Source organism: Microbacterium sp. LjRoot205 (genome assembly GCF_056175745.1).
Genome location: NZ_JBGFFH010000012.1, coordinates 1 through 44,446, shown reverse-complemented (window position 1 = coordinate 44,446; position 44,446 = coordinate 1). Strand labels below are relative to the sequence as shown.

At 65.2% G+C, this 44,446-nt stretch carries 55 protein-coding genes and 1 pseudogene; 24 read left to right on the top strand and 32 right to left on the bottom strand.

From position 1 onward, the window contains the following. A partial coding sequence (locus AC04ME_RS18385) for a response regulator transcription factor (RefSeq protein ID WP_475436495.1) occupies positions 1–572 on the bottom strand: 572 nt, incomplete at its 3' end. Between AC04ME_RS18385 and AC04ME_RS18380 the strand changes: the two genes are divergently transcribed. From AC04ME_RS18380 to AC04ME_RS18370, 3 genes are read left to right on the top strand one after another with little or no spacing between them, the layout of a single operon-like run. After that, positions 557–1,153 carry a ParA family protein gene (locus AC04ME_RS18380; RefSeq protein WP_475436493.1) on the top strand — a complete coding sequence of 199 codons (597 nt, stop codon included), beginning with the start codon at positions 557–559 and terminating at the stop codon, positions 1,151–1,153. The genes AC04ME_RS18385 and AC04ME_RS18380 overlap by 16 nt on opposite strands. Further along, positions 1,150–1,554, top strand: coding sequence for a ParB family protein (locus AC04ME_RS18375; RefSeq protein ID WP_475436491.1), 405 nt, complete (start codon positions 1,150–1,152; stop codon positions 1,552–1,554). The genes AC04ME_RS18380 and AC04ME_RS18375 overlap by 4 nt, the downstream gene beginning before the upstream one ends. A 1-nt stretch (position 1,555) precedes the next feature. Further along, positions 1,556–1,798: a hypothetical protein gene (locus tag AC04ME_RS18370; protein ID WP_475436489.1), complete on the top strand. Its 243-nt coding sequence runs from the start codon at positions 1,556–1,558 to the stop codon at positions 1,796–1,798. A gap of 2 nt (positions 1,799–1,800) precedes the next feature. Here the strand turns inward: AC04ME_RS18370 and AC04ME_RS18365 are convergent, their stop codons facing one another. Further along, positions 1,801–2,079 carry a hypothetical protein gene (locus AC04ME_RS18365; RefSeq protein WP_475436487.1) on the bottom strand — a complete coding sequence of 93 codons (279 nt, stop codon included), beginning with the start codon at positions 2,077–2,079 and terminating at the stop codon, positions 1,801–1,803. A gap of 86 nt (positions 2,080–2,165) precedes the next feature. Between AC04ME_RS18365 and AC04ME_RS18360 the strand changes: the two genes are divergently transcribed. Further along, a complete protein-coding gene (locus tag AC04ME_RS18360; protein ID WP_475436485.1) occupies positions 2,166–2,666 on the top strand; it encodes a protein-tyrosine phosphatase family protein in 501 nt (166 codons plus the stop codon). 79 nt (positions 2,667–2,745) lie between these two features. Here the strand turns inward: AC04ME_RS18360 and AC04ME_RS18355 are convergent, their stop codons facing one another. After that, positions 2,746–3,774 (bottom strand): helix-turn-helix transcriptional regulator, encoded by a 1,029-nt coding sequence (locus tag AC04ME_RS18355; RefSeq protein ID WP_475436483.1) that lies wholly within the window; start codon positions 3,772–3,774, stop codon positions 2,746–2,748. A 136-nt stretch (positions 3,775–3,910) separates the two neighbouring features. On the opposite strand from AC04ME_RS18355, the gene AC04ME_RS18350 reads away from it, so the two are divergent. Then, positions 3,911–4,306 (top strand): RidA family protein, encoded by a 396-nt coding sequence (locus AC04ME_RS18350; RefSeq protein ID WP_475436497.1) that lies wholly within the window; start codon positions 3,911–3,913, stop codon positions 4,304–4,306. Between the two features lie 231 nt (positions 4,307–4,537). Here the strand turns inward: AC04ME_RS18350 and AC04ME_RS18345 are convergent, their stop codons facing one another. Beyond that, the gene (locus AC04ME_RS18345) at positions 4,538–5,119 is read right to left on the bottom strand and encodes a recombinase family protein (protein WP_475436481.1); all 582 of its coding nucleotides are present in this window, start codon (positions 5,117–5,119) and stop codon (positions 4,538–4,540) included. Positions 5,120–5,366: 247 nt separating this feature from the next. On the opposite strand from AC04ME_RS18345, the gene AC04ME_RS18340 reads away from it, so the two are divergent. From AC04ME_RS18340 to AC04ME_RS18330, 3 genes are all read left to right on the top strand, one after another. Next, positions 5,367–6,008: an SHOCT domain-containing protein gene (locus tag AC04ME_RS18340; RefSeq protein WP_475436479.1), complete on the top strand. Its 642-nt coding sequence runs from the start codon at positions 5,367–5,369 to the stop codon at positions 6,006–6,008. A gap of 144 nt (positions 6,009–6,152) precedes the next feature. After that, the gene (locus AC04ME_RS18335) at positions 6,153–7,316 is read left to right on the top strand and encodes an adenine-specific methyltransferase EcoRI family protein (RefSeq protein WP_475436477.1); all 1,164 of its coding nucleotides are present in this window, start codon (positions 6,153–6,155) and stop codon (positions 7,314–7,316) included. Further along, entirely contained in the window at positions 7,313–8,440 is a 1,128-nt protein-coding gene (locus tag AC04ME_RS18330; RefSeq protein ID WP_475436475.1) for an HNH endonuclease family protein, read from the top strand. Before AC04ME_RS18335 ends, AC04ME_RS18330 begins: the two co-directional genes overlap by 4 nt. Positions 8,441–8,682: 242 nt before the next feature. On the opposite strand, the gene AC04ME_RS18325 is transcribed toward AC04ME_RS18330, so the two are convergent. Beyond that, positions 8,683–11,322: a TrlF family AAA-like ATPase gene (locus AC04ME_RS18325; protein WP_475436473.1), complete on the bottom strand. Its 2,640-nt coding sequence runs from the start codon at positions 11,320–11,322 to the stop codon at positions 8,683–8,685. 389 nt (positions 11,323–11,711) lie between these two features. Here AC04ME_RS18325 and AC04ME_RS18320 point away from each other — a divergent pair, with 389 nt between their 5' ends. Continuing rightward, entirely contained in the window at positions 11,712–12,047 is a 336-nt protein-coding gene (locus AC04ME_RS18320; RefSeq protein ID WP_067117672.1) for a hypothetical protein, read from the top strand. A 95-nt stretch (positions 12,048–12,142) separates the two neighbouring features. On the opposite strand, the gene AC04ME_RS18315 is transcribed toward AC04ME_RS18320, so the two are convergent. The 3 genes from AC04ME_RS18315 to AC04ME_RS18305 all read right to left on the bottom strand — a co-directional run bounded on the left by AC04ME_RS18315 (position 12,143) and on the right by AC04ME_RS18305 (position 15,011). Next, positions 12,143–13,030, bottom strand: a complete 888-nt coding sequence (locus AC04ME_RS18315; protein ID WP_475436471.1) for a hypothetical protein — start codon at positions 13,028–13,030, stop codon at positions 12,143–12,145. 11 nt (positions 13,031–13,041) lie between these two features. Next, positions 13,042–14,532 (bottom strand): relaxase/mobilization nuclease domain-containing protein, encoded by a 1,491-nt coding sequence (locus AC04ME_RS18310; RefSeq protein WP_475436469.1) that lies wholly within the window; start codon positions 14,530–14,532, stop codon positions 13,042–13,044. A gap of 80 nt (positions 14,533–14,612) precedes the next feature. Next, complete coding sequence (locus AC04ME_RS18305; protein ID WP_475436467.1) at positions 14,613–15,011, bottom strand: MobC family plasmid mobilization relaxosome protein; 399 nt, start codon at positions 15,009–15,011, stop codon at positions 14,613–14,615. Between the two features lie 138 nt (positions 15,012–15,149). Here AC04ME_RS18305 and AC04ME_RS18300 point away from each other — a divergent pair, with 138 nt between their 5' ends. Then, positions 15,150–15,434, top strand: coding sequence for a hypothetical protein (locus tag AC04ME_RS18300; protein WP_475436465.1), 285 nt, complete (start codon positions 15,150–15,152; stop codon positions 15,432–15,434). A gap of 170 nt (positions 15,435–15,604) precedes the next feature. Here the strand turns inward: AC04ME_RS18300 and AC04ME_RS18295 are convergent, their stop codons facing one another. The 22 genes from AC04ME_RS18295 to AC04ME_RS18190 all read right to left on the bottom strand — a co-directional run bounded on the left by AC04ME_RS18295 (position 15,605) and on the right by AC04ME_RS18190 (position 31,762). After that, entirely contained in the window at positions 15,605–16,549 is a 945-nt protein-coding gene (locus tag AC04ME_RS18295; protein WP_475436463.1) for a zeta toxin family protein, read from the bottom strand. Positions 16,550–16,611: 62 nt separating this feature from the next. Continuing rightward, positions 16,612–17,085 (bottom strand): hypothetical protein, encoded by a 474-nt coding sequence (locus tag AC04ME_RS18290; RefSeq protein WP_475436461.1) that lies wholly within the window; start codon positions 17,083–17,085, stop codon positions 16,612–16,614. Between the two features lie 119 nt (positions 17,086–17,204). Then, positions 17,205–17,804, bottom strand: coding sequence for a hypothetical protein (locus tag AC04ME_RS18285; protein WP_475436459.1), 600 nt, complete (start codon positions 17,802–17,804; stop codon positions 17,205–17,207). 110 nt (positions 17,805–17,914) lie between these two features. Beyond that, a complete protein-coding gene (locus AC04ME_RS18280; protein WP_475436457.1) occupies positions 17,915–18,391 on the bottom strand; it encodes a hypothetical protein in 477 nt (158 codons plus the stop codon). A 14-nt stretch (positions 18,392–18,405) separates the two neighbouring features. Next, positions 18,406–18,993: a thermonuclease family protein gene (locus tag AC04ME_RS18275; RefSeq protein ID WP_475436455.1), complete on the bottom strand. Its 588-nt coding sequence runs from the start codon at positions 18,991–18,993 to the stop codon at positions 18,406–18,408. 72 nt (positions 18,994–19,065) lie between these two features. Beyond that, positions 19,066–19,668 carry a hypothetical protein gene (locus AC04ME_RS18270; protein ID WP_475436453.1) on the bottom strand — a complete coding sequence of 201 codons (603 nt, stop codon included), beginning with the start codon at positions 19,666–19,668 and terminating at the stop codon, positions 19,066–19,068. A 41-nt stretch (positions 19,669–19,709) separates the two neighbouring features. Next, complete coding sequence (locus tag AC04ME_RS18265; protein WP_475436451.1) at positions 19,710–20,501, bottom strand: ParA family protein; 792 nt, start codon at positions 20,499–20,501, stop codon at positions 19,710–19,712. After that, positions 20,498–20,833 (bottom strand): DUF1304 family protein, encoded by a 336-nt coding sequence (locus AC04ME_RS18260; RefSeq protein ID WP_171011028.1) that lies wholly within the window; start codon positions 20,831–20,833, stop codon positions 20,498–20,500. The genes AC04ME_RS18265 and AC04ME_RS18260 overlap by 4 nt, the downstream gene beginning before the upstream one ends. Before the next feature lie 26 nt (positions 20,834–20,859). Continuing rightward, positions 20,860–21,306 (bottom strand): single-stranded DNA-binding protein, encoded by a 447-nt coding sequence (locus AC04ME_RS18255; RefSeq protein WP_475436449.1) that lies wholly within the window; start codon positions 21,304–21,306, stop codon positions 20,860–20,862. Positions 21,307–21,360: 54 nt separating this feature from the next. Continuing rightward, positions 21,361–21,648 carry a hypothetical protein gene (locus AC04ME_RS18250; protein ID WP_475436447.1) on the bottom strand — a complete coding sequence of 96 codons (288 nt, stop codon included), beginning with the start codon at positions 21,646–21,648 and terminating at the stop codon, positions 21,361–21,363. A 3-nt stretch (positions 21,649–21,651) separates the two neighbouring features. After that, entirely contained in the window at positions 21,652–21,897 is a 246-nt protein-coding gene (locus AC04ME_RS18245) for a glutaredoxin family protein (protein WP_475436445.1), read from the bottom strand. A gap of 436 nt (positions 21,898–22,333) precedes the next feature. Then, the gene (locus AC04ME_RS18240) at positions 22,334–23,260 is read right to left on the bottom strand and encodes a DUF3560 domain-containing protein (RefSeq protein ID WP_475436444.1); all 927 of its coding nucleotides are present in this window, start codon (positions 23,258–23,260) and stop codon (positions 22,334–22,336) included. A gap of 88 nt (positions 23,261–23,348) precedes the next feature. Next, positions 23,349–23,567: a hypothetical protein gene (locus tag AC04ME_RS18235; protein WP_113681850.1), complete on the bottom strand. Its 219-nt coding sequence runs from the start codon at positions 23,565–23,567 to the stop codon at positions 23,349–23,351. A 54-nt stretch (positions 23,568–23,621) separates the two neighbouring features. After that, a complete protein-coding gene (locus tag AC04ME_RS18230) occupies positions 23,622–24,989 on the bottom strand; it encodes a ParB/RepB/Spo0J family partition protein (protein ID WP_475436442.1) in 1,368 nt (455 codons plus the stop codon). Positions 24,990–25,065: 76 nt separating this feature from the next. Beyond that, positions 25,066–25,284 carry a hypothetical protein gene (locus tag AC04ME_RS18225; protein WP_455905671.1) on the bottom strand — a complete coding sequence of 73 codons (219 nt, stop codon included), beginning with the start codon at positions 25,282–25,284 and terminating at the stop codon, positions 25,066–25,068. A 358-nt stretch (positions 25,285–25,642) separates the two neighbouring features. Further along, complete coding sequence (locus AC04ME_RS18220; RefSeq protein WP_455905672.1) at positions 25,643–27,538, bottom strand: hypothetical protein; 1,896 nt, start codon at positions 27,536–27,538, stop codon at positions 25,643–25,645. Positions 27,539–27,780: 242 nt separating this feature from the next. After that, complete coding sequence (locus AC04ME_RS18215; protein ID WP_455905673.1) at positions 27,781–28,032, bottom strand: hypothetical protein; 252 nt, start codon at positions 28,030–28,032, stop codon at positions 27,781–27,783. A gap of 79 nt (positions 28,033–28,111) precedes the next feature. Continuing rightward, the gene (locus AC04ME_RS18210; protein ID WP_455905674.1) at positions 28,112–28,462 is read right to left on the bottom strand and encodes an ArsR/SmtB family transcription factor; all 351 of its coding nucleotides are present in this window, start codon (positions 28,460–28,462) and stop codon (positions 28,112–28,114) included. A gap of 95 nt (positions 28,463–28,557) precedes the next feature. Next, positions 28,558–28,860 (bottom strand): helix-turn-helix domain-containing protein, encoded by a 303-nt coding sequence (locus AC04ME_RS18205; RefSeq protein ID WP_455905675.1) that lies wholly within the window; start codon positions 28,858–28,860, stop codon positions 28,558–28,560. Between the two features lie 15 nt (positions 28,861–28,875). Continuing rightward, positions 28,876–30,360, bottom strand: a complete 1,485-nt coding sequence (locus tag AC04ME_RS18200) for a hypothetical protein (RefSeq protein ID WP_455905676.1) — start codon at positions 30,358–30,360, stop codon at positions 28,876–28,878. Continuing rightward, positions 30,357–31,451 carry a M15 family metallopeptidase gene (locus AC04ME_RS18195; protein ID WP_455905677.1) on the bottom strand — a complete coding sequence of 365 codons (1,095 nt, stop codon included), beginning with the start codon at positions 31,449–31,451 and terminating at the stop codon, positions 30,357–30,359. The genes AC04ME_RS18200 and AC04ME_RS18195 overlap by 4 nt, the downstream gene beginning before the upstream one ends. Further along, a complete protein-coding gene (locus tag AC04ME_RS18190; RefSeq protein WP_475436438.1) occupies positions 31,448–31,762 on the bottom strand; it encodes a hypothetical protein in 315 nt (104 codons plus the stop codon). The genes AC04ME_RS18195 and AC04ME_RS18190 overlap by 4 nt, the downstream gene beginning before the upstream one ends. Before the next feature lie 300 nt (positions 31,763–32,062). Between AC04ME_RS18190 and AC04ME_RS18185 the strand changes: the two genes are divergently transcribed. The 12 genes from AC04ME_RS18185 (at position 32,063) to AC04ME_RS18130 (ending at position 43,287) form a co-directional block, all read left to right on the top strand. Continuing rightward, positions 32,063–32,716 carry a DUF6668 family protein gene (locus tag AC04ME_RS18185; RefSeq protein WP_475436437.1) on the top strand — a complete coding sequence of 218 codons (654 nt, stop codon included), beginning with the start codon at positions 32,063–32,065 and terminating at the stop codon, positions 32,714–32,716. After that, entirely contained in the window at positions 32,713–32,994 is a 282-nt protein-coding gene (locus tag AC04ME_RS18180; protein WP_067117746.1) for a hypothetical protein, read from the top strand. The genes AC04ME_RS18185 and AC04ME_RS18180 overlap by 4 nt, the downstream gene beginning before the upstream one ends. 14 nt (positions 32,995–33,008) lie before the next feature. Continuing rightward, entirely contained in the window at positions 33,009–33,773 is a 765-nt protein-coding gene (locus AC04ME_RS18175; protein WP_067117749.1) for a DUF8175 domain-containg protein, read from the top strand. Between the two features lie 101 nt (positions 33,774–33,874). Further along, entirely contained in the window at positions 33,875–35,113 is a 1,239-nt protein-coding gene (locus AC04ME_RS18170) for a hypothetical protein (RefSeq protein WP_455905680.1), read from the top strand. Then, positions 35,106–36,617 carry an SCO6880 family protein gene (locus AC04ME_RS18165; RefSeq protein ID WP_475436434.1) on the top strand — a complete coding sequence of 504 codons (1,512 nt, stop codon included), beginning with the start codon at positions 35,106–35,108 and terminating at the stop codon, positions 36,615–36,617. Before AC04ME_RS18170 ends, AC04ME_RS18165 begins: the two co-directional genes overlap by 8 nt. 5 nt (positions 36,618–36,622) lie before the next feature. Beyond that, on the top strand, positions 36,623–38,302 hold the full coding sequence (locus tag AC04ME_RS18160) for a hypothetical protein (protein ID WP_455905682.1): 1,680 nt from the start codon (positions 36,623–36,625) through the stop codon (positions 38,300–38,302). Next, entirely contained in the window at positions 38,302–40,047 is a 1,746-nt protein-coding gene (locus tag AC04ME_RS18155) for a type IV secretory system conjugative DNA transfer family protein (RefSeq protein ID WP_455905683.1), read from the top strand. Before AC04ME_RS18160 ends, AC04ME_RS18155 begins: the two co-directional genes overlap by 1 nt. Continuing rightward, the gene (locus tag AC04ME_RS18150) at positions 40,040–40,420 is read left to right on the top strand and encodes a DUF4913 domain-containing protein (RefSeq protein ID WP_218682577.1); all 381 of its coding nucleotides are present in this window, start codon (positions 40,040–40,042) and stop codon (positions 40,418–40,420) included. The genes AC04ME_RS18155 and AC04ME_RS18150 overlap by 8 nt, the downstream gene beginning before the upstream one ends. A 14-nt stretch (positions 40,421–40,434) precedes the next feature. After that, positions 40,435–41,100 carry a hypothetical protein gene (locus AC04ME_RS18145; protein ID WP_067117768.1) on the top strand — a complete coding sequence of 222 codons (666 nt, stop codon included), beginning with the start codon at positions 40,435–40,437 and terminating at the stop codon, positions 41,098–41,100. A 6-nt stretch (positions 41,101–41,106) separates the two neighbouring features. Continuing rightward, complete coding sequence (locus AC04ME_RS18140) at positions 41,107–41,505, top strand: A1S_2505 family phage non-structural protein (RefSeq protein WP_067117771.1); 399 nt, start codon at positions 41,107–41,109, stop codon at positions 41,503–41,505. After that, on the top strand, positions 41,498–42,385 hold the full coding sequence (locus tag AC04ME_RS18135) for a hypothetical protein (protein ID WP_455905684.1): 888 nt from the start codon (positions 41,498–41,500) through the stop codon (positions 42,383–42,385). Before AC04ME_RS18140 ends, AC04ME_RS18135 begins: the two co-directional genes overlap by 8 nt. Next, a complete protein-coding gene (locus tag AC04ME_RS18130) occupies positions 42,382–43,287 on the top strand; it encodes a CPBP family glutamic-type intramembrane protease (protein ID WP_067117778.1) in 906 nt (301 codons plus the stop codon). The genes AC04ME_RS18135 and AC04ME_RS18130 overlap by 4 nt, the downstream gene beginning before the upstream one ends. A gap of 84 nt (positions 43,288–43,371) precedes the next feature. Here AC04ME_RS18130 and AC04ME_RS18125 read toward each other — a convergent pair whose 3' ends face one another. Next, on the bottom strand, positions 43,372–43,623 hold the full coding sequence (locus AC04ME_RS18125) for a hypothetical protein (protein ID WP_475436431.1): 252 nt from the start codon (positions 43,621–43,623) through the stop codon (positions 43,372–43,374). 52 nt (positions 43,624–43,675) lie between these two features. Here AC04ME_RS18125 and AC04ME_RS18120 point away from each other — a divergent pair, with 52 nt between their 5' ends. Continuing rightward, on the top strand, positions 43,676–43,978 hold the full coding sequence (locus AC04ME_RS18120) for a hypothetical protein (protein ID WP_475436430.1): 303 nt from the start codon (positions 43,676–43,678) through the stop codon (positions 43,976–43,978). A 3-nt stretch (positions 43,979–43,981) separates the two neighbouring features. Here the strand turns inward: AC04ME_RS18120 and AC04ME_RS18115 are convergent, their stop codons facing one another. Beyond that, positions 43,982–44,152, bottom strand: coding sequence for a hypothetical protein (locus AC04ME_RS18115; protein WP_451232431.1), 171 nt, complete (start codon positions 44,150–44,152; stop codon positions 43,982–43,984). A gap of 58 nt (positions 44,153–44,210) precedes the next feature. Here AC04ME_RS18115 and AC04ME_RS18110 point away from each other — a divergent pair. Continuing rightward, a pseudogene (locus tag AC04ME_RS18110) lies at positions 44,211–44,348 on the top strand (ABC transporter permease); the annotation flags it as partial. Between the last annotated feature and the right edge of the window lie 98 nt (positions 44,349–44,446).

Genomic DNA, 44,446 nt, shown 5'->3' with positions numbered 1-44,446 from the left:
TCTCCTTCATGGAACACGGCGCGGAGGATCTCGTCCCGACTGAACACGTGCTCGGGGCTGGTGCTCAACAGCTCCAGGAGCGCGCTCTCCGTCGCCGTCAGCGCCACTCGGATTCCCGATGGATCGTACGCGGCCTGGGCGTCCGGCGTGAACACCCACTCGCCGAGGCGCCGACGCACCCCCTCAGCGCGGAACGCGCGCCGCAGCGCCCGAAGGCGCGCCAGCAGCTCGTCATAATCGAAGGGCTTCACCAGGTAGTCGTTCGCTCCGCCGTCCAGCCCCGTGACACGATCGTCCACGGTACCGAGCGCGGTCAGCATCAGGATGGGGGTCGTGATGTGCGCGGTGCGCACGGCACGGATAAAATCGACGCCGTCCATGCCGGGGAGCCGTCGATCGACGAGCATGGCGTCGTATCGCCTGCTCAGCGCGAAACGGAGCGCGGTCTCGCCGTCCGAGGCATGCTCGACGTCGTACACGTCTTCCAGCACTTCGACGGTCAGCGCAGCGATGTCGGCGTCATCCTCCACGTAGAGGAGCGAACTGCGCGGCCTCTGTGCCGAGTCACCCATGGTCGGCGTCCTGTCGTCTGCGATCGAGACCATCAGCGTACGCCCGACCCAAACCCGGTCGGGTATCGCAGACTGATCTTCCGCATGCCGTCGTCATCGCCGGCGCCGGCCGAGAGGTTCGGCTGCGCGAAGCGCTGGCTCAGGTGGTCGACGACTACGACTTGATCCTGATCGACTCCGCACCATCCCTCGACCAGCTCACGATCAACGCGCTCACGGCAGCCGACGGAGCTGTGATCGTCACCCACACGAAGAAGTGGAGCCTTGATGGGCTCGGGCAGCTCCTCGACACGATCGGGAACGTCCAGCGGTACTACAACCCCGGATTGAGCGTCGCGGGAATCATCGTCAACCAGCACGAGGAGCGCACCGTCGGCGGGGCCGCCTGGCTCGACGAGCTCCGCGCGGCCGCCGAGGGTCGCGGGCTGCGCTTGATCGGTCGACCCATCCCTAAGCGCGTCGTGATCGCAGACGCCACCGAGGCCGCACGCGGCCTCGACGAGTGGGGGAGTGCCGAGGCAACCGCGCTCGGAGCGATCTACGCCGAGCACCTGGCAGCTATCGAAGGAGATCCGTCATGAACCGTCCCGCCCCCCGTAAGTCGAGCCTGTCGAGCGCGAGCCCGTTCGATCACCCCACGGCCCCGGAAGCGGCCCAGGAGGCTCCCGCAGCGGCTCCCGCCTCCACTGCGCCGGCCCCGCCGGCCAAGAGCGCCTCAGAGCCGCAGAGCGCCGCTGAGAAGGGGGAGAAGCCCGGCAAGCCCCCCAAGATCACGATCTACCAGCACCCCGACGACTCCGCCCGGATGCGGGGCGCGATCGTCGCCTACATGCGCAACGTCGGCATGACGAACCTGTCGAAGTTCGCCAATGAGGCGATCATGGAGAAGGTCGAGCGCCTCGAAGCTCAGTACAACGGCGGGGAACCGTTCGAGCCTGTCGGCCCGGGCGTGCTGACCGTCGGCCGACCGATGGGGGAGTGACATGGTTTCTCGCACTGCAACAGCCGTGATCGTCAAGGCGTCGACCGTCGACACCGAAGGCGTCGAGCTGACGCGCCACTACGGCCCGTTCCTGCCGCACGTCGGCTCGGCCACGACGTGGTTTCTCGAGAACCTGGAGAACGAGCTGCGCGACTCCGGCCGCTTCCAGAGCTGGGACCTGTCGATCGAGGACGTGTTTATCGGCGTCGACGAGTCCGATTGCGAAGTCCGACCCACCAGGTAGGGCTACGGCGGCCGCTRCACCGGAGTCACCGCAGACGCCCACACCCAGGCGCGGTACTCCGTGCCGCGGATCGAGAACACCACCCCGACGGCATCCGCCGTCCAGCGCGCCGCTACCGCGTCGACGAGCGCAGGTTTCAACCCGAACCGCACCCACGCCCGCACTGGCTTAGGTCGCGGGTCGATCGTCACCGGCTCGGAGTCCAAGCGCAGCTCCTCCGGCGTGAGCGACTGCAACGGCCCAGCACTCACTACCGCCTGTTCCAAGATGCGCTCACCCATCAGACGGTCGTAGTGCTCGGCATAGCGCTTATTGCTCCCGATGGCCGACTCCTCTCCGGCCAGGATGAGACTACCGCTATTCGAACATGTATTCGAGTGACGCGGGCGGCATTCGGCGGCCCGGAAACGATCGACGATGCGACGATGTACGGATGGAACCGTGGGCGGCTGGGCTGAACGGCGTAGTGACTCTGCCAAGCGGTCGAGTGGTGCGCGGGCGCGGACTGAGAAGCGGCCCAGTCGACGAGGCTGACGCGCCGGATTTCGGGGTGTATCTCATGGCCCGCCCGCACCAGGAGAGTTGGCAATCGCGGTGGATTTCGTGGCCGGACTTTCGTCTGCCTAGAGAGCCGTCGAGCGCGCTATCCGCCCTACGAGAGGCTTACGACCGGTCGGCCACCGAGAGGGTGGAGATTGCTTGCGGTGGCGGCACGGGGCGAACGGGAACCGGTCTGGCCATCCTCGCGCGATACGACGGGGTGCCGGCCGATGAGGCCGTGGCATGGGTGCGCGCTGCCTATCGGCGCAACGCGGTCGAAACCCCCTGGCAACGCCGGTTCGTGCGCGAGGCGCAACTACCGCTCTGACCCGCAAACGATCGTTTGCGGGCCGAGCAGGGGTGAGCTGGTGAGAGGGTGCCGCAAACGTCTCCCGAATCGAAACCGGTTACAGGTGGTCGGGGTTTCGGTCCCGGTTTTTGGTGGGGCCCAGTTTCGGGTCGTCGGGTTGCGAGGCGTAGCGGGTTGCGACCTCAATCGCTTGTTGGTGGAGTGCCTGTCGCAGCTCCGGGGGGCTGAGTACTTCCGCGCTGGTGCCGAGCTGCCAGAGCGCCCATTCGGCGTGTCGTAGGTCCTGGAAGGTCAGTTCGATTCGAAGCCAGCCGTCCGGGTCGGTCGTCTCCCGGACGATCGCGAGGGCAGTGCCGGCGAGTTCTTCGCGTCTCAAAGGGTCGATTCGGGCGAGGACGACAAGCTGGGATTCTCCGGCACGGAATCGTGCGCTACGGGCTTCCCAAAGTTCCGCGAGGTCGACTGCGGCCGGGCGTTGGGCGGGTGCGGCGAGCTCTTCTGCGGCCAGGATGCGCGACAGTCGGTAGGTGCGATCGCTGCCGTCGACTAGGGCGAGGAGGTAGCCCTTCTCCCGCACAGTGACGAGGCCGATGGGGTCCACTTCGCGCCAGGCGGGGTCGCGGCCTTCGGCGGCGTAGTGGATGCGCAGCTTGCGGCCGTTGAGTACCGAGTGGCGGACCTCGATCATGATCGCCTCGGGGATGCCTTCTGTGATGCGGTGTCGTGACAGGAGGTCCGCTTCGGGCTCGATGAGTATGCGTTGTGCGGCGTCCGTGGCTGCGAGCTGATGACCGACTGGTATCGCATCGACGACCTTGCGCATGGCAGAGGACAGAGCCGAGCCCAGGCCGAACACTTGCCGTCCGCCAGCGCCGCCGGCAGTGAGGAGGGCCAAGGCTTCCTCATGGTTGAGACCCATCAGTTCGGTGCGAAATCCGGGGAGCAGGGAAAAGCCGCCGTTGCGTCCGCGGTCGACGTAGACCGGAACCCCGGCGGTGGACAGTGCCTCAATGTCTCTGAGGACGGTTCGGGTGGATACTTCCAGTTCCTTCGCCAGCTCGGGCGCGGCGAGGCGGCCCCGTTGTCGTAGGAGCAGCACGAGAGAAACCAGCCGATCGGCGCGCATAAGAAACTCTCTCAGAAATACATGACACGAGGTGTCGTGATTCGTTGGAATGCTCGAACTGACGCCATCGCATATGGCGCGTGACTTGGCCGGATCACCGGTGCAGCACGAATGACGAATGGAGCAGGAAATGACACTGGAACGCAGCGCAGTAAATCCGGTCGCGTGGTCGCAGGAGATGGGCTTTAACCAGGGCGAAGTCGTATCTGGGGAGACTCGCACGCTCTACATCTCAGGACAGACCGCAATGAGCGCGGACGGCCGCCCCGAGCACGATGGCGACGTTGCTGCGCAGCTCGCGCTCAGCGTCGACAATCTCGAAGCGGTGCTCACTGCTGCCGGGATGACCCTCGCGAATCTCGTGCGCCTGAACGTCTACACGACCGACATCGACGCTCTCTTCCCGCACTACGGGGAACTGGCCGGACGTCTCGGCGCAGTCGGCGTCGCGCCCACGACCACGATGCTCGAAGTCACCCGCCTCGCGATCCCCGGCCAGCTCGTCGAGCTGGAAGGTACAGCGGTCGCCTGATACGAACGATGCTGCCCGCGCCAGCCCCTGCGCGGGCAGCATCATCAAGCCCGCCGCCTTGTAGGTTTCCGCAATCGCTCGAAACTGATCGATTTCGGCACGAACTGCGCGGGTGTCATTGTCCGAAGTCGTCGGCACAGCTGGCCCTAGTAATTCGGGCATTGTGCTGGGGACTGTGGACAACGCCCGATCTGTACTGGTGTGCACAAACCGACACTTTGCGGTCGAGTGCTAGTCGGTGAGTGCTCTTGACCGGCGGTAGAAGGTTGCGCGGGACATTCCGAGGTCGCGGGCGACCTGTGCTGTTGGCTGGCCGCTTTGTACGAGGTGGAGGGCGTTGCGGATCTGGCTGTCAGTGAGTCGCTGTCGGCGTCCGCCGAGATCCTTGCCGGCGTTGCGTCGTTTGCTGATCGAGTCAACGATGCGCTCGCGCTTGATTTGGTGTTCCATCTGCGAGAGTGCTGCCATGACGGTGAACAGCATCGACCCCATCGGCGTGGACGTGTCGACGTCGCCGCCTCCCAGGTTCAGCACGCGCAATCCTGCGCCTCGAGCGTGGAGCTCGTCTGCGAAGGCGAGCATGTTCTGTGTCGATCGGCCCAACCGATCCAGTGTGGTGATGACGAGGGTGTCGCCGGTTTCGATTGCTTCGATCGCGCGATCGAATTGGGGGCGAGATGCGCGGGCACCGGAGACTCCGTGATCGGTGTACAGATCATCTCGGCGGACGCCCGCAGCCAGAAGGTCTGCTTCTTGGCGATCCGTTGACTGCTGACGGGTGGACACTCGTGCGTAGCCGATCAGCTTTGCCATTTCAGGGTTCTCCAGGTGTCTCGCAACTAAGGGTGTGTACTCGTATCTTGTCAATCACTTGTGAGACATAGTTGTGAGAATCGCCGAGCCTGGGAAACTCGCGAACCATGTCAGTGTCCGAAGTCCTCAACACTCAGGCAGATGAGACGTCTCGTATCCCTAGAGATGCGAGACAGCGTGTGCACGGTCAACCAGGATCGGTTGTCGCCTCTTCGTTCAGTAGACCGTCTGGCGCTAGAGTTTTGCCATGGCAGCAACCGGACGAGTCGTAGGCGGGCACTATCTCCACTCGTTTGTCTCTCCCATCATCGGCAGCACGCTCATCGTGCAGGCGCCGTTTAAGCCTCGGAAGCTGAGTCCCGAAAACGTGGCTGCATGGGCTGAGATTCCCACCGACTCCAACGGCAACCCATTCAGCGTCGTGGGGCGGGCGGTAGCGGCCGCGGCAATACCGGGAAGATTCGGAAAGGCCGCCAGCGCTGCAGTTGGAGCGACTTTCGATGCGATGGGGCCCTCTCACGTCGTTCGAGTCGATTGGTTGGATGGTAAGCAATCTCTCATCAAGCTGCCCGACTCGCTCTTCAAGCACTTTGCGCTGATGCTCAATGGGCAGCACGTCCCGGACCCGGCGGCTGACGTAGTCGACGCCTCTCCGACGGCACCTCCGCCGCCGTCCGTAACAGACAAAGCCTTCGACCTCGTGTCGGGCATGGTGCAGGACCGCTGGCCCTCGAAGGCCACTGCGCCGGTCGCGGCGACGGCTGCACCTGCTCTCCCATTGGTAGACATCGCCGAGCAGATAACGAAGCTCGCGAGCCTTCGAGACGCCGGCATCCTGAGCGATGAAGAATTCTCGATCAAAAAGGCTGAACTGCTCGCAAGAATGTAGTTCCGCGAGGAATCGGCTCTTGCACGGGACGATGAGGGGCGTCAGACGGGCTACACGGATGAGGGCGGATGCGACCCGCACCATCGCGCGGAGGACATCTTCTCGAACCGTGCTTCCTTAGCATCGGCGGGGCAGTCTGTGGTCGTGGATACTCTTGCATCATCTGTATTACGAGGAAGGCTGGCGCGACCGGTGGCAGGCAACGAGAATCTCAGCGCGCGGGGCAGGGTCCCCGCCGACGAGTGGTACACAGAACTGGTCGACATCGAGGCGGAGGTTCGCCACTACCGAGACCAGTTCAAGGGCAAGGTCGTCTTCTGCAACTGCGACGACCCCTATGAGAGCAACTTCTTCAAGTACTTCGCGATGAACTTCAACCACCTGGGGCTGAAAAAACTCATCACCACCTGCTACGCCGGATCTCCCATCAGTGGGAAGCAACTCCCGCTCTTTGAGACAGCAGGCCTCCGAGACACCCCGCCGCCTCGCGAACCGTACAAGGTCGTTATCACCGAGGTCCCCGATCTCAACCAGGATGGAGCAATCGACCTCTCTGACGTTGAGTTCCTTCTTCGCAGCGACGCCAACGCCATGCAGCCACTCGAAGGCGATGGAGATTTCCGCAGCAAGGAGTGCGTTGCGCTGCTCGATGAAGCCGACATCGTCGTGACCAACCCGCCGTTCTCCCTCTTCAGGGAGTACATCAATCTACTGATCGATCACCGAAAGAGCTTTCTGATTTTGGGAGACCAGAACGGATCAAAGTACTCGTCGATCTTTCCGCACATCATGGCGAACCGACTCTGGTTCGGGTACGACAACGGCGGTACCAAATGGTTCCGCGTCCCGGACGATTACGAGATCAAGACCGAATCCCGCAAGAAGCTGGTCGACGGTGTGAAGTACCAGAGCATGGGACGCATTTATTGGTACACCAACCTAGAAACGAGCAAGCGACACGAGCCGCTGGCCCTGTACAAGCGCTACTCGCCGGAGGAGTACCCCACGTACACCAACTACCCGGCGATCGAGGTTCCGCGCGTGGCGGAGATTCCTGCCAACTATCCCGGCGAGATGGGCGTGCCCATCACCTTTCTCGACAAGTACAGCCCCGACCAGTTCGAGATCGTCGGCATCAGCACGCAGCTAGCAGAGCCAATGTCACGCTACGCGTCCAAAGAGGACTACATGAGCGCAGCCGGCAAGGTGGTCGGCGGCACGGGCAAGCTGTTCATCCCGCTGGGGAACGGGAAGCACCAGGGCGTCTACGAGCGCATCATTATCAAACAGATCGGCGCTGAAGCGTGAACATCGTTCCCCACACCATCACGATTCGCGAGGTCGTCAAGAACTACCGCAACAACGCAGAGGAAGGCGTGCTCGGGTACGACGGTCTCCTGAACATTCGCCCTGCCTACCAGCGGGAGTTCGTCTATCCGCCCGCCAAGCGGGATGCGGTGATCGAGACAATCTTCAAGGGCTATCCCCTGAACGTCTTCTACTGGGTTGCCAACGAGGATGGCACTTACGAGATGCTCGACGGGCAGCAACGGACCGTGAGCCTCAGCCAGTACGCCAACGGGGACTACTCCATTGAGCTCAACGGCCACCGCAAGGCTTTCCAGAACCTCACTAGCGACGAACGTGAACGGTTCCTCGACTACGAGTTGACCGTCTACTTTTGTGATGGTGAACCCAGCGAACAGCTGGAGTGGTTCCGCATCATCAACATCGCGGGGGAAAAGCTCACAGACCAAGAACTCCTGAACGCGACATACACAGGCCCGTGGCTCGCGCATGCCAAATCGATCTTCAGCAAGACCGGTGGCCCCGCCTACGGATTGGGCGAGAAGTACCTCACCGGCCAACCAATCCGACAGACGTACCTCGAAACCGCGCTCAAGTGGATTTCGAACGGCGCGATCGACGACTACATGGGGAAGCACCAGCACGATCCCAACGCCAACGAGCTCTGGACGTACTTCCGAAACGTCATTCATTGGGTCCAGGACACGTTCACGACTTACCGCAGCGAAATGAAGGGCATCGCCTGGGGGCCGTTGTACGACGGGTTCAAGGACACTGTGTTCGACACCGGGGACCTCGAGGCCGAGATCAGCCGGCTCATGCAAGACGGCGAGATTGGCTCTCGGAAGGGCATCTACACCTACGTGCTGACTCGTGACGAGAGGAATCTCAACCTGCGACAGTTCGGCAACGCCGAGCGCCGCGGTGCCTACGAACGGCAGAGGGGCCGCTGCGCCAACGGCACGAAATGCAAGACCCCGAACAACACCACGGGCGAGATGGTCTTCGACATCACCAAGATGGATGCCGACCACATCAAGCCGTGGAGCAAAGGCGGAAAAACTACAGCCGAAAACTGTCAGATGCTGTGCATCCCCTGCAACCGGTCGAAGGGCGACCTCTAGCGACGGCGATGTGGAGTGCTCAGGTCGTCGAGTCTTCGTCATCTGCCCACTTCAGGTTGAGAGTTCCCAGAGAGCCGATGATCCACCCAAATGCACGAGCCTCGTCAATTCCGGGACGAGCTGGCGGACATCGACCAACATGCGGCCGACCTCGCCCCTTATGCGCTTGACATGGCCTCTGCGACAGTAGAGCACCGGCGAGGACGTCACCGGTGCTCTATGACCCAAAGTCAGCGATCCCATCAGAAGTCGTACAACCGCTTACGCGCATCGAACGCAGTGCGCCCACCTTCCAACAGGTCCTCCGCGTACTTTCGCACCTTCGGGTCGTCGAGCGATCCGACGCCGTCGGCCACTGTGCGGCCGTGCTGTCCGTCAGCTTCGAGAGTTACGATCAACTCGGCGTCGCCCAGGACGGGCACGTTCGCGTTGTGCGTGCTCACGATCAACTGTCGGGTGCCTTTCAGAGACCGCAGTTTCTGAACGACGCCGTCGTAGACGAATCGGTTGTCGAGGTCATCTTCTGGTTGGTCGATGACAAGCGGACTCATCGATGCGCCGAGTAAGAGCAGCAGCAGCGCAGTCGCTCGCTGGCCCTTCGAGAGATCCTCAAGGCGACGCCATTCCACCGGCGCGCCCTTTGAGGCAACGTTGAGCTGCACCTCGACAGCGAGGCCGACAGATTGCTCCTCCAGCTCTCTGAACAACGGTTCTCCAGCATCCACGATGGCCTTTGCCTGAGCGCCAGCGATGCTCAGTCCCGCTAGCGCGTCCGTCCCCGACCTGGTAGCAGTTACGAACGTCGCCACATTGAAGTCATCGCGATCGATGGCGGCGAACACCTGGCCGCGCTGTGTTGTGAAGTGGTGGGAGATCACGGCCTTGATGTGGCTGCGATCGGGTGATGCGATCGGCTTGACGATCACGGCTCCCGTCGTGGCCGCGTTGGATGCCTTGATGGCATCCTTGAGCTGGTTTGCGATCTGCTTATCGATTTCGGCCAGCGAGCGAAGCAATTTCGTTCGCTCACCGGTCAGCTTCTTGTACGCCTTCTCGAACACGGTCCGTTTCTCGGCACGCTTGGTGAGCCGGCTGAGGTTGGTCTGCAGAGTCAAGTACTCATCTGGCTTGTGTCCTTGCTCGACTAGTTCGCGCAGAACCGCAGAGACACCGTCGTTTTCGGTTTTCGTCGTGGACTCCCATGACTGCCTGGTCGCTTCGATCTTCGTCTTGGTGTCAGCAATGGCGGCCTGCACGGATGTGGCAGCCTGCTCAAGTGCACTGGCGAGTTGACCGAGTACGGGGGCGAGCTGCTCGAGGGTCGTCTTCCGGGGGGAGTCCTTGACGTCGGCCAGCTCGGCGCGAAGCTCTTCGGCAACCGCTTCGATTCCCCACTCCCTGACCAGATTCTCAACGGTTTGAACCCGATCGGAGACATCGCTCAGGACGGCACCGTCCTTGTCCAGTCGAGTCTTCTGGTCAAGCTTCGCCGCAAGATCGGTCTTGTCAAACGCTTCCATGCTTTCGGAGAGGCGGGGGATATCCGCGAGTTCGGTCTCAAGCGCCTCCCGGTCTCGCTCGTGCTTGGCGAGTGCGTCGCGGTTATCGGCCAGGTCCTTGAGGACATCGTCTCGCTCGGCAGGCGACGCTGGCCTACCGGCGACACGTGCGACCAGCTCAGCCATCAGGTCTTTGTCCTGAGCGAGCTCGGCCAATTCGTGCTGACCGAAGATCTCGAGGTTGCCGACGATGTCGCGTGGGCGCTGGTTCGTCTGGGTTCCGCTGGAGTCCCGAACGATGGCCGGACTGTTCGTTGTGCGTTCGATAGTGAAACGCGCCGGGCTAGGTGACACGACGTCAACAACTAGGGATATGACCGTTCCAGCGCCGAGCACGTTTTTGACCATCTCCTTGTGGTCTTTGTTGGATGCTTCGCCGATGGGCGGGATCTCCAGCACGTAGCGGAGACTCTCGATGGCGGTGGACTTGCCGGTTCCACGCCCGCCGATGAGGGCCGTGAGATCCTCGGCAAGATTGAGCTTCTGACCGTCGAGGTAGCCGCCATCCCAAGCAATCTCACGAAGCAGCACGCGAGAAGTCGATGACGGGTCGGTTGTACGGACTCGGGTCTCTGGAGTCTTCACCGCGTGGCGGAGCCCCTGCAGGCTGGGAGTACTCATCTTGAACCATGTGCTCGCACCGGGAGAGGCGAGCGTCGCCGGGTCGCAGATGTCGTCGGCATGGATAGCCACGAGCGGATGGAGGCGATCGTAGGGTTTGGTCCCTTTGAGGATCTTGGCCTGGTCGCCCAGTTCGGCGGCAGATGGCGTGATGCCGATAGCCAGCAGCTCGCGGTGCTTGATCATCTCGGCAAGCGAGTCACCCTTCGCTCGGCTCAGCAGCCCAGCGTTGGCGACGTTGGCGTGCGCGGGGATCACCAATGCGCCGCGGGCACACATGTCGGTCAGGATGTCCCCGTACGACTTGGTCGTCGTGCCCTTCGCGGCACCGGGCGTCAAACCGCACGCTCCGATCGCGGCCGTGACCTGTTCGATCGCAGTGCCGCGCTCGAACATAACCAGAAGGTGGATGCCTTCAGAGGTGTTCGCCTCAAAGCCCGGGAGCGCCGCGATGCCGGCAGCCTCCGCGTCGGCAATGAGCTTGGACGCGCTGCTGGCATTCCAATGATCGGTGACCGCTATTAACTCAATCTGCTGCATCTGGAGCTCGGCGATCAAGGCTGCGTTGTAAGTTGCCTCGTCCGCGTAGGTCTTGGAGGGCGATGAGTTGCCGACGTAACCGAAAGGGTTCACCTGGAGGGCCGCGCGAATCCAGCGGGCGCCACGCCGTCGATCGTTTGCTAGTACGACGTCTATCACCATCGATTGGCCTCGGTTCTCCTGAGTATGAAGACTGCAAAGAGTGAACAAGCGCTCGCGACACCGCTCAGCTGCTCAGGATCATCTTGCCCTGTGCTCACGACATTGCGTCACGATTCGCCACGATGTCCTTCACCAACGACCAGCTGACTCAACGCGCGAGTCCAGCCTCCCGTACCAGTGCTCTGAGGCGTGCCGATAGCGCCGCGTGGAGGAGGCGACGACACGGGCGCTACCGTGTCGTCGCACCTGGGCTGCTACGCCGGGGCACCACCAGGTCAGTTACTGACATAATTACGATTATCGGCTATTTCCCGAGCGTCGAGATTAGAACGTACGAACTACCATAGCAAGGTACTCCGTGGCCCGCTGTGGGAGGTGATCGTGCGCCGATGGGCACGAACAAGCGCTACCCGCACATGTCAATGCAACGGCTCGAAGAGAGCCAGCTGCGCGCGGCGCGCAAGCGCGGTCCGCTGCACTCCCTGACGCATGAACAACTGCGGCTCGACCGAAGTCCCGTGACCATCGTCCCGGAGCGGGAGAAGCTCTGGGGACTCGCCTGGCTGCGCTTCGGGGACACGGACGTGCAGTGCACCGTCCTGGTGCGGCGATGGACGGCGGATGCCGTCGGGGTCGAACTCTCACTCGACGATGAGGTTCTACGGTGCTGGATCTGGCAAGGGGCGTGCCAGCGCATCAGCGAGCGGACAGAGGCCTGGACGTAGCCCGTTGTGATCGACTCATGGCGCGGTGGCGAGCGTCCCGGCACAGAATGGAGGGCGTGATCACCATGGTGATCACGCCCTCCATCGACTGTCGGTCAGCGAGTGAGTTCGGTGCCGGCTTTCACCTGGCGGGAGCGGTTCACGCGCGCCTTGGGCGCGCCCTTCTTCCGCCCCTCGTTCAGAGCCTGGTTCGCGGAGCGCGGGTAACCGCTGGCCGACTCAGCCCGGGCCTTGCCTGCCTGCGTCTTCGCCTCCTTCACCGCGGCGACGTCGGCGGTGAAGTCCTGGTGCTGTTCGGCCTCGAACCGGTCGGCCTCACGCTCCTCCTGGGCTCCATCAGCGCGGAGAGTGTCGGCGCGCTCTTCGTGCTCCTCGGCCGCGTCCAGGTGCTCTTGAGTCTCCTCAGCGGAGGCGCCGGTGGAGATCTCTTCCTCGGTAGCCTTCGTGCGCTCTTCCTCCGCGAGGGCGTCTTCACGGTGCGCTGCACGCCAGTCATCGATCGCGTTCGTGAGCGCGTTGTGCTGGTCGAGTGGGCTCGTGGGGTGCTTGGCCACGATCTCGTCCGTGTGGACGCCGTAGAGGTCGCGGATCCGCTCGCGCATGATGTCGCGGGCGTCGGCCGCGCGTGGGTCTCCGTCGAGCTGCTGGAGGAGGGAGAACTGCGTCGCCACACGGTTTCCGTCCGCTCCTGCCCACCATCCGTCGCGGCGCACCTGGTCGCGTGCAACGGTGATCGCCACATCGACCTGACGGTCCCCCGCGGCCTGCGCCCGCTCGAGGTGACGGGCCTGGTCGCGTTCCGCTCGTTCTGCCTCGACACGGGCGCGCTCTGCGAGACGTGCAGCGCCTTCGTCGAGCTCGCGGGACTGGCGCGCCTTCTCGGCGCTCTTCGCTGCGATGCGCTCGCCTACCTGGCCGAGCGACATGAGACCGGCACGAATGGCTTGGTCGCCGGCCTGGAAAATCTCTTCCTGTTCGTTCATGGTGTCCCCCTCTATCTACCGAGATCCGGGCCGCTGGTGCGACCTGGGTTCATTGGTCGTTGTTGCGTCGTGGGTCGTGCTCCGATCGTAGATCCAGGCACCCCCGTAACGCTCTGTCCGGTCGTCCGCTGCATGCGTTCCTGTACGGCCTTCAACGCGGCCTCCGCGCTCGAGCGGAGGGCCGCTGCGTTGTCTGCCGCGCCGCGCTCGTGCTGCACAGTTGCGATGCGCTTCGCAACGCGGTTCATCTGTCGCATGACAGCGATCCACCCCGCCTTACTGTCGGTGCCGGCACCGCGCGCCATCAACCGCATCTGGTAGCCGGCATCGAGCGCACGACGCATCGGCACGGCAGATCCGCGCTGCCCCTGAGCGACGCGGGCGAACTCGTCAGAGGCGGCCGCGAGCGGTCCCGGCGTGCCGCGCTCGAGCGCCATAGACGCGTGCGCGTAGACGCCCGAGAGATCCGCGGCCGCCGCCTCAGCGCTGAACACCAGGGCACTCTCCCCCGGCCGCACTGCTTCGGTGTCGTGACCTGCCACACGCGCCATGGCGATCTCCGAGACGGGCGCAGCCTTCACCTTCTCGGGGGCGTCAAAACCGCGCACCCGGGCCGCGCGGCCCGCACCCTTCCAGGCATCCACCGCGGCAAGCTCGCTCGCGTTCGTGTGCTCCCACCCGGAGCGCAGCTGGGGCAGACCGAGCGAACGATCCAGCTTGGACGGTGCGTACCAGACGGGTTTCTCGTCGGCCTTCGTGGGGATCATCGCCGCGGTGTATCCGACGACGCGATCCGTGCCGCCCTTCTCGTATCGAGGGCGCACGATCACGCGGGCATTGCGTGCGGCGGCGATGAATTCTTTCTCGGAGTCCGAGTTCGCTGCGACCGTGCGCAGGCGTCGGCGCAGCTCGTCGCGCTGCGTGTACGCCTCGCCTTCGCGCGCGGCTCGTGCGGTCTCTGCCGGCTTGTTCGCGCTGAGGGTTCGAGCGTTCTGCTGTCGGCTCTCCAGGACGTCGAGTCCGTACTTCACTTCGAGCTCGCCGGCGATCTTCTGTGCGCGCACGTAGTCGCGATGCGTGTCCGCCTTGGTGCCGTCCTCGCGCACCAGGTTGACGGCGATGTGTACGTGGTCGTTGCCCGCTGTGGACAGGCCGTGACGGATCGCAACCCAGCGGCAAGACCGCTCGCCCTCCTCGTCGACAAAACCCATCTCGCGGACAAAGTCGGTCGCGATCGCGGACCACTGCTCGTCACTCAGCTCGCCCTCTTCGGCCTTCACGCTGAGCGAGCAGTGCCACACGTGAGCGTCGCGCCTCTCCCCCGTCGCGACGCGCTCACCGGTCTCCTCGTCGACGTCGTACACCGGCACGGTGACCTCCGTGCCGAACAGCATCGACGGCAAGTCGAGCGCGTTCGCGAGGTCCAAGCCCGCGTCCGCTGAAAGCTCTCCCTGCCCGGCCAACTCCACGATCACATCGTGTCCCGCGACAACGTGCGGCACCGTGTGCTCGTTCGCCCGACCCGGACCACGGAGGTACATGATTAGACCCGGCATGCTCCCGCCGCGGGTGATGTTCGGCATCATCGCGAACTCACCAACTGCGGCAGCAACTCGTCGATCTTCGCCGACACCTCACGCACCGCACGCAACGCGTGGTGCAGCTCATCCCCCGGCCGCTCCCCCGCGTTCGTCGCACGCGCGATCTGGTTCACATTGTTCGCCAGCGACGCAAGAAGGCGACGCGTGTGGAAGAACTCGGCCGCAAGCCGACGACGATCCGTCGACGTCTCGCCATGCTCCGCAAGAGCGGCCTCGACCATGAGGCGCGGAATGGTGACGTCCGCGTCCAGCGCACGCTGCAGCAGCAGCGCCTCCTCCTCCGCTGTCACTCCCACCTTGTGGGTGTGCTGGCGGCCGCCCGGCGCGTTCTCACGCCGCCGCCGCCCGCGAACTCGCGACGGAACAGGAGCGTCAGCCATGACTCTCCTCCCCTGCCCAGTGCAACGACCCGACCACGTTGGGAACAGCCCGGCACAATGCCGGCAAGCGACTTAGGGTACCTAAGTCTCTAGCTTGCTCCCGTTCCATGCGTTCATCATACCTGCTAGAGTTGTGCTATGACAGCCGAACACGTGATTGACTCCGCCGAGCGCAAGGCGCGCGAGCTTCTGGATCAGCGCATCGAATCGGTGCGTGCCGTCGTCCGTGCGCAGCACGACACCGCGGCGCTGCGAGACCAGCTTGCCGAGTCCGAAAGGGAGAGCGCTCGCCTGTACCGTGCCGCGCTCAGTGACGGCTGGTCGGAGGCCGAGTTGAAGAAGCTCGGGATCACGGAGACCGGGCCGAAGACGTCACGACGTCGCAGCGCAGCCGCGTCCTCAGACAGCGAGCAGAACGGCTAATCAGCCTGGCTTACGATCCGCATTCCCCCTCACCCGATGCCGGATCTTCGCAGCAGAAAGGACCCTGTCAAGGGCGCTTCGCGTCGCTACGCGATGAGGCACAGCCTCCCCCTTGACAGGGTCCTTTCTGCTGCATTGGCGGCTTGATATCGGGTAAGGGAGAAGAGCGCTTAGGACAGCTCCGGTCCCCCGCGCCCTAGGTCTTTCTGCGATCCGGGTTTCCGAACGGCCGCCGTCGGCGCACGCTTCATGTACGCGGCATCGACCATCGGTCCGCCCGGATTCAGGCGCGCCAGATTCAACTCTCGTGCCGGCTGCGCCCGACGCCCGTCCGCGATTGCGGAACGGTGCTCTTCCATCGATGTGAAATGACGTTCGAATCGCTGAACTGCCGGATTCTCTGCGAGTAGAGCTGCAGCGTCCTGCGAGCGGGCGCGACCGTGCGCCGTGTCGAAGAGAGGACGCGCATACGCGCTCGGCACCCAACGGCCACCGAGTGGATCCTGTCCCGCCTCGGCCGCGGTGATGGCCTCGGCCCAGCGCTGCACGATGCGCTCCTCCGAGACCTCGAACGGCACCTCCACGTCGACGACGTGGACGCTGTAGCCGGCACGCTCCAGCTGTGTGCCGAGTTCGACCGCGGACGCCTCTCTGCCCAACACGGTGTCGACGATGATGTTCGTCCCTCGGGTCATCATCCGCGCCCGCTGCGCGGATGCAAGCTCCGACGACTCCTCGTGAACGAGAGCAGCCAACTCCATCGGGTAGAGCCGCTCCCCTGTGGCCTCCAGGTCACGAACCGCCGACGGCTTGATCCATGACTCGTATGACCCATCCGCGATCGCCTGGCGCAGCAGCGCGGCCTTGAAGTCGTCGGCGTCTATGTTCACGTACGACGACTTCGACGCACCTAGAACCCGATCCGCAACGCTCCCCTTGCCGGCACCGGGCGGCCCCGCGAGCACCAGTGCCTTACTCTCGCCCCTGGCCTCCGGATAGCGCGCGGATGCGTCTGCGAGCAGCTGCCCGAACAGTCGCCCACGCTGCGGTGTCAACTCGCCGTCGACCCACCAGGCGGGGTTGTTGATCGTGGCCGTCGGCGCATCCTTCGACACAGGCCCACCCGGACGGGAGAGCTGTCGAATCAGATCGATATGACGCTCAGCTTCCGCCGGACTCACTCGGCCGCCGCTCGCGCGTGACGACGCTCGAAGACCTCTTCGTAGATCTCGTCATCGATCAGTCCGGCATAGCTCGCCTGCTCGACCTCAGCCCACGACCCCTCAGGGTGAACAATCACATCGTCTAGCTCGAGCTCGGGATTCGTCTTCCCTCTCGGTGCGTAAGGCCACCGCGTGAGCTCGTCAACCAGCTGCTCCCGCTCGAGGAAGCCGGCCGCGTATCGCTGGCAGATCTCGTACGGCGATGCACCCGAGAAACCCTCTCGCGGCAGCGCCGTCTTCGTCGCCGTCTTCAACGCATTCGTCACCGACGGCTGCGCAATCCCCAGCCACGCCGCGATCCTCACCTGCGTGTACCCACGCTCCCCCAGGATCCGCAAGGAACGCCGATAGTCCAGGTCGTCGATTTCCTTCCTCAGCCGAGCCCGTACAGCGGCCCGCGCCTCGGCAGGGATCTCCATGACAGTCATGGTCACCACCTCCTATAGCCCAGTCTATAGGAGGTTTATAGAAGCGGCTATAGTGACTGATCCCACTCCTCGGCAGCTTCGGAGGCGCCTCGTTGGCCGATCCCCTAACAAACGGACACCTAGCGGGTAGGTCCGAAGATCCGGGAGAGCTTGCGTCGCCGCGCCTCAGTCACGACCTCGACTGCCATAGACCCCTGACCCGGCACCAGTGCCACTGGCATGTTCGGATCACGTGTGTACTTTCCGGCGTTGCGAAGGATCTGCTGCACCCTCTGCTTGGTGAGGCTCAGCACGAGGCCGACCTTCTCGTGGGACCAGCGCTGCTCTTTTGGGAGTCGACGAGCGAGGTCGAGCATGTACTGCATGCGGATCTCGCGCGCCAGGCTGGCTCGGGAGTCGTGGTAACGGGCCGTCTCCTCTGCCAGCGCCATGAGTGCAGCTCGTCGGCGTCCGGCGTCGCCGTCGGCAGCGGGATCATCGTCCAGACGCTTCGACCAGTGTTCGTGCATGTCAGGCCAGTAGAGAGAGGGGTCCGTCCGCGCGGCAAGCACGTCTGCGGGCGTCCAGTCGTACGCGGCGAGGATCTCCGCGTCATCTGGGAGCTTGCTCCGATAGGACATGACGGCGCGCCATTGATCACGGTGTGCGTCCGGAAGATCGGCGCGCTCCCAGAGCAGATCCCACATCGGAGGTTCGGAGTTGACGTTAGCGATGGTCATAACATCGACAATAGCCCTTGTCGATGCGTTCCGACAAGGGCTATTGTCTAATCTTTGATGGACGATCCCTCGGGCTGCGTTCCCGCTCAGCTGATCCCCTGGCGGGCAGCTCAGACGACCAGGTGCATTTCACTCGGGTGCTCGTGCTGCGTTTCCTCGTGACCTCGCCGCAGAACGCACGGCCACTCACCGCGTCCGCCGTGGTTGCAGCGCAGCTCGTCGAGCGCTTCTTCCGCGTCCTCCCAGTCGTCCCGTAGGTCAGCTGCACGGCTGGCTTCATCGCGGAATCGGGCGAGGGCTTGCGCATAGTTGTCGGGGGCTGCGTCGGACTCGTCGAAGTCCTCCCGGTGCTCCCCGCCGTGCCCCTGGGGGTACGTGCACTTCGCGTCGATCACGTACTCGTCTTCTTCACCATCGGGCCCAGTGACCGCGTAGGCGAACGGCTCGCGGCATTCGAGCGCTTCGAGCGCGGCCTGCGCGTCGTCGACGCGGGCGGACGCCGCTCGGTAGGTACTCAACGCCTCGTCAAAGCGCGTCGCCGCCGTCCTGAAGATGTGGGGATCCACAGGCGTGCTCGCTGCGTTCATGGTCGTTCCCTTCCTCATCGATCCGCTGCGGGGCAGGCGCTCCACAGTCCTGCGTGTTCGTCTCTGGCGGCCGCTTCCGCGGCTAGGTGATCGGCCTGCCCGACATAGGGGTTGTCGTAGGTGTACTCGTAGCCGGTGCCAGCTGCGATCGCGAGCACCGCGGCGCTCTGCCCGTCGACGTCGACGTGGCGGAGTAGCCGCCCGTACGTGTCGACGTCCGCCTGCGTGCTGTCGCTCTGCAGCTCGACCGTGCGGCCGTACAGCAGTTCGTCCAGGAAGTTGCGAGCCTCGATCGCGTAGCAGTCCCCCGCTGCGCCGTCGCGCCCGATCTCGGGCGTATCGATGCCGATGATTCTGACGCGCGACTCCCCCGTGCTTGTCTTGACGTCGATAGTGTCGCCGTCGATTACGGCGACAACCTCGGCCGCCTCGGCGGCCGTCACGACGGTCTGCGTCTCTGCAGGGCGTTCCTGCGGCGTGCATCCGGTCGTCGACATGAGGGTCACGGCGAGCCCAGCGGTGGTGATCAGCAATGCACGCGTGCGCCGTGGCGGGCGTCGCGTGACCACCGGCCGATTGTCGAGGTTGTTCTCGTCCTCCACGATGTGCTCCTTGTCGATGTGGGGTGGTAAGTCCCGGTGGTCTGCCGTGTCTGATTGGTCTATCGTGTGCGGTTATCGAACGAGCCGGTTCGGCAGTCGGTCTGGCGGGGTCGGCAGCGTTCCTCCGTTACCCGCTCGGGCGGCGTCGACGGCGATGCCGATGGCTTCGGCGGCCCATGCGCTGTCGGATGGCCAGCGGCCGGCCTGTTGATCGGCGGTGATAGCCGCGCGCATCCGCTTCATGGTGACGGTGGGGATGTTGAACGACCGGGTGGAGCCTGTGCGCTCCTCGGAGCGCCCTCGGAGGCCGCCCCTCGTGGCTCGCTGCTTCGGAGTCCGCGCGGCGTGTGTGTCGAGCGCTGCGGCGATCCAGCGGGCGAATGTGTCCGCCTCTCCCCCGTTGGTCCAGTCGGCGAGATATGCCGCTCGAGCGCCGTTGAACTCGTCGGGCGTGAGGTAGATGCCCAGTCGGTCCGTGTCGCCGGGAGCCGCCTGCGGTCGCTTCTTTGGCGCCGCTGTCGGTCGACGCTCGGGCGTCGCTCTCGTCGGCGTGACCTCCTGGACCGGCTCTGCGGGCGGCTCTGCCGGCGTCTCCTCGGCGGGCGCGTCGACGGGTTCATAGAATTCGTGCGCGAGCGCGGCCGCGTTGCGGTCGCGGAGGCTTCGACGTGCCATGGCTGTCTCCTTGGTCTGGTTGGTCAGTGCTGTTTTGTTTGTCAGGCGGTGACGGGCACGGGTGGTGCGGTCTTTCGCGCGGGAATGGGAGTCCCGATGATCGGTGCGAGCGCCTGCGCGTAGTCCTCAGCGATCGCAGAGCCCGGCGCGTAGACACTGACGGGCTTGCCGTCGGTGTAGGCGTCTTTGGCGGCTACTGCCTCGCGGACGGGGCTGGTGACGCGGCCGGGGAATTGCTCGGTAAGCACTTCGACGACCTCTCGATCGATCAGTCGCCCGTGGCGGTACTTGGTGGGGACGATCCAGTGGATGCGCTGCCCGACGTGCAGCCGCGGTGCGACGCGTTGTGCAACGAATTCATTGAGCTTGCCGAGCTGGTCATACGCTTCGGTCGCGCATTCGACGGGTGCGATCACGACGTCTGCAGCTGCAAGGGCAGAGAGGGTGAGGAGGCCCAATGCCGGCGGGGTGTCGATTACGACGTCATCCCAGTGGTCGGCGAGCTCCGGCATGTCGCGCAACGAGGTGATGATCTCGGGCCGCTGGTCCAAAGAGGCGAGGTCCTGGCTTCCGACGAGAATGCTCACACCCGGCACGCTCGGCGACGGGACGGCCGCCTCGAGCGCGGATGCTTCCCCGACCAGCACGTCAGCTGCGACCGCCGACAACTCCGTGTCTTCGGTCACGCCGAGGCGCTTGGTGAGGTTGCCCTGCTGGTCGAGGTCGATTGCCAGCACGCGCCGCCCCATGGCGACGAGTGCCGCCGCGAGGTCTGCGGATGTGGTGGTCTTGCCTGATCCTCCCTTGAGGATCGCGAGCGTGTAGACGGTCACTTGGAGTCTCCCTGAGGGTCGAGCTGGTCGATGCCGCGCTGCACGGTCTCGATCAGCGCCGTGTTGACGGACACCTTCTTGCGGTCGGCGTAGTCCATGATCCGATCGCGGGTGTCTTCGTGGCCTGCCCACTGGATGAGGTTCGCGCGGGGTGCGGAGCGTTCGGGACGGGCGTCTTCTTCCGCCTTAGCGTCGCGCAGCTCCTTGATCAGTTCCCGCAGCCTGTAGATACCAACGATGATCACGGTCACCAGCCCGCAGAGCACGAGCCAGCCGACGACGATCAGCACCCAGGCCCAGATGCCCCAAGCCAGGAATCCTTGAACAATCATGTTTTCTCCTTCGTCTCAGGCGGGCTTCAGAACGGGGTGTCGCTGTTGGGGATGTCGGCGACTTCCCATGAGCCGGCCGGGTCGCTCTGATTGCCCTGCTCCCCCGCTGCGGTCTTGCGCTCGGCCTTCTTCGCGGTGACCGTGTGGTACTTGAGGCTGAATCCCACCTCAACGGCGGTGACCTGCTGCGCGGTGCGCTCCTGCTCGGTGTCCTTATCGGTCCACCGGTTGGTTTCGATGCGTCCCTCGATCGTCAGTCGATCTCCCTTGTGGGACGAGGCCGCGACGTTCTCGGCCTGCTCACCCCAGGCTTCGACGCGGAACGCGTTGGGCTCGGCGTCTTCGAATCCTCCGTCGGGCGTGCGGCGCTGTCGGTTCTCGATGATGGTGAAGTGGACCACGGGGCGGCCGTTCTGCGTGTAGCGCAGCTCGGGATCCGCGGTGAGGTTGCCGGCGAAGGTGATGGTCGACATGGGTTCTGCTCCTTGTGGTTGGTGGTGTTGGTCTGCCGTGTTGTTACTGTCAGTCTAGCCTAGTTGGTCAATGTGGTCTAGTTCATATGGCGTGTTTTCTGGACACTCTGGTGCGTCATCGGTCGGCACGTCGAGCTGAGCCCGCTTGCGCGCAAACTCTGCGAGCTGCTCGGGGGAGTAGTTGGCCTTCATGTACCAGTGATTCGCCTGCCACTGCCAAAGGTCGACGTCTCGCTGCAGCTGCGCGTTCTCGCTGGTGAGCCGGATGATCTCTTGCCGCATCCAGTTGAAGGACTCCCACGACACCGGGCCGCGCTCGTCTCTCTGCTCCTCTTCGCTCATCGGTCATCCCATGTGTGCGGCGATACGTTCGAWGTGATCGGTGCGCAGATCGCACCAGTGATCCTGCTCGTCGACGACGACGACCGGAGCCGTGCTGTATCCCAGGTCCTCGGTGACGTAGGTGTACGCCTCGGCGTTCTCGCGAATGTTGACCTCAACGAACGGGATGCCCTTGCCCTTCAGCATGAGCTTGGTCATCGTGCACTTCCCGCAGCTCGGACCCGTTGTGTAGACCGTTACAGCTTCCATGTCCGTCGTCCTTTCTCGATCAATTCGCTGGCTCGTTCCTGATAAGCGGAGCAGTGCCGCAGCAGCAGGGCCGGAACACAACCGCTAGGCGGTGGGGGAGAGAATTTCGTCGCGATGTGAGGGAGCGTAGCGACCGCGTGGCGAAAATCTCGGAGGAGCGGGCCCCGGAGGGGCTTGTGTGTAGGACCGCGGCGGCAATGATGGAGCGGCAGGAACGATGCCCGAACCTCTTAGGAGCCTGGTGGCCCGTGAGGGCCACTCCTGGCCGCGTAGCGGCTCTGGCGGGGGAGTGTGAGGGGGTTGCTCCCCTCGCGCCCCGATAGGGGCACGGCGGTCCTGTGCGGCTGTAGAATTCTGGTGTGCTTCCGGTGTGGTAACCGGTCGCCGTGTTGATGTCAGGCCCGGCTTCCCCCTTGGGGAACCGGGCCTGACTGCGTCAGGCGACGGGCTGGTGGTCCTGGATCTCGGCGTATGGTGCGCGGTCGGTCCAGCTGTAGGGCGTTTCGACGCTGACCGTCTTGGCGTTGACGCGGGCGACCTTGGCCCAGTGGCCGCGGATCTTCACGGCGTCACCTTTGGCGATCGTGTCGCGGCTGTAGCCGGTGGCGATCTGGTCGGCTCGTACCTGCTCCCAGTAGGCGAGCTGGTCGCGCAGCTCGTCGAGCTTGGGCGCGTAGTGCTCTGCCCTCTTGGCCTTCTGCTCGTCGGTCGCGGGGCGGTAGCCGGTCTCCGGGTCGTACACATCAGCGATGATCTGGCGCTCGTAGCGGCGGATATCTGCGCCGATCTTCTCGATGCGGTTCGCCACGGTCACCGGGTTGTAGCGGGCGTCGGTCGCTGCGGCCGCTGCGTCGGCGCGGCGGCCGGCTTCCTCGGCGTCGTTGTGGGCGTCGATGCTGCGCCGCATGCTGTTGTGCGCCTTGTCGATCGCGTTGCGGTGGCGGCGCTCAGAGTGGTGGCCCACCTTGATCGGCTCGCCGCCCTCGGGCAGGCTTCCCACGTCGCGCATGTGCTTCTCCCATGCGGCGTCAGAGTTCGCGGCCTTCCGCTCGGCCTTGGCGTCGAGTGCTGCAGCGCGGTCGGCCTGGCGGGCGATCTTCGCGGCCTCGACTTCGGCGGTGCTCCGGGTCGTGCGGTCGATCTCCAGTGGTGCCAGCTCGAACCCTGCGGCCTCTAGCGCGGCGGCGGTGCGGGTGATGATGTGATCCTGGGGGAGCCGGTCGCGGCTGTTCGGGACGAACCATGCGCCGATGCTCCGACCCCAGCGCCAGCGGTTGGCCTTGAGGATTGCGGCGGTTCCGTCGCCCTTGGCGGTTCCCTCGATGATGGTTCCGGCTTCATGCGTGTGGGTGATCGTCAGCATGGCGTGTGCTCCTTGTTCATGTGGGGTGGTAAGTCCCGTTGGTCTGCCGTGTTGTTACTATCAGTATAGTCTAGTTGGTCAATACTGTCTAGTCTGTGTCTGAGTGATCTTCGATGTCTTCGAGCTCGACGCGCTCGAATCGGTGGGCGATCTTGTCGGCGACGCGCTGCGCTCGTGCGCGGTTGCGGTAAGTGCCGGTGCGGGTCTCGTCGAATGTGACGCCGTAGCGGGTGCGCAGATCGATCCCGGTTTCGCTGTGGAGATATCCGGTTTCGCCCTTGTAGGTGACGAGAATGCGGGTGCTCATGGGTGCCTCCTGGTTAGGGCGGGGCGGGCCTGTGACCCACCCCACCGAGTCTCACTACGGGGTGTCGGTGCTCTCGACCATGGCGGCGATCTGCTCGACGGGGGAGAGGGTGTAGCCCCAGCCTGCGAGGGTCTGCAGGTAGTGTGCCGTCTCCGGTCGCGGACTCCGCCAGGTGGTGCGCCCGGTGCTGGCCTCGATGCCGCCGAGGACGATTGCCAGGGTGACGTGGCCCGCCTTGGTCGGGTGCGCGGCGAGGAAGTCCGCGAACCGGTCGCCGTAATAGCCCGATACCGGCTCGACGCCGAGAAGGTCGGCCGCGAGGGCGTTCCCGCTCAGTTCCCCGGCGACCAGGTAGCGCGCTTCGGTGAGGCTTCGGGCGATGACTTGTGCGGAGTCCTTGGGGAGCGTCTTGCGCCCGAGGAACTGGGCGAGCCATTCCCGGCGCACGCTCTCGGCGGCATCCCAGTCCTTGTTGTTGGCGATCAGCTGCTTGCGCTCTGCCTTCTCCTCGTCGGTCATCGGTCCGGCCTTGCGGCCCATGCCGTCGTCGACGACGGTGTAACCGAGGGTTTCCGGCTCGTCGACGTAGTAATTCACCTGGTGGTTTCCATCGCGCTGTCCGCGCACGTAGACGGCCACGCCGTCTTTCCCCTGGATCTCGTCGACGCTCACCCGCTCGCCCTCGCTCGTGCGGAGGTCACCGAGGCGGTAGGGGGTGCGGGCGTCCCATGCGGGGGCTTCGGAGAGGATGCGGTGTCCCTTGGCGGCTTCGACCTGTTCGCCTGCTTCCCGGGCCTGAGCGGCGGCGCGCTCRTCGCGGGCGCGCTGGACGGCGTGGGGGAAGTATCCCGGCTCCTCGTTTGCGATCCGGGTCAGCGTTGCGACGACGTCGGGGGCGTCTTCGAACTCGATCAGTGTTGCGGCCTGGTCCAGGGTCATTCCGGTTTCCGCGATCAGGCGGGTTCCGGTTTCGCTGGCCGCGACCGTCAGGCCCGTCTTGATCTTGTCTCGCTTCGTGCCGGTGCGCTTGGCGATCGCGGTGACGGAGAGTCCTTCGAGTTCCAGGGCCTTGTATGCCTGGATGCGGTCGCCGTCGGTGAGTGCCTGGCGCTGATCGTTCTCCACCAGCTGTTCCACGATGCGCTGCGCGTCGTCGGCGGCGTCGGCCTCGACGATGTAGACGGGCACGCTCGATAGGCCGACCTGCTGAGCGGCGAGGGTACGGCGCTGTCCGTAGCGGACGTGCACGCCGTTCTCATCGCGGGTTGCGACGATGGGGACAAGAACGCCGTTCGCGCTCACGCTGTCAAGGAATTCCTTGTCCAGGCTTGCCTCTGCCGCCGTGCGGACGTTGGTCGCCACGTCGATGGTCTGCGGGTCGATGAGTTCGAGGACTCCGGCGGATGCTGTTGCAGTGGTCATACTGTGCTCCTTGTTCATGTGGGGTGGTAAGTCCCGTTGGTCTGCCGTGTTGTTACTATCAGTATAGTCTAGTTGGTCAATGCTGTCTAGGGTGTTCTTCGTCTCCTTCGTCGTGTCCTTCGCTGTGGCACTGCACCCAGTAGTCGGCGGATGCAGGATAGCCGTGCGCTTCGAGCAGCGCGGCCAGGGCGTCGACTTCGCCACAGTTCAGGCTCATGGCCGTCTCTCGGGCCAGGTCGGCGCTTGCGAAGGTGTCGCAGAATGTGGTGGATGCGTCGAGCCGGGTAGCGCTCATGGTGACCTTCTTTCTGGACTGGTGTCCGACATTCGGGTGCAGGGGCCCTCGGCCCTTGCCCTAGCGGAGCGAGAGGGCCTCGGCCCGTCTTCTCTTCCTCCCCCCACGTTTTTTCGCCGTGGAGGCACTCCGTGCCGACTAGGGAGGGCTGTTCTGAGCGCTAGAGACCGTGGAATACCGGACTGAGCGCAGCGAGGGAGGATATGCCGCGAAAGCTCTCGCGCTCGGGGCTGACCGACCGCACAATGCCACAGGCTCTATGGCGAAAATGTGGCGCCATCGGCGCCAGACAGCGGCCGCGTGCGGCCGGCCTCCACGAGGGCGCAGCCCTCGCCTCGAGCTGGGGGAGCGGTTCGGGTCATCCGGTGAGCTGCGCCTCGAGGAACGTGGCCAGCTCACGCGCGTTGCGGCGTGCGGTTTCGAGACGACGGGCGGCCTTGTGGTCGTACAGCTGGTTCGGCCCGCGTGGGTACCCCACGCGTTCGTGGACAGACTGACCGGGCAGCTGCAGAGCGCTCGGGTGAGCGCGTCGGCCTCGACGCCTCTTGCGGTGCGCCTGGTGCTCTTCATGCATGATCACCCGCCACTTCGCCCACACGATCCGCTCGACGTCGTACCGCCTCGCGCGATCGGCCAGGTGCCCGTCGACGAAGAGGCGGACGGCGATCGGCTGCGGGTCGACGTGATCGGCCGCCGTCCAGTGGCCGTCAACGAGGCGAGCGAGTCCGTGGCTGTGCAGGCGGTGGAGTAGACGTCGGACGGAGGCAGCGGTGAATCCAGTGCGGAGGGTGAGATCTTCCACAGTCCAGGAACCTCCGGGCAGCAGTTGGAGGTGGAGGTAGCCGGCGGCACGTCCGAGAGAGCCGGGAGCTGCGTAGATGTCCTGGTTGAGCGCGGTAGTTCTCAGGGTCAGCTCACGGATGAGGGCGGTGCGGGCGGGGGGCATACGCCCTTGTGACCAGTCAGGTTCGTGAGGATCTGTGGAGAACTTTTCGGAGAGGGTGTACCGGGCCCCGTGCTCGCCTTCGGCTTGGGCGGTGCGCCGGATCCAGCCAGCGTCCTGCAGCGCCCGGAGGGCGTTGTGCGCTGTCTGGCGTCCCCAACCGGTCTCCAGTGCCAGACGGCGGATATCGGCCTCGATCTCCAGGGAGACGGCCTGTGCCATGTACAGGCAGAGGGCGTCGAGAATGGCGCGGTGCGCCGCGGAGCCTCGTGCGGCCCTGTGGGCCGTGGGGCCGCGGTCGGCTCCCCACATACCGGGGAGCGCGTCGGCGCGCTCCTGGACGCGTGTGAGGGCCGTGACGACGTGGTTTTCTCGCTGGGGGAAGGTGGGGTCGTCGCCCTGGCCGTTGGAGGGGTTCGCGGCGGCGTAGTAGACGGCCATTCGCCAGGCGCCATCGATGACGTGTCGCTGTCCCGCCTCGGTGCGAGGCACGCGGGTGCCGGCGTGGCGGCGCGTGCGTGCGTGCTCGAGCGCGGGGGCCGTGCGTGCGAGGGCGGCGACGTCTGCGCGGCGCCAGCGGGCGTTCGCGGCCGCGAGAAAGATCTGCGCCATGGTCGCGGAGGTGTCCGCGGCCGGGGGAGAGGCGAGGATCTCCCGGATGCGGGGGGACAGGTCGCGTCGTTCGCCGGCGAGGTAGGGGTGCCCGTCGGCGTCAGCGTCGACGTCGCGGGGACGGGTGGCCTGTGCTGCCGGCGGCAGCTCCACGCCTTCCTCATCCAGCCACACGTCCAGGTCTCGGAGGCGCTGCGGGGTCGTGGTGGGCCTCAACAGCACCTCGACCGGTCCCAGGGGGCGGGAGTGCCCGCCCGCGCGGTGTGGCGACAGCGGCGGCCGCACCGCGCCGGTCGCGGGGTTCGTGAGCGGCGAGAGGTCCAAGGAGGGCAGAACGGTCCGGGCTCGACGGGCCAGCTGGTTCACGGTGCCGGCGTCGGCGGCCGCGGTGAGCGCGATCCAGACGTGGCGGCCGCCCGAGGGGCCGGACTCGCAGACGAGATATGCGATCGCGAGCTCGTCGAGCCACCGGGTCAGTCGGTGAGCATCTTTCGCCGGGTTGCCGCCCTTGGCGTCCAGGTCGAAGCACAGGTACCGGAATCCGCCGGCGGCGTCGGTGAGGGGGAGAGCCCAGGGGCCGTCAGGGGCAGCGGTGCTGTCGGACGGGTAGGTGGCGGTGTAGCTGTTCGTGAAGTCGCCGTGCGCGTCGCGGACGTCCACGCGGACGCTGCGTCGACCCGTGAGCTGGGACAGCGACACGGTGAGATCCCAGGCAGACTCCGGTGTCCCCCAATCGGAGGACACCCCGCGGCGTGTCGGGTCTTGGACTGCCTGGAAATCTGCGTCAAGTGGCGTTATGATGAGGTCAACTCCTTTCGGGGTACAGCAAAACTCCGGGTCCTTCCCGGTGAGGTGTACATCGCCTTCATCTGATTCGGTCGCCAAACTTTCATCAGATGAGGCACAGACTTCGAGGCCCGCCCCTGGCGGGCCTCATCTGGTTAAGCGGCTGGCACGTGCAGCATCCCGTCTTTTGGTGGCCGTTCGGGGAACCAAGTGGGACGCCCATAGGCGTCTAGCGGAAGGTGCTCGACCATGACGTCGAACAGCTCCGACGGGGAAATCTCAAGATCCTGCGCGAGCGTTTCCCATGTCGACTTGCTAGTGAATTCCACCTCGTAACCGAGGTTGGTCGGCTGGACCATCGTCCCTCTGGGACGGCGGTAGGTCCGCCGCTTCTTTTCGTCAGCCATGCCCTCAGTTAACCCCAAGGTCAGGGTTAACTCAGCTGCGACACTCCGGGGCTTCAACCCGTACTTGAAACCCGGCATCTCAGCTGGCGTCGTCGCCCGTCAGGGGCTCTCCGAGGAGGTACCGGTAGTACTCGCGGAGTTCGCGGCGGATCGCCTCGCGATCAGCTGCGTATCTGACGCGCTGCCCATTGCGGTCGTCGCGGGCGTCCGAGGTGACAATGCCGTCAGCTTCGAGTTCGCGCACGTGGTTGAAGATCGTGCGGTGCGAGGCACCTCCGAGAGCCTTCTCGATCTCGCCTGTCGTCATGGGCTCGGGGTTGGTCGCTAGGAGCCGCACGATAGCCGCTCGGATGGGGTTCGCACCAAACACTTTGACCGCCCTCGCTGGTTCAGGAGGCAGCGGCTGATCGGGAGATGCGTAGCGAGGCATCTGCCAAGTCTGCCGTAGCCGGTTCCGAGGCTATCAAGCAGGCAGGTTAACTGCAAGCTTGCACGATGTTTGCAATCTCGCCGGCGGCAGCACCGTTACTCTCCGAGGAGTTCGACGTGCAGCGCGGCGAGAATCTGGCGGACGCGCTTCTCGTTGACGGTGTATCGAAAGTTGCGGCCGGTGCCGCGTTTCTCGGGCGGCACATCGATGGTGACGACGTCGAGTTCGACGAGGGTACGCAGGACGCGGCCCAGGGATCCTCGGGGAGTGTCGGTGCCGGCGAGGATGTCGGAGAGGTAGGCACCAGGGTTCTCGCGTATGTATTCGACCACGCGGAGGTGTGCGCGGTTGCGCACCAGGTTGACGGCGTCGTCAAAGAGATTTGGGGTAGCAGGCATGCGGCTCAGCATCCTTTAGGGTGCGGGCGTGGCGGTCGGGCCGCCAGGGCCGGTTCGTCGAGGGAGGGCGTACAGGTAGGTGGTTTCGACTTTGTCTGCGACGATCCAGGCCATCTCGGTGGTGATCCCGCTGGGTGCTATCGGGTCTAGCGGGAGTTCTCGGGTAGTGAACGGGGTCACCTGTGGCTGGTCATCGCTGACGTTGGTCCAGCTAGCTTGACGGCTGGCTGTCCCGTACACAATGGTGCCGGTGATTGCGGTGGGCGTGAGGTTGCCGAGCGGTTGAACACTCGGATTGGTGCCGTACCGGATCCAGACGTTGCCGTAGGTGAGTGTGGCCCCGTCGATCGCGTGCAGCGGCACGGAGTCACTGCGGATGCCGCTCGTGCGGGTTTCAGCCTGGGAGAGGGTTTCTCCCGTGGCGACGTCGACGGCCGCGACGATGCTCTGCTGCCCTTCGGTGCTCCAGACGGCGATGAGGGTGTTGGCGTCAGCTGCAGAGACGTTACTGAGCTCGGTGGTCCCCTCGGGACGGGTGTACGGGGTCTCGGATACGTCACCGTCGACGGTGATGGTGTAGATCGTGGTGTCGTCGACGGCGATCACGCCGGCGTCGGTGGTCATCACGGGGAGAGCGGTGACGGGGATGTCCTGTCGGGTGATGCCGTCAGCGGTGACGAAGCCCACGGTCTGATCGGGGAGGACGATCAGCGGTTCGGTGCCGAGGAAAGTTACGTCGGCACCGCGGGGGAGGTCGTAGTCGACGGAGTCGACTGTGCTGTCTTCCACGTACAGAGGCCAGACGGTGAGGGCGTTGGAGCGCGAGGTTGCGAGGACCTCGTACCCGTCGATGGTGGTGGCCGCGAGCTGCGCGCCTCCACGGGGGGAGCCGTTGCCTTTCCAGACCGTCTTTCCGGTGTCGGGATCCAGAAGCCGGAGATCTCCGGCTTCGGTGGTGACCGCGACACGTCCGTCTGGGAGGAAGGTGGGTTCCGTGTTGGAGCGGATCGGCACGGCCCACGCTGCCGACTGGTCGTATCCGGGAGGAGAGAGGACGGCGAGCTGCTCGCCGACACCGGGCGGCGGCGCGATGGTGGCCGTCGGCGTCGGTGCAGGCCGCGTGAGCGCGATCGCGACCGGCGTGGCCGCGCCGATGACGACGAGACCGGAGACGGTGACGATCGAGGCGATGACAGCGCGTCGACTGACGCGCCGGTTGCCGATCGCCATTTTGCCGTCGTGCACCTGGTCGACGATGACGTGGGTGGTGCCGTCAGCTTCGACGACCATCCGGTCTGTGCCGTCGGGGGTGACGGCGATGACGCGGACGGCGTCGTGTCCGTCGGCCTGCAGGATGCCGGCGACGTGGTCGATCGCCGCCTCGGTGGCACCCTCGCCGGTGGCGATGGGTACACCGTCGAGAGTGACGGCGCCCTCGGCGTCGACCTCGAGGCGGTAGACGGGGTAGGGGGGAACGGTGGTCAGATCGATGTCGCTCATGCGGGGATGGTCTCCTCAATGCCCCAGAATTCCCAGTGCCAGGCTTCGTCGGGGCCTGGTCCGCCGGGTTCGGCCCAATCGGGGTGCACCCAGCCGTAGCGGGGGGCGTTGGCTTTCAACCACAGGTAGATCGGGTGGGAGAAGCTCAGCCGGTAGTGGCTGCGGTCGCCGACGTCGATAGCGAGCGCCCATCCGTGGTTGGAGGTGCCGGGTTCGGCGGCCTCGTCTCCGTAGATCGCTTTGGCCTCGACCTGGCCGGCGTAATCGCGGTACCCGTCGTTGATGGGCAGGTCGTAGCCAAACTCCGCCCGGAAGGCGTTGTTCATCGCGATCAGGTTGGCGACGGCGTCACCACGCAGGGTGTAGTTCGAGGCCCACGGGATGGGCGCGAGGAGGCTCTCATCGATGCGGCCGTTCTCGAAACCGCCCCACTGGCCGGGGGGATTCTTCCCGGGCGGGAAGTTGCCGTTATTGCCGATCGGGTTCGCGCACTGGGCTGCTTCTGCCCCGTTGCCGGGGTCGATGTTCACTCCCGCGAGAGCTGCGACGACGTCGACGGCGTCCTCATAAAACTTCTCGTAGTGGTACGGGTCGTCGTTGCCCTGCACCTTGTGGGCGGCAATGCTCGGCTCCATCGCTTCCCACCCGGCGACCTCTGCCAGCCGGGTCAGGAAGGTGCGGGATGCCGTCGCCGGGTCCGTGACTTCCTCCCAGGTTCCCCAACCTTGCGACACCTGCTGCTGGAAGAGACCGCCACCGTCCGCGATAGAGCCATCCGGGTTGGTGGCGTCGTCGTCGTGGCTGAGGTTGATCAGCGACGATTCGCCCATAGCGGTCATCACGCCGATGACCTGTGCCTTGACGGGCAGCTTCAGCTCCGTGGCGGCGTTCATGATGATCGCCGCGTTGACCAGCTGCTCGCCCTTCCAGGTGCCGACCTCGTCGACGGGCAGGTTCTCGATGTTCACCTCGTAGTCGATCGTGGGGAACTTACCTCCGGGGAGGGAAGAGCACGACGTGGCGATGAGGACGAAGATCGCGATGAGCGGGATGCAGATGACACCGCAAACGGCGGCGGCTGCGCCCTTCATCCCAGATCCGCCGGGGGAGTGAGGCGGTCCACGAACCAGGATGGTGTGCCGTTCCCGTGTCCGTCTCCCTGACGGATGAGTTCGATCGTGTACTGGCCGACGTCGGTGGGCACGAGCACGCTCATCTGATTGAAGTTCGGGGCACTGGCGACGACACCGGGGCCCGTGACCTGGGAGGGACGAACCCTGGCGGGGTTTGTGCCCTCGTATGCCAGCAGGGCGTCGTTGGTGAGCATGGGAGAGAGCTCGGCCCACCACTCCTCGTAGGAGCGGTTGTGGTTCGCGAAGCTGGTCATGGCTTCCTCAGCCACCCGCACCCCGTCGTCGAGCGCGTCCGGCGCGATGGTGCTGGTGGGAGCGGGCTGGACCGTCGCTGTGTCCGTGGGTGACGGGCTCGGGTTAGGTGTTGGTCCCGCGTCGGTGCACGCCGATAGCGTGAGCATGAGACCAACGGCTATGACGCTGATGTGGGAAGTTCTCGACTTCCGCGTCATATTCCGCGAGTTTCGGCGTCTACTAGATGACGGTTTCGTCATTTTCCCACCCCCCGTATCTGACTCACCCTTGATACTATAGGATCGCATTAGATCCTGTACACGAGGGGGGCTTCGATGACAGATACACCGACGACCCGTGTTAACCCGTTCCATCGGGTGCGCGGCGCCGAGCAGAGCGACGCCGACGTCGACCAGCTGCGCGGCGAGGAACTCGTGGGTCCGCCGACGCCAGAGTCTGCGCCGTCGGTTCCGCATCCGCTCGAGCAGGTCTTCCCGACGATCCCCGAGACACCCGGTGCTCTCGTGTATGTCATCGCACTGCACGGCGGCGCGGGAGCCTCGACGATCGCGGGCCTGATCCGTGAACAGGCGTCGGATCTGCCGGGGGAAGCCGCCCGCGAAGGACACCGGGCCTGGCCCGTCTCCTCGTATCCCGGTATGCCGATGAACGTTCTTGCGGTGGCACGCACCCACTATCACGGCCTCCAGACGGCCGAGAGATTCGCGCTGGCATGGGCTGCGGGGGAGTACCGGGACAGCCGCCTCCTGGGAATCGTGCTCGTCGACGACGGCCCACAGCTGACCAAAGCGCAGCTCAAGGCCGTTGAGCGCATCGGCCGGATGACGCCGCACGGGTGGCGGGTTCCCTGGGCCGAGGGATGGCGCCTGGCCGAGCCCACTCTCAAGACCTCTTCTCCTCGCGTCCGGTGGACCATCGGACGCATTCGCAAGCTTGCTCAAACCCCGCCTACGGAAGGAAAGAAATGAACACTCTGATTGAGGTCGCGACCGCGATCACCGGCGTCCTGCCCAACCCTGAGCCGGAGCAGCCTCCGGGCACGGAGGGCGTATCCACGCTGATCAACTGGCTGGCCTGGGGTGCGCTCATCCTGGGTCTTGCCGGCTTCCTCGCGAGCGCCGGGTACCTCGCATTCGCCGCATTCACGGGCCGCGAGATCCAGGGCTTCAAGGGCCTCGTGATCGCGCTCATCGTGTGTGTCCTCGTCGGCGCTGCCGGCGGCATCATCGCAACGTTCACCGGCTGAGCAGGGGAGAGATCATGAGCGACGACAACAGCGATAGCAACCGCGGCCTGGTCAAGTTCAACGCGTGGTGGCTGGCGGCAGCGATTTTGGTGCTCGCTGTCATCGCCGCTCTCGTACTGGTGCTGACCTTCGGCGGCAGGGACAACCCCGAAGGGGGCACCTCGCCATCAGGCGCACCGTCGACACCGTCCGCGCAGCCGGGCGAGGACGAGTCGACTCCGCCCGAGACAGGGGGTGTCTGCGACCTGCCCTCGGGATCAGACATCCCCACGGTCGGACCCGACGCCGAGTGGGTCAACCGCATGGGACTGCTCACCCCCACGTCGAGTGAGTATGCCGCGGCATCGGCCGACGACACTCTCTGGGGCTGCTTCGCTCCCTCACCGACGGGAGCACTTTTCGCGGCGACCAGCTTCATGGCTGGGCTACAGGAGAGCACTGATGCCGATGCATTCCGGGCTTTCGTCGAAGATGCGGCCGTAGACAACAACGGGCGGGCTCCGTTTATCGAGGAGAACGCCTCACTGGCTCGTTCGCCCGAACCGGGTCGCACCGCTCAGATCTCGGGTTTCCGGTTCGACAGTGTCGAACCGGAGGAGGTCGTGATTCGGGTCGGCATGAGCCAGAGTGCTGGGTCCGAGACGGTGACCGCCTATGTGTCGTTCACCCTTGTCTGGGACAGCGAGAGGGATACCTGGCTGGTCGATGTCGAGAGAATCACTCTCCGCCCCACTCTCGACCCGTTGGCCGGATACACGGACTGGAGCGCTTCGCAATGATCCGCATGGCAGCTGAGGAAGAGGAGTGCCAGGTTTGGGACGCACTCTGCTGGGCTGGCGAGGGCATCAGTGACGCTGCCAATAGCGCGTTCACGGATTTCGTGCGTGATATCTGGAAGCTGCTGATCGATTTTCTCGGGTGGATCAACTCGTTCTGGGTGGGCATCCCGAGCGCGGATGTGACAGCCCCGGCGATTGGTCAGATCAACGGGTGGATGGGCTGGTACACGGCCGCGATTGCACTGATCGGACTTCTTATCGGTCTGGGTCGCATGGCGATCTCGAACGACTTCAAGTCCGGTCTGCCGGCGGTCAAGATGGTCGTGAACCTCATCCTGGTCACGGGCGTGTACGCGGTGGCGTTCGCGGGTCTGATGACGGCGGGCGACCAGTTCGCGCCGTGGATCATCCAGAAGGCGACGGGGGAGGAGCTGAGCCTGTCGGGCATGCTGTCTCTCTCGGAGATGATGCTGATATACCCGGGTGGCGGGCTGTTCCTCGCGATCATCGGCCTTCTCGGCGCCGTGGTGAATGTCCTGTTCATGGTGATTCAGGGTGCTCTCGCGTCGACGATGTTCGCTCTGCTGCCAGCGGTGGCCGCGGGGAGTGGGACCGAGATGGGGTCGAACGCATTTCGTCAGCTGCAGGGCTGGTTGCTGGCCGTGATTCTGTTCAAGCCGGTGGCTGCGATCATCTACGCCTTCGGGATGATGCAGATGAAGAACCCGCCGGCGATCGAGGGCCTCGATGACATCGGGAAGTCGATCTACAACGCCTGCGTCGCCATGGTGATTCTCGGCATGGCGGCCCTCGCTCTGCCTGCACTGATCAAGTTCCTGGTGCCGGTGGCAGCGGCGGCAACCTCGAACGCGTTCTCGGGTGGCGCGGCGGTCGCTGGCGTTGCTGCAGCCGGGTCGGCCGTCGTGATGGTCGGGGCGGTAGCCGCGACCGGTGGAGCGGCTGCACCGGCCGCGGGCGCTGCTGCAGGAGCCGGTGGTGCCGGCGCCGCGGCCGGTGGCGCTGCATCGACTGCAGCTGCAGGTGGAGCGGCTGCCGGAGGCACCGCGGCGTCGACGGGCGCTGCGACCGGGGGAGCGGCGGCGAGCGGAGGAACGGGCGCTGCTACGGCGGCCGAGTCCGGAACGTCGGCCGCCGCATCCTCGCCGTCGACGAGCCCGGGCGGTGCGGCACCTGCCGCTGCGGACAGCGGTGGAGCTGCGCCCTCGAGCGGCGGTAGTTCCTCTGGGTGGAATGCGGCGGGATCCGCGATGAACAGTCTCGGCAGCTCGGCATCGAGCAGCAGTAACGGAATTGACGAACAGGGGTCGAACGATGAGTAGCAATGACACCACGATGGTGGAGCACGGCAACATCGTCATGCCCGCCAAGCTCGGCATCGGCGGGCTGGGTGCGGGTGTGACGTTCGGGTCTATCCCGTTCGCACTCGTCCTCATTGGATGCATCGTGCGCGGCTGGTGGCTTGCTGCCGGCATCATCACGCTCCTCGGCGTGGCGGCGGCGGTAGTGACCGTGGTCACCGTCAAGCAGGGCCGCAATTGGTATCGGCGCAAGGCGAACCGCATGGCATTCCGCGCTGCGGAGCGTCGCGGCGACACGCTTCTGGTTGCGGGGCCTGCGGGACGGATCCCGGATGGGAGCTTCCGTCTGCCGGGCCTGCTGACGGCGTCAGAGCTGAGCGAGCACAAAGACAGCTACGGCAACCCGTTCGGGATGATCCGTCTCTCCACAGCGACGACAAAGCACTACACCGTGGTGATCGAGTGCTTCCCCGATGGGGACTCACTCGTGGATCAGGAGCGGATCAACCGGCAGGTCGCTCACTGGGGTGGCTGGCTGGCCCAGCTGGGTGTGGAGGATTCGATCGTCGGCGCATCTGTCACGATCGAGAGCGCGCCGGATTCTGGCCTGCGGCTGCGGCGCATGGTCGCGGAGAACGTGTCTGACCACGGCAGCGACTTCTCTACCGCCGTTGTCGGTGGCCTCGCGGACACGCTGTCGGGCGGTGCTCCTCAGCTGAGCACGCGTCTGGCGCTGACGTTCAATGGCACGGGTCTGGAGTCGAAGAACTCCGATCGGGGCGTGCAGGAGATGGCGGACGAGATCGGCAACCGCCTCCCGGTCCTGTTGGCTTCGCTGGGCATGACGGGAGCTGGCACCGGGGCGCAGGCGTGCACGGCGCAGGACATCGTGGACTTCACCCGCGTGGCGTACGACCCGACGGTGTCGGCCCGCGTCGAGCAGGCCCGCCAGGAGGGCGGGACAGGCCTGACCTGGTCGGAGGCCGGCCCTGCGTTCTCGGAGGCGAAATACGACCGGTACTACCACGACCGGGGAGTGTCGAAGTCGTGGACGATGTACGAGGGTCCGCGATCAAAGTTCTACGAGACGGCGCTGCGCCGCGCATTCGAGCCGATGAAGGGCGTTCTCCGCAAGCGGGTGACGATCCTGTATCGTCCGATCCCCGCTGGGGATGCGCCGGATGTGATCGAGGCCGAGATCAACAACGCGCAGTTCAACTCGTCGACGAAGCAGCGCGCGACGGCCCGGCAAAAGAACCGCATCCGGTTCGCGAACAAGGCGGCCGAGGAAGAGGCCGCGGGTGCGGGCCTCGTCCGGTTCGGCATGATCATCACCACGACGTGCCGGACGAACGATGAGTTCCCGCGTCTGGAGAAGGTCATCCCGTCGCTGACGAATCAGGCGCGCCTCAAGATCCGTGAGGCGCTGGGGAACGAGGACGTGGCATTCCTCGCGGGCCTGCCCCTGGGCGTGGTTCTGCCCGCGCACATGACGTTGCCCGATCAGATTAGGGACTGGCTGTGATGACGATGACGACGACAAGAGCGCAACTACGACAGACGGAGGCGGGAGAGCTGCGGCTGACCCCGCGTGAGGCAAAGCGCCTGGAGCACAAGGTGCGACCCCCGGCTGTCACTCCGCTGCAACGCTGGCTGCAGTTCCTTGACCGCACCCGGACGCAGCGCCGCCGTGCGCTGGGGCGTGCGGGGCGTCGAGGCTGGCGTACCAGCGGCACGGGGCGGATGCCCTGGATCGAGCCGCTGCCGGAAGCACAGGGCACCACGGTGCAGGTGTGCGGTCTCTGGCCGTTCATCGCCGGTTCGAGCGACCTTCCCGTGGGCGTCCCCCTCGGGAAGAACCTGCTGAAAGGCACGGTGGTCTGCGCCGATCCGATCAGTTGGTTCCTCGCCAATCTGATCAACCAGCCCTCGTGCTTCGTTCTCGGCCGTCCCGGTCTGGGAAAGTCGACGCTCGTACGTCGCATCGTGACGGTGCTGGAGGCCTGGGGGCACATCCCGATGGTCCTCAGCGACACGAAGCCCGACTACGTGGATCTGATCGACGCGATGGGCGGGCAGGTGTTCCACCTGGGCCCTGGCCAGGAAGTCATCAACATCCTCGATTTCAGCCAGTTGCTGAGCGAGCTCGAGCAGATCCCCGACGACATCACCCGTGGCGACGCGCCGCGGCGTGAGGCTATCGACGCGATGAAGCGGCGTCGGGCCACTCTCGTGACGGGTCTGCTGGAGCTGGGCCGTGATGCCCGGATCAGCGAGAAGGAACGCAGCATGGTCGTGGAGGGCCTGCGCATCCTCGATGAAGAGTTCGACATCGAGAAGGAAGGCCGGCAGCCGCGGATTAGCGACCTGGTGGCCCTGGTGCGCTCTCGTCACCCGCGCCTCGCCGCGATCGCGCAGGACCGTGGCGATGAAGAACGGTATGCGGAGCGCACGGAGCTGCTGCTGGACGGTCTGATTGCGTTGACCTCGTCGGGTGTGTACGGGTCGATCTTCGACGGTGATAGCACCGTGCAGATCGAGGCCGGTCGGCCGGTCGTGTTCGATCTGTCGTCGATCGATGACGGCGACCTGACCCTGCAGGCGGCGGTGCAGGCCGTGTCGTGGTCGTTCGGGTCTGCGGTCGTCGACGCGGAGAAGTACCTCGCGGATGCCGCCCTGCGGCCCCGCCGTCACTACTTCCTGGTGATGGATGAGCTGTGGCGCATGTTGCGCGCCAGTTCGGCGATGGTGTTCTTCGTCGACGCGCTGACGCGTCTGAACCGTGCACGCGGTATCGCACAGGCGATGATCACGCACACGATGGATGACCTCAAGCTGTCGTCTGACGAGCTGACGACGATCGCGTGGGGCTTCGTGGCCCGGTCCGCGATGGTGTTCATCGGCGGGCTCGCGCAGTCCGAGATGGGGAACCTGGAGCAGGTTTTCGCCATGTCGGCACGCGAGAAGTCGATGATCATGGACTGGAGTGCCGACGGGTCGCTGAACCCGCACACGGGCACACAGGCGGTCCCGCCTGGGCGAGGAAAGTTCTTGCTCAAGATCGGAAAGAAGCCGGGGACACCGTTCGAGGTGGAACTCACGGCTGCAGAGATGGACGTGAACAACACGAACCGGGCCTGGACGACAGCGGCAGAGCGGTTCCGTGCGAACGCGGCACGCGTTACCGAGACGCTGGAGGAGGCGGCCTGATGCGTCCGAACCGGCGGGCACAGCCTCTCGCGGCCGACACCGGGTGGCTGGTGATCGGCGGGGTACTCGCGGTCGCGATGTTCGTCGGGGTGCTGGGCTGGTTGGCTGCGCTCACCAACCCCGGCGTCGACGAGCTCGGCCGGCGTGACCCTTTCACGGTGCTGGCGGCTGTTCTGACAGGGAAGCTGTCGCCGGCGCCGCTGCAGGTCGTGATCTTCCTGCTCGGGCTGATTGTCCTGGGGGTGGCGGCCGCCGCGATCGCCACGCTGGCGCTGCGGCGCCGGTCATCGGGATCCCGGGTCGACCACAAGGCGGCGTCGATGGGACAGATCCGCGAGCTGGATGAGATGACGCAGAAGAAGGTCGCGGAGGACACCGCCCGTCTCGGCGCAGAAGGCGCAGCGGACGGTGTCCCGCTCGGCCGACACGTCCCGTCCGGCAAGTTCCTCTTCGGCACGTGGGAGTGGGTGCAGATCTGGCTCATGGGACCGCGTGCGGGCAAGACGAGCTGCGTGTGCGTGCCGCAGATCCTGGAGACACAGGGACCGGTGTTCGCGACGTCGAACAAGCGAGACATCGTCGACCTCACCCGCGGGCCGCGATCGGAGATCGGCCGCGTGTGGATCCACGACGTGCAGGACATCATCGGGGCAGAGCCCACCTGGTGGTGGAATCCGCTGTCGTTCGTGACGAACTTCGAACGCGCAGAGAAGCTTGTCGACGTGTTCGTCTCGGCCGCGCAAGAAGCTGACGCGAAGGAAGATGCGTACTTCGGCCCGGCCGGCCGGGAGACACTCGCGCGGTTGTTCCTCACCGCTGCGGTGACGGGGAGACCCATCACTGACGTGTACCTGTGGGCGATGGATCCCAGCGGGCGAGATCCCGAGATCGGAGATCCGTCTGTGCTGCTCATCGAGGACGACTACACGCAGGCACAGGGCCTCTCGAAGACGCAGACACTCACGGAGAAACAGCGTGACGGCGTGTACGGCACGGTGCGGACCTTTATCGGCGTCCTGGCCAACAAGAAGGTGCTCCCGTGGATCACGGACACCGACGGGCGACCGCACTTCGACCCGTACGACTTCGTCAAGTCCACCGACACCGTCTACGCGATCTCTCGCGAGGGCGGTGGCAGCGCCAGGGCGATCACCGCGGCGCTGACGATGGCGGTCCTCACGGCCGCGGAGGAAGTCGGTTCCCGGATGCGTGGCGGCCGCCTCGCGACACCGTTGATGGCGGTCCTCGACGAGGCCGCGAACGTGTGCCGGTGGCGAGACCTGCCCGATGTGTACTCGCACTACGGCAGCCGCGGCATCATCGTCTCCACGTTCTTCCAGTCCTGGCAGCAGGGCGTTGAAGCGTTCGGTATCAACGGCATGGACAAGCTCTGGGGAGCCGCGAATATTCGCGCCTCGGGTAGCGGCCTCGCGGACGATAAGTTCCTTCCGCACCTGTCCCAGCTGATCGGGGACCATGACGTGGTGCACCGCACCAGCACCCAGCAGCACGGAGGCCGGTCGACGACGACCAGTATCAGCCGCGAGCGGATCTTCGACGTCTCGGAGCTCGCGGCGATGCCGCGCGGCCGCGCGGTGATGATCCCCGCGACACAGCCGGCGACGCTGTTCGCGCTCGAGCACTGGTCCGCGAAGCCGTACGGCGAGAAAGTGGCCGCGAGCCGCGACTACTACGAAGCGCAGGCCGTCCAGACGGGCCACCTCGAGGAGACATCGAATGTCTGATTACGACGACGAGACCCCGGATGAGACCGAGGTCGAAACGTACTACCCGAACGTGTATATGTGGGTCGAACACTGGCTGTTGCCGCACTGGAAGCGCGACCTGTCCCCGGCTCGATGGGATCCCCGCTGGTGGGAGTACACCGAGGTCCTCAGCCGGTTCGAAGCCCTGTGGCGGGCGTGGGAGTTCCTGCGCCTTGAAGGGCCGACCGGTATGGCGGTCTTCTTCCGCGACTACCTCGACACGGCCATGCCGATCATCACGGCGAGCGATGGCCCGTTCTGGCGTGTCGAGAAAGTCTCTCGAACACGCACGCTGCCCGAACAGTGGCCGAGCGAGCTTCCCTCGCCTGAGGACATGCCCGACCTGGTCTGACCGGAGCTGACGCGATGCTGTTCTACGACATCTTCTTCCTCGTCCTGGCGGCGGTGGGAGCCGCTTTTCTCCTGGTGCCTGTCTTTCGGGATCCCGGGATGGCACGCCGCAAGCGCGTCACCCGCTGGGTCCACGCGATCGGCCTGTGCCTGGTGGCGGTGTCTCTCGTGGCCGTCGGCCGAACGTCGGCCGAGTGGGCCGCGTTTCTCGTCCTCGCCGTCGTGGCCGTCTGGGCGCTGGTGATCCTCGCGCTCCGCCTCCAGGACCGCATCGAGCAGACTCGGGGACTCAGGGCAGATGCCACGCTAGGTCAGCTTGCCGCCCCGACGCCGATCTCCGCGACGCGGGCGTTCTTCCACTGGATCGCCTGGTCAGTGGGAGGGGGCACGGTCCTCCTGCTGGCAGTGATGGTGCTCGGCGGGATCCTCGAACCCGAACTGACGTCGTCCGTGATGAACGTGCCGGACGCGTGGAAGCTGATCCTCGGTGCCGACATCCTGATCATCGTGGCGGCCGGGATCGGCGTGCTGATCCAAAAGCTCACGCGTGATGAAGCGGTCCGGTACCACGAGGCCCTGACGGAGGGCATCACCGCCCGGCTGCGGGCGGAAGAAGCCGCCGGCTACGGCAAGGGGTATTCGGACGCGCTGTCAGGAACCGCACCAAACGAAGGCAGCTAAGTACCCATGGGACTGTTTTCGCGGCGCGGTAGGGCAGAGCTGATCACCGATCTGCGGCCGGGGGAGATCTTCGTGTTCGGATCGAACGCTGCGGGCTCTCACGCGGGCGGCGCCGCCCGACAGGCCGTGCGAGACTTCGGCGCCATCATGGGGCAGGCTCACGGTCTCCAGGGCCGCTCATACGCGCTGGTGTCGATGTCTGGTCTGGATGTGATCGCGGAGGAAACCGCCACGTTCTATGCGTTCGCTCGCACGCATCCAGAGCTGACGTTCTTGGTGACGGAGATTGGGTGTGGCATCGCTGGCCACACCCCCACAGAGGTCGCGCCATTGTTCGCCGGAGCTCCGCGAAACGTCGTCCTTCCGCGCTCATTTATAGAGCTTCTTGAGGGTACGCATGAGTGAGTCGGGAGAGCGGGCTCGTGCAGCTGCTCTCGGACGGCAGCGCGCGCAGGCCGAGCAGAGAGAGGCACAAGCGATCCTCGATCGGATCCCGCCGCCGTGGTACCGAGTGGCCGCTGCGCGTGCGCATCGTCGCGCGGCCGACGAGGCGCGGGTCACCTTCGAGCGTGCACGGTACGAAATCGGAGAGCACGAGAATGCTCTCGCGCATCTCGGTGCCGGCGCAGATCCGGACGAGTGGGGAGTGTTCAGCCTTGCCCCCGGCGTCAGCCTGGAGGCGACTCTCGCCCGGCTTGAGGCAGGGCGATACGAGAACGCGGATCTCGCGGGCGCTGCCGCCGCATTGCGGCCGCTCGTGGCTCCCGCGCGCGCGTCGACCGTTCTCGGTGACGCTGCCGCGCGGAAGGAGATCGAACGGGCAGTGGCCGCCCTGGCGGCGCGGGCACGCCGCAGGCTCGTGCGCGAGCTCATCGACCATCTCCCCGCCCGCGAGCGGCCGTTGCCGGCACGCGCCGAGGATCTCGCTCACTACGGCAGGTACAAGCTGATCGTCACCGAGAGCGCGTCAAAGATCCGCCTCGACGACATCGTGATGGGCTCGGTGCGGGGGAGGGGCTTCGGCAGCTCACTCCTGCAGGAGCTATGCCGGTACGCAGACCATCGCTCCCTGCCGATCGTATGCACCATGATGACCGACTACCCGGACCTGCCGCGGGATGCGTCCCCGGAGGAGTACAAGGCGGCCCAGCGGACCGCTGAGCGTCGCCTGGCCGGGTGGTACCACCGCCATGGCTTCCGGTCCTCTCGCCCCGTCGACGAGTGGAAATCCCGCACGGATCTACGGCGGGAACCCGGCCCCCACGAACGGAAGGAAACGACATGACCGAGAACACGACAGTCCCAGAGAAACCCGCGCGCACGACGCTGCGCGACGCGCTGCGACAGATCCGGGATGAGATCGCGGCACAGTTCGCGATCGACCGCACCGGCATCACACGCCGGGAGGTCCCTGCCCGGGCGAAGGCCGCAGCCTGGGCAGCGATCGCCGGAATCTACCTCGTGGGCTGGAGCGAAGGGGTCCGGGTTGCTGTCGTGATGCTGCTCGGATGGACTCCTGCGCCCGACACGTGGCCCACGGGTACCGTTGCCACCGCCACGGCGGGCATCGTACGACAGATCGCCGTGGTGTTGATGGCGGCCGCGTTGATCTGGGCGTTTCGTCGGTACGCGGGCGCTGAGGTACAACGTGCCACCTGGAGGACCAGCGTCAAGACGTTCCCCGTCGGCTACCTCGCCGTGTTCATCGGATTCACCCTCGCGGGGGCGCTCAGCACGGTCTTCGGGTTGCCGTCCAACGAGTTCGATCTTGCGCCGATCGATGACCCGCTTCTGCACGTTCTCAATATCGTCAACGATGGGATGGCCGGCCCAAGCGAGGAGCTGGCCCTTCTCGCGCTCGTCGTCGTTGCGCTCCGTGCCACCGGGCACAGCTGGACTGTGGTCCTCATCGCGGCGATTGCTGTGCGGGTGCCCTTTCACCTGTACTACGGCTGGGGTGCGATCGGCCTCGCCGCCTGGGCCCTCCTGATGGTTCTGCTGTACCGCCGCACGGGAGCTATCGTCGCCCTCATCCTCGAGCACGCCACGTTCAACATGCTCACTTACGCCGGCGCCATCGGATGGTCACTCAAGCTGATCTTCACGCTGTCTGGCCTCGTGGTCGTCGGCGTCGTCTTGACTAAAAGCATCGCGCAGCGAGAGAAGGCCGCAGCGGAGAAACCGTAGTGCGCTCGGCACACGTCGAGAGAGGGCCCCGCCAGCTCGGCGGGGCCCTCTCTCTTGAGTTCTGCCGGACAGCCCGCGCGGTGGTTACTCCCCAATTTCTCCGATGTGCTCGCCAGAGAGAGCGCGTTTGACGAGCTGCGCATGCTCGGCAGACACCGGGAACTGGATCTCGGCGCCGTCTGGGAAATGCTCGTCCCCGGCACTGACCATGAGAAGGAAGTCGCCACTCGGGTACTGCGTGATGGTGAGTGATCCGCTTGTCAGCGACGGCTCCCCGTCGATGGTGCTCACCGGCCAAGTCAACGTGATCCGAAGGTTGTCGTTGTCCATCTGCACGCTCGATTCTCTAGAGACACCAGCCGCCCTCGTGACCCGCTATGGTGCACGAGTGAAGCACCTACACTATGGCTCAATTGTCATCGCGATCTCGGATCAGTTGGCAACCACGTTTAATGACGCCGCACACGACTTCATGCAGGCCGGACGATCCGCCGTCTGGCCAGTGTCGGGCTACCGGGACGATCGAGATGAAGTCTCGATCCAACTCGCGATTGGTCCAGGAATTCCCTTCGCGATCACCGACACATGGATTCCCGATGAGCGCCCGCCTGCACGTCACGACAGCAGCTCAATCGCCTACATCCAGAGTGAACAGGAATCCCTCGAAAAGGAGCAAGCGGACGAGGACTGATGCTCAGTCTTCGTCAGGGGTAACCCAGCCGGCGTTGCCATCCCAGTCGCCCTCCACGTGCGCGAGCAGCATGCTCCGCCATGACCCGTTTGCGAGATAGTGGCGGGCGGCACGCAGTCGCCACATCGCAGCGGTGATCGACTCCACCAGGGTGATCGCGTCGTCCAGGGACACCGATTCAACCTCGGGAGCGTTCTTCTGCCGAGCAAGACGCAGCCTGGAAGGAACCATCGTGTTCGTCGCTTGGCGTGACCTCCGATTCGCTCGTGGCAGGTTCGTGCTCATCGGATCGGTCGTGGCGTTGATCACCCTGCTCGTGGGTTTCCTCGCCGGCCTGACTGGCGGGCTCGCCGCGCAGAACGTGCCGGCCGGACCGGCCTCCGTTTCGGTCGTCTCGGCGACGATAAAGCTTGTGTTGGGTTGAGTGAGGCGATACCGGATGAGACTGCGATTAGCGTCGATCACGCC

Bases quoted from the DNA above. Each gene is read 5' to 3' on its own strand.
- AC04ME_RS18375 (WP_475436491.1), top strand. From the start codon at position 1,150: ATGAACCGTCCCGCCCCCCGTAAGTCGAGCCTGTCGAGCGCGAGCCCG.
- AC04ME_RS18370 (WP_475436489.1), top strand. From the start codon at position 1,556: ATGGTTTCTCGCACTGCAACAGCCGTGATCGTCAAGGCGTCGACCGTC.
- AC04ME_RS18360 (WP_475436485.1), top strand. From the start codon at position 2,166: ATGTATTCGAGTGACGCGGGCGGCATTCGGCGGCCCGGAAACGATCGA.
- AC04ME_RS18355 (WP_475436483.1), bottom strand. From the start codon at position 3,774: ATGCGCGCCGATCGGCTGGTTTCTCTCGTGCTGCTCCTACGACAACGG.
- AC04ME_RS18345 (WP_475436481.1), bottom strand. From the start codon at position 5,119: ATGGCAAAGCTGATCGGCTACGCACGAGTGTCCACCCGTCAGCAGTCA.
- AC04ME_RS18340 (WP_475436479.1), top strand. From the start codon at position 5,367: ATGGCAGCAACCGGACGAGTCGTAGGCGGGCACTATCTCCACTCGTTT.
- AC04ME_RS18325 (WP_475436473.1), bottom strand. From the start codon at position 11,322: ATGGTGATAGACGTCGTACTAGCAAACGATCGACGGCGTGGCGCCCGC.
- AC04ME_RS18320 (WP_067117672.1), top strand. From the start codon at position 11,712: ATGGGCACGAACAAGCGCTACCCGCACATGTCAATGCAACGGCTCGAA.
- AC04ME_RS18315 (WP_475436471.1), bottom strand. From the start codon at position 13,030: ATGAACGAACAGGAAGAGATTTTCCAGGCCGGCGACCAAGCCATTCGT.
- AC04ME_RS18305 (WP_475436467.1), bottom strand. From the start codon at position 15,011: ATGGCTGACGCTCCTGTTCCGTCGCGAGTTCGCGGGCGGCGGCGGCGT.
- AC04ME_RS18300 (WP_475436465.1), top strand. From the start codon at position 15,150: ATGACAGCCGAACACGTGATTGACTCCGCCGAGCGCAAGGCGCGCGAG.
- AC04ME_RS18290 (WP_475436461.1), bottom strand. From the start codon at position 17,085: ATGACTGTCATGGAGATCCCTGCCGAGGCGCGGGCCGCTGTACGGGCT.
- AC04ME_RS18285 (WP_475436459.1), bottom strand. From the start codon at position 17,804: ATGACCATCGCTAACGTCAACTCCGAACCTCCGATGTGGGATCTGCTC.
- AC04ME_RS18280 (WP_475436457.1), bottom strand. From the start codon at position 18,391: ATGAACGCAGCGAGCACGCCTGTGGATCCCCACATCTTCAGGACGGCG.
- AC04ME_RS18270 (WP_475436453.1), bottom strand. From the start codon at position 19,668: ATGGCACGTCGAAGCCTCCGCGACCGCAACGCGGCCGCGCTCGCGCAC.
- AC04ME_RS18260 (WP_171011028.1), bottom strand. From the start codon at position 20,833: ATGATTGTTCAAGGATTCCTGGCTTGGGGCATCTGGGCCTGGGTGCTG.
- AC04ME_RS18255 (WP_475436449.1), bottom strand. From the start codon at position 21,306: ATGTCGACCATCACCTTCGCCGGCAACCTCACCGCGGATCCCGAGCTG.
- AC04ME_RS18250 (WP_475436447.1), bottom strand. From the start codon at position 21,648: ATGAGCGAAGAGGAGCAGAGAGACGAGCGCGGCCCGGTGTCGTGGGAG.
- AC04ME_RS18240 (WP_475436444.1), bottom strand. From the start codon at position 23,260: ATGCTGACGATCACCCACACGCATGAAGCCGGAACCATCATCGAGGGA.
- AC04ME_RS18235 (WP_113681850.1), bottom strand. From the start codon at position 23,567: ATGAGCACCCGCATTCTCGTCACCTACAAGGGCGAAACCGGATATCTC.
- AC04ME_RS18225 (WP_455905671.1), bottom strand. From the start codon at position 25,284: ATGAGCGCTACCCGGCTCGACGCATCCACCACATTCTGCGACACCTTC.
- AC04ME_RS18215 (WP_455905673.1), bottom strand. From the start codon at position 28,032: ATGGCTGACGAAAAGAAGCGGCGGACCTACCGCCGTCCCAGAGGGACG.
- AC04ME_RS18210 (WP_455905674.1), bottom strand. From the start codon at position 28,462: ATGCCTCGCTACGCATCTCCCGATCAGCCGCTGCCTCCTGAACCAGCG.
- AC04ME_RS18205 (WP_455905675.1), bottom strand. From the start codon at position 28,860: ATGCCTGCTACCCCAAATCTCTTTGACGACGCCGTCAACCTGGTGCGC.
- AC04ME_RS18200 (WP_455905676.1), bottom strand. From the start codon at position 30,360: ATGAGCGACATCGATCTGACCACCGTTCCCCCCTACCCCGTCTACCGC.
- AC04ME_RS18195 (WP_455905677.1), bottom strand. From the start codon at position 31,451: ATGAAGGGCGCAGCCGCCGCCGTTTGCGGTGTCATCTGCATCCCGCTC.
- AC04ME_RS18185 (WP_475436437.1), top strand. From the start codon at position 32,063: ATGACAGATACACCGACGACCCGTGTTAACCCGTTCCATCGGGTGCGC.
- AC04ME_RS18180 (WP_067117746.1), top strand. From the start codon at position 32,713: ATGAACACTCTGATTGAGGTCGCGACCGCGATCACCGGCGTCCTGCCC.
- AC04ME_RS18175 (WP_067117749.1), top strand. From the start codon at position 33,009: ATGAGCGACGACAACAGCGATAGCAACCGCGGCCTGGTCAAGTTCAAC.
- AC04ME_RS18165 (WP_475436434.1), top strand. From the start codon at position 35,106: ATGAGTAGCAATGACACCACGATGGTGGAGCACGGCAACATCGTCATG.
- AC04ME_RS18160 (WP_455905682.1), top strand. From the start codon at position 36,623: ATGACGACGACAAGAGCGCAACTACGACAGACGGAGGCGGGAGAGCTG.
- AC04ME_RS18155 (WP_455905683.1), top strand. From the start codon at position 38,302: ATGCGTCCGAACCGGCGGGCACAGCCTCTCGCGGCCGACACCGGGTGG.
- AC04ME_RS18150 (WP_218682577.1), top strand. From the start codon at position 40,040: ATGTCTGATTACGACGACGAGACCCCGGATGAGACCGAGGTCGAAACG.
- AC04ME_RS18145 (WP_067117768.1), top strand. From the start codon at position 40,435: ATGCTGTTCTACGACATCTTCTTCCTCGTCCTGGCGGCGGTGGGAGCC.
- AC04ME_RS18140 (WP_067117771.1), top strand. From the start codon at position 41,107: ATGGGACTGTTTTCGCGGCGCGGTAGGGCAGAGCTGATCACCGATCTG.
- AC04ME_RS18135 (WP_455905684.1), top strand. From the start codon at position 41,498: ATGAGTGAGTCGGGAGAGCGGGCTCGTGCAGCTGCTCTCGGACGGCAG.
- AC04ME_RS18130 (WP_067117778.1), top strand. From the start codon at position 42,382: ATGACCGAGAACACGACAGTCCCAGAGAAACCCGCGCGCACGACGCTG.